Annotated in this window: 56 protein-coding genes (2 of these 56 running past the window's edge); 17 read left to right on the top strand and 39 right to left on the bottom strand. The window is 65.1% G+C overall.

Annotated features, from left to right (window positions below):
* Window positions 1–292: the 3' portion of an ABC transporter ATP-binding protein gene (locus QFX32_02975; GenBank protein ID MDI9633003.1), read on the top strand. It extends 479 nt beyond the left edge of the window; the window shows 292 of its 771 coding nt (coding positions 480–771); its start codon lies off the left edge, out of view; the stop codon is at window positions 290–292.
* Window positions 289–4,035, top strand: coding sequence for a cobaltochelatase subunit CobN (locus tag QFX32_02970; protein ID MDI9633002.1), 3,747 nt, complete (start codon window positions 289–291; stop codon window positions 4,033–4,035). Before QFX32_02975 ends, QFX32_02970 begins: the two co-directional genes overlap by 4 nt.
* A 38-nt stretch (window positions 4,036–4,073) precedes the next feature.
* Here the strand turns inward: QFX32_02970 and pyrI are convergent, their stop codons facing one another.
* The 3 genes from pyrI to QFX32_02955 form a co-directional block, all read right to left on the bottom strand.
* Window positions 4,074–4,544, bottom strand: a complete 471-nt coding sequence (pyrI, locus tag QFX32_02965; protein MDI9633001.1) for an aspartate carbamoyltransferase regulatory subunit — start codon at window positions 4,542–4,544, stop codon at window positions 4,074–4,076.
* Window positions 4,541–5,437 (bottom strand): aspartate carbamoyltransferase, encoded by an 897-nt coding sequence (pyrB, locus tag QFX32_02960; GenBank protein MDI9633000.1) that lies wholly within the window; start codon window positions 5,435–5,437, stop codon window positions 4,541–4,543. Before pyrB ends, pyrI begins: the two co-directional genes overlap by 4 nt.
* Before the next feature lie 192 nt (window positions 5,438–5,629).
* Entirely contained in the window at window positions 5,630–6,997 is a 1,368-nt protein-coding gene (locus tag QFX32_02955; protein MDI9632999.1) for a hypothetical protein, read from the bottom strand.
* Window positions 6,998–7,145: 148 nt separating this feature from the next.
* Between QFX32_02955 and QFX32_02950 the strand changes: the two genes are divergently transcribed.
* The gene (locus QFX32_02950; protein ID MDI9632998.1) at window positions 7,146–9,209 is read left to right on the top strand and encodes an acetate--CoA ligase family protein; all 2,064 of its coding nucleotides are present in this window, start codon (window positions 7,146–7,148) and stop codon (window positions 9,207–9,209) included.
* A gap of 51 nt (window positions 9,210–9,260) precedes the next feature.
* Here QFX32_02950 and QFX32_02945 read toward each other — a convergent pair whose 3' ends face one another.
* Entirely contained in the window at window positions 9,261–11,729 is a 2,469-nt protein-coding gene (locus QFX32_02945; GenBank protein ID MDI9632997.1) for a protein kinase, read from the bottom strand.
* A gap of 27 nt (window positions 11,730–11,756) precedes the next feature.
* Window positions 11,757–12,557: an FHA domain-containing protein gene (locus tag QFX32_02940; protein ID MDI9632996.1), complete on the bottom strand. Its 801-nt coding sequence runs from the start codon at window positions 12,555–12,557 to the stop codon at window positions 11,757–11,759.
* A gap of 173 nt (window positions 12,558–12,730) precedes the next feature.
* On the opposite strand from QFX32_02940, the gene QFX32_02935 reads away from it, so the two are divergent.
* Window positions 12,731–13,423 (top strand): endonuclease V, encoded by a 693-nt coding sequence (locus tag QFX32_02935; protein MDI9632995.1) that lies wholly within the window; start codon window positions 12,731–12,733, stop codon window positions 13,421–13,423.
* Here QFX32_02935 and QFX32_02930 read toward each other — a convergent pair.
* Genes QFX32_02930 through QFX32_02905 form a run of 6 tightly spaced genes read right to left on the bottom strand, consistent with a single transcriptional unit; the run spans window position 13,413 to window position 18,507 of the window.
* A complete protein-coding gene (locus tag QFX32_02930) occupies window positions 13,413–13,814 on the bottom strand; it encodes a 4Fe-4S binding protein (protein MDI9632994.1) in 402 nt (133 codons plus the stop codon). The genes QFX32_02935 and QFX32_02930 overlap by 11 nt on opposite strands.
* Window positions 13,815–13,819: 5 nt before the next feature.
* A complete protein-coding gene (locus tag QFX32_02925) occupies window positions 13,820–14,899 on the bottom strand; it encodes a nickel-dependent hydrogenase large subunit (protein MDI9632993.1) in 1,080 nt (359 codons plus the stop codon).
* Window positions 14,884–15,264 (bottom strand): NADH-quinone oxidoreductase subunit C, encoded by a 381-nt coding sequence (locus QFX32_02920; GenBank protein MDI9632992.1) that lies wholly within the window; start codon window positions 15,262–15,264, stop codon window positions 14,884–14,886. The genes QFX32_02925 and QFX32_02920 overlap by 16 nt, the downstream gene beginning before the upstream one ends.
* On the bottom strand, window positions 15,261–15,740 hold the full coding sequence (locus QFX32_02915; GenBank protein MDI9632991.1) for an NADH-quinone oxidoreductase subunit B family protein: 480 nt from the start codon (window positions 15,738–15,740) through the stop codon (window positions 15,261–15,263). Before QFX32_02915 ends, QFX32_02920 begins: the two co-directional genes overlap by 4 nt.
* The gene (locus tag QFX32_02910) at window positions 15,737–16,600 is read right to left on the bottom strand and encodes an NADH-quinone oxidoreductase subunit H (protein MDI9632990.1); all 864 of its coding nucleotides are present in this window, start codon (window positions 16,598–16,600) and stop codon (window positions 15,737–15,739) included. The genes QFX32_02915 and QFX32_02910 overlap by 4 nt, the downstream gene beginning before the upstream one ends.
* Window positions 16,600–18,507: a proton-conducting transporter membrane subunit gene (locus QFX32_02905; GenBank protein ID MDI9632989.1), complete on the bottom strand. Its 1,908-nt coding sequence runs from the start codon at window positions 18,505–18,507 to the stop codon at window positions 16,600–16,602. Before QFX32_02905 ends, QFX32_02910 begins: the two co-directional genes overlap by 1 nt.
* Before the next feature lie 193 nt (window positions 18,508–18,700).
* Here QFX32_02905 and QFX32_02900 point away from each other — a divergent pair, with 193 nt between their 5' ends.
* On the top strand, window positions 18,701–19,030 hold the full coding sequence (locus QFX32_02900) for a hypothetical protein (GenBank protein ID MDI9632988.1): 330 nt from the start codon (window positions 18,701–18,703) through the stop codon (window positions 19,028–19,030).
* 136 nt (window positions 19,031–19,166) lie between these two features.
* Window positions 19,167–19,298 carry a hypothetical protein gene (locus QFX32_02895; protein ID MDI9632987.1) on the top strand — a complete coding sequence of 44 codons (132 nt, stop codon included), beginning with the start codon at window positions 19,167–19,169 and terminating at the stop codon, window positions 19,296–19,298.
* 32 nt (window positions 19,299–19,330) lie between these two features.
* Here the strand turns inward: QFX32_02895 and QFX32_02890 are convergent, their stop codons facing one another.
* From QFX32_02890 to QFX32_02845, 10 genes are all read right to left on the bottom strand, one after another.
* On the bottom strand, window positions 19,331–19,984 hold the full coding sequence (locus QFX32_02890; GenBank protein ID MDI9632986.1) for a V-type ATP synthase subunit D: 654 nt from the start codon (window positions 19,982–19,984) through the stop codon (window positions 19,331–19,333).
* 6 nt (window positions 19,985–19,990) lie between these two features.
* Entirely contained in the window at window positions 19,991–21,388 is a 1,398-nt protein-coding gene (locus tag QFX32_02885; GenBank protein MDI9632985.1) for a V-type ATP synthase subunit B, read from the bottom strand.
* Window positions 21,389–23,128 carry a V-type ATP synthase subunit A gene (locus QFX32_02880; GenBank protein MDI9632984.1) on the bottom strand — a complete coding sequence of 580 codons (1,740 nt, stop codon included), beginning with the start codon at window positions 23,126–23,128 and terminating at the stop codon, window positions 21,389–21,391. It lies immediately after the preceding gene.
* A 1-nt stretch (window position 23,129) separates the two neighbouring features.
* Window positions 23,130–23,450, bottom strand: coding sequence for a V-type ATP synthase subunit F (locus QFX32_02875; protein MDI9632983.1), 321 nt, complete (start codon window positions 23,448–23,450; stop codon window positions 23,130–23,132).
* Window positions 23,443–24,492: a V-type ATPase subunit gene (locus tag QFX32_02870; protein MDI9632982.1), complete on the bottom strand. Its 1,050-nt coding sequence runs from the start codon at window positions 24,490–24,492 to the stop codon at window positions 23,443–23,445. The genes QFX32_02875 and QFX32_02870 overlap by 8 nt, the downstream gene beginning before the upstream one ends.
* 2 nt (window positions 24,493–24,494) lie before the next feature.
* The gene (locus QFX32_02865) at window positions 24,495–25,079 is read right to left on the bottom strand and encodes a V-type ATP synthase subunit E (GenBank protein ID MDI9632981.1); all 585 of its coding nucleotides are present in this window, start codon (window positions 25,077–25,079) and stop codon (window positions 24,495–24,497) included.
* Window positions 25,080–25,176: 97 nt separating this feature from the next.
* On the bottom strand, window positions 25,177–25,395 hold the full coding sequence (locus QFX32_02860) for an ATPase (GenBank protein ID MDI9632980.1): 219 nt from the start codon (window positions 25,393–25,395) through the stop codon (window positions 25,177–25,179).
* Between the two features lie 109 nt (window positions 25,396–25,504).
* Complete coding sequence (locus QFX32_02855) at window positions 25,505–27,418, bottom strand: V-type ATPase 116kDa subunit family protein (GenBank protein MDI9632979.1); 1,914 nt, start codon at window positions 27,416–27,418, stop codon at window positions 25,505–25,507.
* Window positions 27,418–27,744, bottom strand: a complete 327-nt coding sequence (locus QFX32_02850; protein ID MDI9632978.1) for a V-type ATPase subunit subunit G family protein — start codon at window positions 27,742–27,744, stop codon at window positions 27,418–27,420. The genes QFX32_02855 and QFX32_02850 overlap by 1 nt, the downstream gene beginning before the upstream one ends.
* Before the next feature lie 12 nt (window positions 27,745–27,756).
* Entirely contained in the window at window positions 27,757–27,924 is a 168-nt protein-coding gene (locus tag QFX32_02845; GenBank protein ID MDI9632977.1) for a hypothetical protein, read from the bottom strand.
* 186 nt (window positions 27,925–28,110) lie between these two features.
* On the opposite strand from QFX32_02845, the gene QFX32_02840 reads away from it, so the two are divergent.
* Window positions 28,111–28,971 (top strand): universal stress protein, encoded by an 861-nt coding sequence (locus tag QFX32_02840; GenBank protein MDI9632976.1) that lies wholly within the window; start codon window positions 28,111–28,113, stop codon window positions 28,969–28,971.
* Here the strand turns inward: QFX32_02840 and QFX32_02835 are convergent.
* Genes QFX32_02835 through QFX32_02790 form a run of 10 tightly spaced genes read right to left on the bottom strand, consistent with a single transcriptional unit; the run spans window position 28,955 to window position 38,810 of the window.
* Complete coding sequence (locus QFX32_02835) at window positions 28,955–29,119, bottom strand: hypothetical protein (GenBank protein MDI9632975.1); 165 nt, start codon at window positions 29,117–29,119, stop codon at window positions 28,955–28,957. The genes QFX32_02840 and QFX32_02835 overlap by 17 nt on opposite strands.
* Window positions 29,116–29,754 (bottom strand): V-type ATP synthase subunit D, encoded by a 639-nt coding sequence (locus QFX32_02830; protein ID MDI9632974.1) that lies wholly within the window; start codon window positions 29,752–29,754, stop codon window positions 29,116–29,118. Before QFX32_02830 ends, QFX32_02835 begins: the two co-directional genes overlap by 4 nt.
* Window positions 29,751–31,148, bottom strand: a complete 1,398-nt coding sequence (locus QFX32_02825) for a V-type ATP synthase subunit B (GenBank protein ID MDI9632973.1) — start codon at window positions 31,146–31,148, stop codon at window positions 29,751–29,753. The genes QFX32_02830 and QFX32_02825 overlap by 4 nt, the downstream gene beginning before the upstream one ends.
* 13 nt (window positions 31,149–31,161) lie before the next feature.
* Window positions 31,162–32,937, bottom strand: a complete 1,776-nt coding sequence (locus QFX32_02820) for a V-type ATP synthase subunit A (protein ID MDI9632972.1) — start codon at window positions 32,935–32,937, stop codon at window positions 31,162–31,164.
* 7 nt (window positions 32,938–32,944) lie between these two features.
* Window positions 32,945–33,244, bottom strand: a complete 300-nt coding sequence (locus QFX32_02815) for a V-type ATP synthase subunit F (GenBank protein ID MDI9632971.1) — start codon at window positions 33,242–33,244, stop codon at window positions 32,945–32,947.
* Window positions 33,241–34,440 (bottom strand): V-type ATPase subunit, encoded by a 1,200-nt coding sequence (locus tag QFX32_02810; protein ID MDI9632970.1) that lies wholly within the window; start codon window positions 34,438–34,440, stop codon window positions 33,241–33,243. The genes QFX32_02815 and QFX32_02810 overlap by 4 nt, the downstream gene beginning before the upstream one ends.
* Window positions 34,437–35,048, bottom strand: a complete 612-nt coding sequence (locus tag QFX32_02805; protein ID MDI9632969.1) for a V-type ATP synthase subunit E — start codon at window positions 35,046–35,048, stop codon at window positions 34,437–34,439. The genes QFX32_02810 and QFX32_02805 overlap by 4 nt, the downstream gene beginning before the upstream one ends.
* 27 nt (window positions 35,049–35,075) lie before the next feature.
* Window positions 35,076–36,521 carry a V-type ATP synthase subunit K gene (locus tag QFX32_02800; protein ID MDI9632968.1) on the bottom strand — a complete coding sequence of 482 codons (1,446 nt, stop codon included), beginning with the start codon at window positions 36,519–36,521 and terminating at the stop codon, window positions 35,076–35,078.
* Window positions 36,518–38,494: a V-type ATP synthase subunit I gene (locus QFX32_02795; protein MDI9632967.1), complete on the bottom strand. Its 1,977-nt coding sequence runs from the start codon at window positions 38,492–38,494 to the stop codon at window positions 36,518–36,520. The genes QFX32_02800 and QFX32_02795 overlap by 4 nt, the downstream gene beginning before the upstream one ends.
* Entirely contained in the window at window positions 38,451–38,810 is a 360-nt protein-coding gene (locus QFX32_02790; protein MDI9632966.1) for a hypothetical protein, read from the bottom strand. The genes QFX32_02795 and QFX32_02790 overlap by 44 nt, the downstream gene beginning before the upstream one ends.
* A gap of 297 nt (window positions 38,811–39,107) precedes the next feature.
* Here QFX32_02790 and QFX32_02785 point away from each other — a divergent pair, with 297 nt between their 5' ends.
* Window positions 39,108–40,610 (top strand): sodium:solute symporter family protein, encoded by a 1,503-nt coding sequence (locus QFX32_02785; GenBank protein ID MDI9632965.1) that lies wholly within the window; start codon window positions 39,108–39,110, stop codon window positions 40,608–40,610.
* 806 nt (window positions 40,611–41,416) lie between these two features.
* Here the strand turns inward: QFX32_02785 and QFX32_02780 are convergent.
* From QFX32_02780 to QFX32_02770, 3 genes are all read right to left on the bottom strand, one after another.
* Window positions 41,417–42,058 carry a DUF5591 domain-containing protein gene (locus tag QFX32_02780; protein ID MDI9632964.1) on the bottom strand — a complete coding sequence of 214 codons (642 nt, stop codon included), beginning with the start codon at window positions 42,056–42,058 and terminating at the stop codon, window positions 41,417–41,419.
* Between the two features lie 51 nt (window positions 42,059–42,109).
* Window positions 42,110–42,445, bottom strand: a complete 336-nt coding sequence (locus tag QFX32_02775; GenBank protein MDI9632963.1) for a hypothetical protein — start codon at window positions 42,443–42,445, stop codon at window positions 42,110–42,112.
* Window positions 42,446–42,566: 121 nt separating this feature from the next.
* On the bottom strand, window positions 42,567–43,127 hold the full coding sequence (locus tag QFX32_02770) for a manganese efflux pump MntP family protein (protein ID MDI9632962.1): 561 nt from the start codon (window positions 43,125–43,127) through the stop codon (window positions 42,567–42,569).
* A gap of 168 nt (window positions 43,128–43,295) precedes the next feature.
* Here QFX32_02770 and QFX32_02765 point away from each other — a divergent pair, with 168 nt between their 5' ends.
* The 4 genes from QFX32_02765 to QFX32_02750 all read left to right on the top strand — a co-directional run bounded on the left by QFX32_02765 (window position 43,296) and on the right by QFX32_02750 (window position 49,756).
* Complete coding sequence (locus tag QFX32_02765) at window positions 43,296–45,179, top strand: propionyl-CoA synthetase (protein ID MDI9632961.1); 1,884 nt, start codon at window positions 43,296–43,298, stop codon at window positions 45,177–45,179.
* Between the two features lie 96 nt (window positions 45,180–45,275).
* Window positions 45,276–46,721 carry a hydantoinase/oxoprolinase family protein gene (locus QFX32_02760; GenBank protein MDI9632960.1) on the top strand — a complete coding sequence of 482 codons (1,446 nt, stop codon included), beginning with the start codon at window positions 45,276–45,278 and terminating at the stop codon, window positions 46,719–46,721.
* Window positions 46,718–47,797, top strand: coding sequence for a histone deacetylase (locus QFX32_02755; protein ID MDI9632959.1), 1,080 nt, complete (start codon window positions 46,718–46,720; stop codon window positions 47,795–47,797). The genes QFX32_02760 and QFX32_02755 overlap by 4 nt, the downstream gene beginning before the upstream one ends.
* A gap of 78 nt (window positions 47,798–47,875) precedes the next feature.
* On the top strand, window positions 47,876–49,756 hold the full coding sequence (locus QFX32_02750) for an agmatine deiminase family protein (protein ID MDI9632958.1): 1,881 nt from the start codon (window positions 47,876–47,878) through the stop codon (window positions 49,754–49,756).
* A gap of 30 nt (window positions 49,757–49,786) precedes the next feature.
* On the opposite strand, the gene QFX32_02745 is transcribed toward QFX32_02750, so the two are convergent.
* Complete coding sequence (locus QFX32_02745; GenBank protein ID MDI9632957.1) at window positions 49,787–50,200, bottom strand: nuclear transport factor 2 family protein; 414 nt, start codon at window positions 50,198–50,200, stop codon at window positions 49,787–49,789.
* A 94-nt stretch (window positions 50,201–50,294) separates the two neighbouring features.
* Between QFX32_02745 and dinB the strand changes: the two genes are divergently transcribed.
* Window positions 50,295–51,419: a DNA polymerase IV gene (gene dinB, locus QFX32_02740; protein MDI9632956.1), complete on the top strand. Its 1,125-nt coding sequence runs from the start codon at window positions 50,295–50,297 to the stop codon at window positions 51,417–51,419.
* 22 nt (window positions 51,420–51,441) lie between these two features.
* On the opposite strand, the gene QFX32_02735 is transcribed toward dinB, so the two are convergent.
* Window positions 51,442–51,840: a hypothetical protein gene (locus QFX32_02735; GenBank protein ID MDI9632955.1), complete on the bottom strand. Its 399-nt coding sequence runs from the start codon at window positions 51,838–51,840 to the stop codon at window positions 51,442–51,444.
* 236 nt (window positions 51,841–52,076) lie between these two features.
* Between QFX32_02735 and QFX32_02730 the strand changes: the two genes are divergently transcribed.
* On the top strand, window positions 52,077–52,571 hold the full coding sequence (locus tag QFX32_02730; protein ID MDI9632954.1) for a hypothetical protein: 495 nt from the start codon (window positions 52,077–52,079) through the stop codon (window positions 52,569–52,571).
* Window positions 52,572–52,687: 116 nt separating this feature from the next.
* Window positions 52,688–53,320, top strand: coding sequence for a tetratricopeptide repeat protein (locus tag QFX32_02725; protein MDI9632953.1), 633 nt, complete (start codon window positions 52,688–52,690; stop codon window positions 53,318–53,320).
* A gap of 46 nt (window positions 53,321–53,366) precedes the next feature.
* Here QFX32_02725 and QFX32_02720 read toward each other — a convergent pair whose 3' ends face one another.
* On the bottom strand, window positions 53,367–54,578 hold the full coding sequence (locus QFX32_02720; GenBank protein ID MDI9632952.1) for a nitrogenase component 1: 1,212 nt from the start codon (window positions 54,576–54,578) through the stop codon (window positions 53,367–53,369).
* A 68-nt stretch (window positions 54,579–54,646) separates the two neighbouring features.
* A complete protein-coding gene (locus tag QFX32_02715) occupies window positions 54,647–55,408 on the bottom strand; it encodes a tetratricopeptide repeat protein (protein ID MDI9632951.1) in 762 nt (253 codons plus the stop codon).
* Between the two features lie 289 nt (window positions 55,409–55,697).
* Between QFX32_02715 and QFX32_02710 the strand changes: the two genes are divergently transcribed.
* Together QFX32_02710 and QFX32_02705 are read left to right on the top strand one after the other, a co-directional pair.
* Window positions 55,698–55,982 carry a MoaD/ThiS family protein gene (locus QFX32_02710; GenBank protein MDI9632950.1) on the top strand — a complete coding sequence of 95 codons (285 nt, stop codon included), beginning with the start codon at window positions 55,698–55,700 and terminating at the stop codon, window positions 55,980–55,982.
* Between the two features lie 20 nt (window positions 55,983–56,002).
* On the top strand, window positions 56,003–56,407 hold the full coding sequence (locus QFX32_02705; protein ID MDI9632949.1) for a molybdenum cofactor biosynthesis protein MoaE: 405 nt from the start codon (window positions 56,003–56,005) through the stop codon (window positions 56,405–56,407).
* Window positions 56,408–56,460: 53 nt separating this feature from the next.
* On the opposite strand, the gene QFX32_02700 is transcribed toward QFX32_02705, so the two are convergent.
* On the bottom strand, window positions 56,461–56,717 hold the 3' end of the coding sequence (locus QFX32_02700; GenBank protein ID MDI9632948.1) for a PEGA domain-containing protein. 1,066 nt of this gene lie beyond the right edge of the window; 257 of the gene's 1,323 nt are visible here — the last part of the coding sequence; the start codon falls outside the window, past its right edge; its stop codon occupies window positions 56,461–56,463.

Here is a 56,717-nt window from a genome sequence, read left to right as displayed (position 1 = left end):
CGAACCCACGAGCGCCCTTGACCTCCGCCACCAGCTCGAGATCATGGCGATACTCAGGTCGCGCGCGAAGAAAGGGGAGATGGGTGTCCTGATGGCCATCCACGACCTCAACATCGCGGCCCGTTGCTGCGACAGGGTGATTCTCCTGAAGGACGGCCGCATCTTGGGGGACGGCCCGCCGGAAGAGATACTCACAGGGGAGACAATAAGGGATGTCTACGGCGTGAGGGTCGCGACCGCGAAGGTGGACGGGATCCCCGTCATCGTCCCCGTGGAACCCGTGGGAGCGTGAGAAAGGTGCGCGTTTCGGCCATCGTCTGGGGGAGCGAACTCCCGCTGCTCCGCGAGGCTGCCGAGAGGGAGGGGGTCGCGCTGAACGCGTGGGCGACGTTCCGGTTGCGGGATGGAGAGGTCCTCTCCGCCTGCATCGATTCGCTCGCCGGCTCGGACGTCATCCTCCTCCACCCGACGCAGGACAGCTACTGGGACACGGTCGTCGCCGCCCTCCCCGAGGGTGTCCCCGTCATCTCGTTCGGGCAGGATCCCTCCCTCTGGCGCGTCTCAAACCAGCCCCCGGCGGTCGTCGCGAGGGTGAGCGCGTACTTCTCGTGCGGCGGCGAGGGAAACATGGTCAACCTCCTCCGGTACCTCGCCTCGGAGGTCCTCGGCAGGCAAATCTCCTTCGCGGAACCCTCGCCGGAGCTCTGGGAGGGCGCGTACCATCCCGATGCCCCCCGCGTCTTCTCCTCTGCCGACGAGTACTGGGCGTGGAGGGGGAGGCACCACGCGCACGCGGTCGGGATCCTCTTCTCCCGCATCTACTGGGCAAACGGGGATCTCGCCGTGGTCGACGGGCTCATCAGGGAACTCGAACGTGACTGCGATGTCATCGCCGTCTTCTCGCCCGGGACCGGCGATGCCGCGGTCGGTATCCGGGATTCGACTGCCGTCATCAGGGATTACTTCAGGGGGGTCGACCTCCTCGTCTGCCTCCAGTCTTCTGCCCTCTCCCACGACGCCGCGGAACCCGAGAGGGTCTTTGCGGAACTGGATGTCCCCGTCATCCACCCACTCGTCGTCTACTACAGGACAGGAGATGAGTGGAGGGAGAAGCAGGACGGCCTCTCCAGCACGGAACTCGCGTGGTCCGTGATCCTCCCGGAGATGTACGGGATGACGGGGATGATCCCGGTAGGGTGCGCGAGGGGGGACGGGCCGGAGGGTTCCGGGCAGGAATGGCACGACCCCATCCCCGAGAGGGTCCGCACCCTCGCCGCGCGCGCGAGGGCCATCCTGAGGCTGCGGGAGAAGCCCAACAGCGAAAAGAGGGTAGCCTTCGTCCTGAACAGCTCTGCCTGTGCCTCGGTCGAGGCGAACGTGGGCGCGGCAGCGCACCTCGATGCCCTCGAGTCGGTGGCGCGGATCCTCGCGCGGATGAGGGAGGAAGGGTACTTTGTGGAAGTGCCAAATAGCGGGGAGGAACTCGCCCGGACCATCCTCGGCCGGAGGGCGATCAACGAGTTCCGCTGGACCACGGTGGAGGACATCGTCGCGAGGGGCGGCGCGCTCGGGTTCGTCGACCTCGAAACGTACCGGGAGTGGTTCTCCGAGCTCCCGCCCGCACTCCGGGACCGGGTGAGGGAGGCGTGGGGCGAGCCCCCTGGCGAGTGGAAAAACGGCGTCCCGCCCGCGATGGTCCACGGGGGACGGATCGTCATCCCCGGGGTCCGGCTCGGGAACGCGGTCGTCTGCACCCAGCCGAAGAGGGGCTGCGCAGGGTCCCGCTGCGACGGGCAGGTCTGCCGCATCCTCCACGATCCCGCCGTCCCCCCACCGCACCACTACCTCGCGGTGTACCGCTACCTCGAGCGCGTGTTCCGGGCAGACGTCATCGTCCACGTCGGCACGCACGGGACGCTCGAGTTCCTGCCGGGGAAGTCGGTTGCCCTCTCCGCGGAGTGCCTCCCGGACGCGGTCCTCGGCAGCGTCCCGCTCCTCTACGTCTACAACTCGGACAACCCGTCCGAGGGGACGATCGCGAAGCGGAGGGCACACGCGACCCTCGTGGACCACCTCCAGACGGTCATGGCCCCCACGAGTCCCTACGGGGTACTCAAGCAGCTCGAGGAGCTCGCGGACGCCTACAGGAAATACCGCGACACGGACGGGGCAAGAGCGCACGCCCTTTCGCACCAGATCCTCGACCTCGTCCGGAAGGAAGGGCTCGCGGCCGAGATCGGACTCGGAGATCCCTCCGCGGCGGGAGCCTCCGTGGACGATATCCTCCCCGGGCTGGACCGTCTCCTCTCCGGGATCTACTCGACCCGGATCCCCGAGGGCATGCACGTGTTCGGGACGGTACCGGAGGGGGCAAAGAGGGCACGGTTCATCGCGTCCATTCTCGACCACGACGGCCACCTCCGTGACCTCGTCGCGCGCCTCATGGGCCTCGATATGCGCGTGTCCCCCTCGGAGACGGCGCTCATCGGAGTCATCGATAGGTACGCGGTGGAACTCGTCGCGGCGCTGCTCGGTGGAAAAGACCCCGCGGCCGCCGCGGCCCACGCTCTCGGGGAGAGGCTCGCGGAGACAGACGTGGACGGGCTGTCCCGGCTCGCGGGGGAGGTGCGCGACCTCTCATGGCGACTCGAGCTCTCGGATGAGGCGGGGAGCCTCCTTTCCGGCATGGCGGGGAAGTACGTGAGGCCCGGGCCATCCGGCCTCCTCTCCCGGGGGAAGATCGAGATCCTCCCCACGGGGCGGAATTTCTACTCCATCGACCCTTCGGCCGTCCCCACCGAGGCCGCGTGGAAGGTCGGGTCCCGCCTCGCGGACCTCCTCGTGGAAAAGTACAGGGAGGAACACGGCACGTACCCGCGGAACGTCGCGCTCGTCTGGATGGCATCGGACATCATGTGGGCCGAGGGCGAGCAGATGGCACAGGCCCTCGCCCTCGTCGGTGCGGAACCGTCCTACGAGGGCGGGAGGCTGAAGGGGTTCAGGGTGGTCCCGCTGGAGCGCCTCGGCAGGCCCCGCATCGGCATCACGGTCCGCGTCTCCGGCATCCTCCGGGACTGCTTCTTCGGGTGCATCGAGGCACTCGACGACGTGGTGAGGGAGATCTCGTCACTCGACGAGCCCCCCGAGTGGAACTACCTCCGGGCCGTCACGCCGGCCGGCACGCACGTCCCCCGCATATTCGGTGCCCCGAGGGGGACGTACGGGATGGGCGTGAACCTCGCAGTCTACGCGTCGGCGTGGGAGTCGACGGCAGACCTCTCGGACGTGTTCATCTACTGGAACGGGCACTCCTACGGCAGGGGGAGGTTCGGCGAACCGGCGAGGGAGGACCTCGTCTCCCAGCTCTCGACCGTGGATGCCACGTTCTCGAAGGTCGTTACCGACGAGTACGACCTCCTCGGGTGCTGCTGCTACTTCGCGTCGCACGGGGGCATGACGGCGGCAGCGAGGGATGTGTCGGGCAAGGACGTCCCCGCGTACTATGGCGATACGCGGGACACATCACGCGTGGAAGTCCGGACGCTCGCGGAGGAGATAAGGCGCGTGGTGCGGACCAAGCTCCTCAATCCCCAGTACATCGAGGGGTTGAAGGCCCACGGGTACGCGGGCGCCGCGGAACTCTCCCGCCGCACGGGAAGGGTTTTCGGGTGGGACGCGACGACGGGGGAGGTCGACGACCGGATCTTCGACGATATTGCCCGGACGTTCCTCCTCGACCGCGAGAACAGGGAGTTCTTCAGGGAACACAACATCTGGGCGATGGAGGAGATGGCACGCCGGCTCCTCGAGGCCCACGCGCGGGGCATGTGGGACGCCGATCCCGCGGTGATCGGGAAGGTGAGGGAGATCTACCTCGAGATCGAGGGGGACCTCGAGGAGGACTCGAGGGAATCGCGCGGCGACCGGCAGGGGGGCGCGGTCACGCCGGTCATCCCCGACGAGGTGAGGGCGTGGAAGGAGGCGGTGGCCCACCTCGCGGGGAAAACGAGGGGCCCGCGGCGGGGAGGGGTGTAGGGAGGGCCTGCCGGGCTCATCCCCCCCGTGCCCCGGGGTCAGATGATGTGGCTCGTGATGTCCTTCGTGATGAGCCAGTCGCAGTAGAGACACCGGAGCCCGTTTTTCTGGACGAGGAAGCAGGAACGGATGGGCTCGTTCGTGTTGGAGATGCAGCCCGGGTTAGGGCACCGGACGATCCCTATGACGCGGTCGGGGATGTCCACGCCCTTCTTCTCCCAGACCTTGTAGTTCCGGATGATGTTTATCGAGGCGCGGGGCGCGATGAGCGCGATGCGGTCGACTTCTTCCTTCCGCAGTTCCCTGTTCTTTATCTTGACGATGTCCTTCGTGCCCATCTTCTTGCTCTCGACGTTCGTCGCGACGGAGATAGACTCGGTGGTCGTCCCCGTGATCCCGATGATGCGCAGCACGTTGAGCGCCTCCCCCGCCGTGATGTGGTCGATGACGGTCCCGTTCTCGATCGGGCTTATGAGGAGACCGTCGCGCGCGTCTTTCTTCCGCGTCATCCCATCACCCGAAGGAGCATCGCCATCCTTACCGGGATGCCGTTTGCCGACTGCTCGAAGTAACGTGCGCACGGGAGGGAATCGACGCGCGGGTCGATCTCGTCCACGCGCGGGAGGGGGTGGAGCACGATGAAGTGGTCCCTCGTGCCGGAGAGGAGTTCCGGGGTCACGCGGTAACTCGAGGCGACCTTGAAGTAGGATGCAGCGTCCGGGAACCGTTCCCGCTGAATCCGGGTGACGTACAGCACGTCGAGGTCGCGGACGCACGTCGAGATATCGTCGTGCTCGACCACCTCCGTCCCCGCGTCCCGCAGCTCGCCCGCGAGCCCCGCGGGGAGCTCGAGCCCTTTCGGCGTGATGGTGTGGATGGTCACGTTGTACAGGGAGAGCGCGTGGGCGAGCGAGTGGGCCGTCCTCCCGTACCGCAGGTCGCCGAGGAGTCCCACGTGGATCCCCTCGAGCGGCATGGACTGCCGGATGGTGAAGAGGTCAAGGAGGGTCTGCGATGGGTGCTGCCCGGCCCCGTCCCCCGCGTTGATGACGGGGACCCGTGCAAACTCGCTCGCGAGGCGGGCAGCGCCCTCCTTGGGGTGGCGGAGGACTATCGCGTCCACGTACCCGCTCACGACCCTGATGGTGTCCGCGAGCGTCTCCCCCTTTGCCATCGAACTTGCCTCCACGCTGTCCATCGAGAGGAAGTCGCCCCCCAGCCGTGCCATGGCTGCGGCAAACGACATCCGCGTCCTCGTGCTCGGCTCGAAGAAGAGGAGCCCGAGTAACTTTCCCCTGAGCGCGGATGGATCGTACGACCCCGACTGGATCGCCGCAGCATCGTCGAGGATCGTCTCTATCTCTTCCTTGGAAAGATCCCTGACCGAGATGATGTGCCGCATCTTTCTCCCTAGACCCCCTTCCACGCGGGTGGGGCAGGAGGGGGCGTGACCGGCCGCGGGAAACACTCCTCTCCCCCTCCCTCTCCACCTTTCAATATGGAGGATAGGGAGGATAAACCCTCCCCCGCCGCGGGATTCGCCGGGATCCGTGCCCGCGCGGGCACGGGGGCCTCGTGCCACCGCCCGTCCCGGTCACTTCCCGCCGGCAAAAATCTCCCCCTCCCCGGACTCTTCGCGCCCCGCCGCGAGGAACGGGCGGGCATTGCTCTCCCTCGTGACGAGGAGGTTGTACGCGGCGTACTTGGGATTGAACCGGACGAGCACGGACGAGAACTCGGCGATCTCGCCGTAGCGGGCAGAAAGGAGCCACCTGTTTCTCTCGCTCACGTGGTAGCGCGGGAGGATCGCGTAGACGGGAATACCGGAGCTCCCGTCGCATACCGCGAACACGTGGTTTTCGCGGTCACCGATGTCACCCGATACCACCGTCGCGGCGACCCGCACCCTCCGGTTCACGTGGCGCGCGAGTGCCGCGAGCCTCACGTACTTCCTCGCCGTGAGCGGGATACCCAGGGTAGGCGGAGGGGGATCTTTCCGGAGGAGGGCAAAAGAGTATTTTATGTCGACGTTGAGGAAGCGGTAGCCCTCCTTGCCCTCGGCGAGGTCCTGCATGAAGGGGGGCGGACGGATCGGGGGTTTCTGGACGAAGCTCCAGCACCGGTCCGATGTGCAGGCCTGTCCCCACAGGAACCGGCAGGGCGCGTGGATAAAAAGGCCGAATCCCGCGGCCGACCGGGCAACCGCCCTTAGAGAAAGGGAATTGTCGAGGTCCGCGGGTTCCACGACGAGGACGCTCCCCCTCCCCGAGAGCGCCGCCGCGAAATCCGCGACGAGTTTTCCCTTTTCGGAGGGAGTGAGTGTCGTTATCTCGTTGAGGACGTTCTGGAACACCACGAGGTCGAGGTCGCGGGGGAGGTCGCCCCGTCCTATGGAGAGGATGTCTGCCTTCAACGGCTCGCGGAGCGTGACGGGCCCGCCGGGTGGCGAGAGCCGGCCGGCGAGGAATGAATACGCCTCGATGAACTCCTCGGACTTCTCGACCGGGAAGATCTCCGCGGTGAAGTCCCCCCTCCTCCCCGCGTACTCCGCGATCGCGAGCGCAACCGTTCCCGGCCCTGCCCCGACGTCGAGGACGCGCATCGAGGGGAAGACGAGCCCCCTCTCCTCGAGCTCGTGCATCAGGTAAATCCCCTGCGCGTAGTACACGGGGAAATGGTACGCGAGGTACCCGAGGACCTGGTAGCCCTTCCCGTAGGAGACCCTCTTCCTCCCCGCCTTCCAGTACTCCGATTTCTGGGCGACGATTGCCCGCGAGAGGCGTTCGAAGAGGCTCTCGTCGCCCCACTTTTTCCCCGTCTTCTTCTCTATGTACTCGACGATCGCCCCGGAGACGGCCGGGGGGAGGCCTTCCACGGGGGCAGCGGACCGGGAGGACTCCGCCGTGCGCCGGGGGGGACGTTCCGGCCGGTTCTCCTTCCGGCGCTCTCCTCGCCTCTCCATGCAGGATCGATATGGGGCAGGCACGGTATATGAAGGGCATGCCCCGGGTACGAATCATGGACCCTCGGCCTTCGCGGGCCATCCGACACGGTAATGAGACGCGGCGCCAAGGGGAGATCGAGTACGGCGTTCCGGAGGAGGAGCAGGGGTGGGAACAGGAGGGGAACGGGCAGGCGACCGGCAGGCAATCACCCTCTCCCGCGCGTTGGAATGGGTGGAGAGGGCCGGAGTGCGCGTCCCGGAGCACGCGATCGCGAGGACGCCGGGAGAGGCCAAGAAGGCTGCCGAGGAGATCGGGTTCCCCGTGGTCCTGAAGGTCATCTCCGACCAGGTCCTCCACAAGACAGACGCGGGGGGCATCGTGACGGGGATACGCACCGCGGAGGATGCCGCGGCGGCATGCGAAAGGTTGTTGAGGGAGGTCCCCGTTCGCGTTCCCGGCGCGGTCGTGGATGGCATCCTCGTGCAGGCCGAGGTCCCGCCGGGGCTCGAACTCATCGTCGGGGGAAAGACAGACCCGACCTTCGGGAAAGTGATCCTCTGCGGTTCGGGGGGCATCCTCGTCGAGATCCTGCGGGACGTCTCGATAAGAGTTCTCCCCGTGGACGAGGGGCAGATCAGGGAGATGGTGCGCGAGCTGCGGAGCTACCCGCTCATCCGGGGATTCCGGGGAAGCCCGCCGATGGACGAGGAGGCACTCGTCCACGCGATCTCCTCGCTCTCGAGGGCGTTCTATTCCGATGACACGATAGGCGAGTTTGAATGCAACCCCCTCCTCCTGTCGCGCGAGGGCTGCGTGGTCGTCGATGCCCGCGCCTTCCCGGCAGGCCCGCGCCCGCGAGAGAGAGTTTCGCAGCCCGGGCAGGTCGACCCCGGGCTCTTCTCGCCGCGCTCCGTGGCGGTCATCGGCGCGTCAGCAGACCCGAACAAGATCGGGTACGTCGTCCTCCGGAACCTCCTCTCGTTCCATGGCACGGTGTACCCCGTAAATCCGCGGCACGGGGAACTGATGGGGAGGAAAGTCTACGGGAGCATCAAGGATGTCCCCGGGCCCGTGGACGCCGCGGTCATTGCCATCCCCGCACCCGCGGTGCCGGCCGTCGTCCGGGAATGCGGGGAGAAGGGCGTGCGCCTCGCCATCGTCCTCTCCTCCGGTTTTCGGGAGGAGGACGCGGAGGGGGCACGGAGGGAGGAGGAGATCCTCGAGGTGGCGAGGAGCCACGGCATGCGCGTGATGGGCCCCAACTGCCTCGGCCTCATCGTCCCGCGGATTGGCCTGAACGCGACGTTCGATCCCGTCATGCCGAGGGCCGGACCCATCGGGTTCGTATCGCAGAGCGGCGCGGTCATCACGACGATCGTGGACTGGAGCGTCCCGGAGCAGGTCGGGTTCTCGACGATCGTCAGCGTGGGGAACCAGGCCGACCTCGGGTTCGTGGAATTCCTCCGCGTGCTGGAGCTGGACCCGGAGACCCGCGCGGTCATCCTCTACGTCGAGGAGATCAAGCGGGGGAGGGAATTCATGGAGACCGCCGCGGAGGTTACCCGCCGCGTCCCCGTGATCGCGGTCAAGTCGGGGTCGTCCCGTCTGGGGACGAGGGCCGCCGCGTCCCACACCGGCTCCCTCGCGGGTGATTACGAGGTCTACCAGGCGGCGTTCAGGCAGGCCGGGATCATCCCGGTCCACTCCATCACCGAGGCATTCGACGTGGCAGAGCTCCTCTCCTCGGAGGGCTATCCCGAGGGGAACAGGGGGATCGTCGTCACCACGGCAGGCGGGTTTGCGGTCATGGCATCGGACTACGCGGAACGCTACGGGATCGACCTCGTCCCCATCCCCGAGGCGATGAGGGAGGAACTGGACGCGTTCCTCCCTCCCATGTGGAGCAGGGAGAATCCCCTCGACATCATAGGGGACGGTGGCGTCGAGAGGTACGCGAGGGTCTTCGATGTCCTGACCAAGTACCAGGATTCATGGGACATCGCGGTCGTGATTGCCGTGCCCTCCGCGCTGCTCGATCCCGTCCACCTCGGGTCGGAGATCGCCCGGTTCTCGCGGTCGACGCGGAAGGTGGTCATCGGTTGCCTGCTCGGGGGGGAGAGCATGCGGGCAGGTGAGAGGATACTGCGGGCACGCCACATTCCCAACTACAGGGAGATCGAGGCGGCTTTCAGGGCAGTGGGGAGGGCACTGCGCGCGAGGCCAAGGTAGGACTCCAAAGGGTGCCATTCCCGTGGGAGATCGGCCCGGCGCACCCTCCCCTCACGGGTCCTCGAATATGTCGAGATCGCCCTCCCGCAGCGACCGCGAGAGGAACGCGTCGAGGTCCCTCTCGAGCTCGGCGGCGGACTGGTACCTGTCGGCGGGTCTCTTCTCGAGGCACTTCATCACGATCCCGTCGAGTGGCTCTGCCGCCGGGTTGATCTCCGAGGGCCGCGGGGGAACGGAGGAGAGGATCGCCGCGGTCACCGCGGCCGCGTCCGTTCCCGGGAAGGGAACCCTCCCGGTCAGGAGCTCGTAGAGGACGCACCCGAGCTGGTAGATGTCCGTCCGCGCGTCGGTCTCCCCGAACGTCCCGGGGGAGAGCTGTTCCGGCGCCGCGTACGCGAGGGAGAAGCCGGTGACCGTCGGCATCCCGGGCACGTCCATGACCTTGCTCATCCCCCAGTCCGAGATCTTCGGGATTCCGTCACCGGTGACGAGGATGTTGTGGGGCTTGATGTCCCTGTGGATGACCTGCTTTGCGTGCGCGTACGCAAGCCCCCTGCAGATGTCGCGGCAGATGCGGGCGGCCTCCCGGACGGGGAGTGGTTTTTCCATGTCGGCGAGTGTCCGGCCGATGTACTCCATCTCGAGGTAGGGAACCGGGAGGATGTTTGCCTCGTACACCTTCACGATGTGCGGGTGGGAGAGCCCCTCCCACCCCCTGATCTCCTTCAGGAACGACTTCCCCGTGACCTCGTCGGACCTGAGGGGGATCTTGAGTGCGACCTCGCGTCCCGATGCACGGTCTATGGCGCGGTACACGTGCGCGAGGCCACCGGATCCGAGGAATGCGACCGGTTCGTACTTCTCCGCGAGTTCTGCCGGGAAATTCCCGACGCGGCCGGAGGCCGTCGCGCCATTGACCGCCGGCGACTCCCCCTGCCCTGGGGGTGCCCCCTCCTGCTCCCCCTCGCGCGGGAACTGCCCCTCGATCCACCGGGACCCGAGAGCGGCGAGGAGCCCGGAAAAGAGGAAGAGCCCTGTCACGAGCGGGTTAGGGTCGTCGCCGCGGGCGAGTGCGGTGAGCGAGAAGAATACGATCGCGGCACCTGCCACCGTGTGCGCTCTCAGCACGCCTCGGAATGGCCACGAGAGGACGGCGCCGATGAGCAGGCCGAAAGAGGCGAGCACGAGGAAGAGGGAGACGGGGACGACCAGGATGGCGAGTTCGGGGAAGATCCCAGTCCCCGCTGGCGGTGACCGGATCGTGGCAAGGAGCGCGACGACCTGCGCGGCGCAGGGGATGCCGGTGACGAGGACGAACACGAGGCGCCTCCCGAACGGGACCGTGGGGATCCTCGCGGACGAGAGGGTATCCCTCGCGAGGACGACCGTCGCTGCGAAGCCTGTCACGAGGACGAGGAGCGTCCAGAGCGGCACCGCGGGAACGGCAGCATTCCCGCCATCCTCTCCCGGCGGGAGAACGGGTGGCGCGGCCGTGGTCGGGGCGGTCGTTGCAGGGCTCGCGGGTGGGCTCGTGGGCACCGTGGTGGGGGCGGTTGTCGGGGGGCTCGTAGGGGTCGTGGGAGCAGGGGTCGTCGCGGGGACTGTGGTGGGCGTCGTTGTGCGTGTGGTCGTGGGCACCGTCGTGGGAGTGGTTGTCGGGGGGCTCGTCGGGGTCGTGGGAGCGGGGGTCGTCGCGGGGACTGTCGTGGGCGTCGTTGTGCGTGTGGTCGTGGGCACTGTGGTGGGGGCGGTTGTCGGGGGGCTCGTCGGGGTCGTGGGAGCGGGGGTCGTTGTGGGAACTGTCGTGGGCACCGTGGTGGGGGCGGTTGTCGGGGGAGTCGTCTGGGTCGTGGGAGCGGGGGTCGTCGCGGGGACTGTGGTGGGCGTCGTTGTGCGTGTGGTCGTGGGCACCGTGGTGGGAGTGGTTGTCGGGGGAGTCGTCTGGGTCGTGGGAGCGGGGGTCGTCGTGGGGACTGTCGTGGGGACCGTGGTCGGAAGGGGCACCATCTCGACGAGCGGGACTTTGGTCGTCGCTCCCTCCGCGATCTGGACCACCGTCGCGTACTCCTCGTATCCCTCGAGGACGATCGAGAGGGAATACGTCCCGGCTCTTATCCCGCCGAATCTCGCCGGCCCCTCCTCCCTTGTCTTCCCAAGGTACGTCCCGTCGAGGAAGACCGATGCACCCGCGGGCCGGGACTCGACCTCGAGGGCGCCGGTGAGTGAAATGAAGGTCGCGGTGATCGAGTGGTCCTGCCGGACGTTCGTGAACGTGTAGAAAGAGACGGGGCCAAGGGACCTCCCGTCGACGGTGACGTCCCCGATCCTGTACCCTTCGGCCGCCTCGACGACGAAGATCTGGTTCTCCCCGTGCTTCACCATGACGTTTCCCGAGGGATAGATCACGCCCCCCTCCCCCGCGGTCGCGGTGATGACGTGGGTCTTCTCGGCGCAGGCCGGCACGGAGAGGAGACCGAGGATGACGAGCGCGGCCACGGGGACTGCGAGCGATCTGTGCATACGGGGAAAGACCGGATGGATCTGCGTTCAGGATCCCCCGCCCGGGAGGATGACGAGCAGCTTTGCGCCTGCAGGACCCTTCGCAAGCTCAATGAGGTCCCCGTCGGCGACCTCCGCGGCGACCCCTTTGCGGAGGGGATTGCCGTTCAGGAACGTCCCGCCCGTGCTCCCACGGTCCTCGATGAACCACTTTTTCCCTTCTTTCCGCAGGACGGCGTGGGGCCGGGAGATGCGGCTCACCGACGAGTAGTCGTTCGCGAGCACGACGTCCCGCGACTCGTCGGCCGTGACAGTCTGGTCAATCCTCCCTATCCTCGCGCCGCCCTCCCCTATGAAGAAGAATTTCCCGTCCTGTGGCCCCCCGAGAACGATGAGAACCGGCCTGTTCCCCGTGATCTCCCCCTCTATCGCGGACCGGACTTCCCCGAGTCTCCTCTTTAGGTCCTGGTCCGCGAGCTGGATCCTCATGTTGGAAAAGAAGCCGAGGTTCCGGATGACGGCCTCCATCGCACCGGGGACGAGCGAGTACTTCCAGACGGGGTGCACGCCCTTCGACGTCTCCTGCCCGAGTCCGACCTCCTTCCTGATGAGCCCCATGGCCATCAGCCGGTCGAGGTGTTTCTTCGTGTTCTCGTAGCTCGTCTGGATCTCGGAGGCGATCGTCCGCACGTCGCGGGGTTTCTTCTCGAGCATCTTGAGTATCCTTAAGCGCTGGCTGTTCGAGAGGACCTCGAGGTACTCGGAGAGCTCCTCGAAGGAGTCCGGGACCTCCTCCCGCACGATCGTCTTCGTCATGTCGCTTGCGCCGGGGGAACTCCCATCCTCCATGGTACATGTACTTATCGCTCTGCCGCTAAAAAAGGTACACAGGGGGGCGACGAGGGGTGTCATTATCCGCCGCGACGGGAAATTCCCGCCCCGGGGAACACGGGGCGTGCGAAGGGGGAGGAGTGATGGGGGGGAGGGATGATCCCGGTCCCGGACGCATGGGGGAAGGGTCTTTGCCCCTGCCGTGCGCGTGGGCCCGCGGGATTCAAAGGGAGGTCGCGGGGGTCGCATCCCGCCGTCAACCCGTCGACGCGGGAAAATTGGAGAGGGTCGCGGGCACCGACGCGAGTTACTCGGGGGATTTTGCCGCGGCCTGCGTGGTCGTGGTGGATTACCCTTCCCTCCGCGAGGAAGTCCGTGCCGCGGCTACGTCGCGCGCCGTTGCCCCCTATGTCCCGGGGTACTTCGCGTTCCGCGAGATCCCTGTCCTGCTCGCGGCATTCCGCCTCCTCCCGGATCTCCCCGACGTCGTCCTCGTCCACGGTCACGGCTACGCGCACCCGCGGAGGGCCGGGATCGCGACCCACCTCGGAGTCGTGCTCGGCGTCCCGACGATCGGAGTCGCAGGCAGCCTCCTCCGCGGGATGGAGGCGGTACCCCCGGGAAACACCCGCGGGGCGATGTCGGCCGTGACCATGGGCGGCGAGGTTGTGGGCGTCCTCTGGAGACCGGGCGAGGGGAAGAGACCGGTCTGCATCTCGGCGGGCTACCGCGTGACCCTCCCCGCGGCGATCGACGTTGTCGCGCGGTGCACGCGGGACCACGGGCTGCCCGAGTCCCTCTTCCTCGCGGACCTCCATGCCCGCCGGTTCCTCGGTGCAGTGCGCCGCGCCCGCGGGGAAGGGGGAGAACCGGCTACTGGGTGACCTTGTCTTCCCCGTCGCCCGCTGGCTTCCTCGGCCTCTCGGGTTTCACGTACGTGATCGCGTAGGTATCGACAGCGCTGTGTCCCGTCACGCACGGGTGGTACGCCGTCTCCATCGCGAGGCACCGCGCAGGGCAGACGTCCACGCAGCAGTTGCAGACGACGCACTTCAGCCGGTCGATGCTCCACGTCTTCTCCTCTTTCCTCACGCAGATCGCGCCGGCAGGGCACTTTTTCATGCAGAGACCGCAGGAGATGCAGCGGGAGGGATCGATCGTGACCTGCCCCCTCGAGAGGGGCGTGCTCTTCGCGGGGACCGCGGGGTACCGCCGCGTCGCCGGCTTCTTCAGCACCGTGAGGAGTGCCACCTTTGCCATCTCGAAGTATCCCACGTGCCTCACCTCTCCGCGCAGCCGATGCACGGGTCGATCGAGAGGACGATGACCGGCACATCGGCGAGGTTGCACCCCCGCAGCATCTTCACGAGCGGGGGGATGTTCGTGAGCGTGGGTGTCCTTATCCGCGACCGGACGAGGTGCCGCGTCCCGTTCCCCTTGACGTAGTGGACGAGCTCTCCCCGCGGCTGCTCTGCCCGCGCGAAAGAGTCCCCTTCCGGGTTTTTCTTGGGCTTGTCCTCGATCGGGCCGTCGGGTATCTTCGCGATTGCCTGCCGTATCAGGTCTATGGAGGTGAAGAGCTCCTTCACGCGGACGGCGCACCTCGCGTGGCAGTCCCCGGCAGTCTCGACGACGGGTGAAAAGGAGAGCTTCCCGTAGGCCGCGTAGCCCGTCTTCCGGAGGTCGATGCCCACGCCGCTCGCCCGCGCGGTGGGCCCCACAGCGCCGAGGGTGTAGGCCTCGTCGCGGGAGAGCGTGCCGACGCCCCGGGTGCGTGAGAGGATCGACTCGTCACGGAGGAATACGTCCGCGATCTCGCCTGCCTCGCGCTCGATCGCGTCGAGTCCGGCCCTCATCCGCTCCAGCGTCTCGCCGGGGATGTCGCGCCGCACGCCCCCCACCTTGCAGCTCCCCTGGATGACCCTCCCCCCCGTCGTCTCCTCGAGGACGTCGAGCACCGATTCACGGAGTTTCCAGCACGACATGAAGAGGTTCTCGAACCCGAGGGCATCGGCAAAGAGGCCGAGCCAGAGGAGGTGGGAGTGGAGCCTCGAGTACTCTGACCAGATTGTCCGGAGGAAGAGGGCCCTCTCGGGAACGTCGCAGTCGACGAGGTTCTCCACCGCCATGCAGTACGTCATGCCGTGGATGAAGCTGCAGATGCCGCAAGTCCTCTCCGCGATGTACACGAACTCGGGGTACTCCCTCTTCGAAACGAGGGTCTCGAGGCCCCTGTGGACGTAGCCGATCGAGGGGATCGCGTCCTCGACGTACTCGTCCCGCAGGACGAGGTCGAGGTGGATGGGCTCGGGGAGGACGGGGTGCTGGGGCCCGAAGGGCACCACTATTCGCCGGGGCATGGGCCCTCCCCCCGGAACGCCGGCTGCGAGAACGGGAACTTCCTCGCGGTCCTGATGAGGTTGCCCCCGTAGTCGATGTTCATCCCCGCGACGCGAATCCCGAAGAGGTCGTGCATCTCGTTCTCGTAGATGAATGCACCCCAGTACATCCCGGAGATGCTCGGGATCTCGGTCTTCCCGTCGGTGACTACCCGGAGTGTGCGCATCTCGTAGTCGAGGTCAAACGAGTAGTTGATCTCGTAGGTACCGTCTCCCTTCGTGCAGTGGATCTGGACGAGCCGGTACCCTTGTTTCCTGAATTCTTCGACCTTCCCGAGGAGTTCCATGGGTTCGATCAGGGTAATGTGCTGGCTATCCCGTGTCATTTCCGGCCTCCCGGCGCGGTGTCCTCCCCGCCCTGCTCCTTGGTCCGCTTCGTTTCCAGGAGCTTCCTCTTTTCCCCGAGGATCGCGAGTGCCCGGACGATACCGTCGATGATGGACTCGGGCCGCGCAGCGCAGCCCGGGACGTACACGTCGACGGGGAGGATGCAGTCGATACCTCCCACGACGTTGTAGCACTCGCGGAAGACCCCTCCCGTGCACGCGCAGATGCCCACCGCGACCACGACCTTCGGGTCGGGCATCTGGTCGTAGATGTTCCTGACGACCTCGCGGTTCTGCTCGTTGATCCCGCCGGTGATGACGAGGACGTCCGCGTGCTTGGGATTCCCGGTGTTCACGATCCCGAACCTCTCCACGTCGTAGAGGGGGGAGAGGCAGGCGAGGACCTCGATGTCGCACCCGTTACAGCTCGACGCGTCGTAGTGGAGGATCCACGGGGACCGCGGGAGGAAGCTCATACGTGGAGCACCTCCGAGAGGTAGTACAGGATGCCGAGGTTCGCGAGTCCCATGAGGCCCGCGATGATCCACGCGCTCTTGAGCGTGAGCTGCCACGTGACCCTCGCGTACGTGTTGTCGACGAGGATCTCCAGGAAGTAAACGATCGCGACGACCAGGATCGCGACCGGCGGGTTCGCGGCGAAGAAGAGGTAGATGAACCCGAGGAGGAAGACGTTCTCGTACCAGTGCGCGATCTCGACCCTGCCGAGCATGGGCCCCGAGAACTCGGTCGTCACTCCCTTCACGATCTCCTGGTGCGCGTGGTGTGAGGTGGAGAGGTCGAACGGGGATTTCCTGAGCTTTATGGTCAGCACCATGAGGAAACCGACGAATACTCCCGGCAGGTAGGAGATGAGCGGGACTTTCGCGGCCATGATGTCGGCCACGTAGAAACTCCTCGTGACCATGTACATGCCCACCGCCGAGATGATGATCATCGGCTCGTAGGCGATGATCTGGATGAGTTCCCTCTCCGCCCCGATGAAGCTGTAGGGGGAGTACGCGGAGTACGCGCCGAGGACGAGGAAGATGTGGGCGAGGGTGAACGCGAAGATCACGAGGAGGAGGTCACCGCCCGCGAAGAAGAGCGCCCCGCTCACCACGATGAAGACGAGGTAGGCGGTGATGTAGAAGTTCTGCGACGGGGTCACGAGGATCTGCTCCTTCTCGAAGAGCTTCGCGACGTCGTAGAATGGCTGGAGGAGCGGTGGCCCCACCCTCCCCTGCATGCGCGCGGTGACCTTCCTGTCGATCCCGGCGACGAGCCCGCCGATTACCGGCGCGAGGACGACGAAGAGGACAGCGAGGAGGACGTCCATCAGAGCGCCACCCCCGCGGTGAGCGTGCCGACGATGAGGATCAGCCCAAAGCACAGGGCGCTTCCCGCCATGAAGAGCTTCTTCTCCCCAAAGACGTCCTCGAAGTAGTAGTTGCAGAGTCCCACGTGCCTCTGGACCCCCATGGAGCCCTGGAACGTCAGGTCAGGGGTCGCGGGCCTGCCCCCCATGTACGCCGGGACGATGCGTTTCTCGTCCCTGTAGAGGAGGAGGGAGAACGGCATGATCATGAGGAGGACGAGCATCATCACCATGATCGTGATGTTGTCCTGCGAGAGGCGGGTCGTCTGGCCGTAGACGGCGAGCACGAACGGCTCTATGAGGTGCGCGGAGATGAGCGGGAACGCCAGGCAGACGAGCACAGTGAGGGCCGTCAGCACGGTGAGAACGACCCACTTCTCGGTCGAGATGCGGTTCTCGACCCTCTCGGCGACGGGACAGACAGAGATGATCTTCCCCATCCACTTCGACCAGAAGAGGACCGTGAGCGAACCGCCGAAGGCGAGAATGGCAACGAACGCGAGCCCGAACTGCGCGTCGATGAACGCCTCGATTGCCGCCCACTTGGAGATGAGCATCCCGAACGGGGCGAGGAACATCCCCGCGATGCCGATGAACATCATCACGGAGATCCGGGGCATCCGCACGATGAGTCCCGTCATGTCCTCGATATCCCTGCTCCCGATGCGGTGCTCGACCGTCCCGACGCAGAGGAAGAGGAGCGACTTTGCGATGGCATGGAAGATGATGAGGAGGATCGCGGCCCAGACGAGCCTGTATGTGCCGACGCCCGCGCACGCGACGATGAGGCCGAGATTCGCGACCGTCGAGTAAGCGAGGACTTTCTTCGCATTGCTCTGGGAGATCGCGATCGCGGAAGCGAGGAGGAAGGTCACCCCGCCGACGAGACCGATGATGAGCCCTTCCATCGTCCCGGTGAGGACTGGAGCGAACCGGACGATGATGTAGACCCCGGCCTTGACCATCGTGCTCGAGTGGAGGAGTGCGGAGACGGGCGTGGGGGCGACCATGGCACCGACGAGCCAGCCGGAGAAGGGCAGCAGTGCCGACTTCGTGATCCCCGCGAACGCGATCAGGACCGCGGGGACGAGCGCGACCGCGTGGCCAGACCGGATGAGGGAGTGGAGGTGGAGGAGCCCGCCCCCCGGGTCCACCGTCGCGAGGTATATGAGTGCCCCCGCGAAGGCGATTCCCCCCAGTATGTTCATGTTGAGGGCGAGGAACGCATTCTTCACGGACTCGTCGGTCCCCGAGTAACCGATGAGGAGGAACGAGCACAGGGTCGTGACCTCCCAGAAGAAGAAGACCCACGGGAGGTAATCGGAAAAGATGAGCCCGAACATGGCCGAGAGGAAGAGGAAGAGGAGGAAGAAGAAACTCCTCCTCCTGTCGGGGACCCTGGGGTGCTTCTCGTGGTACGTGGCCATGTAGCCAAGGGAGTAAATACAGATGAGGCCACCGATGATCCCGACGATGAGGGCCATGACCAGCGAGAGTTGATCGACGAAGAGGTCAGGCGCGACCTCGTGTCCGGTCGCTGCCCTCGCCCTCTCGAAGTAGACGAGCAGGCCCGCCTGGAAGAGGATGAGGAAGATGGCGAGGTACCTTCGGTATTTCATCCCGAGGTAGGCGAGGAAGACGGCGATCGCCATCTCGGCGGCGAACATCCCCTCCGTGAGCATTTCGTACCCGGCCGGAATCGAGAACGGACCGGTCGCGGGGGACAAGAAGAGGAGGGAGAGGGACGCGGCGCCCGTGAGAGCAGCGCCCGCCCACACGATGGGCCTCCTCCACGTGTCACTCGGGACGAGGAGGAGGAGGGCAGCGACAACGGCAGGAAAAACGACGAGGAATGGGAGAGGCAACATGCATACACCCTCGGACTGGAGAAGTTCTGTTTTTTTCACTATTAATCATTCTGATTTTGATCAAACCGCGTAATCGTGCCTTTTTTCCGATCGGGCAGGTTTTCCGCCACCCGGGCAAGGCAAAGGATTATGCCCCACGACGTCTATTTCCCTTCCGGTTACCCCGGAATTGCGAACGGGGAGGTGGGGGCACATGCCGGACGTGTCGAGGACAGAGATAGGGAGGAGACTGTTCTCCCTCCAGAAGGAGAAGAGTATCGAGCAGGCCATCGAGAAGATACGCAAGAACCTCGGCGATGAATGGAAGGACCTCTCCCAGGAGGACATAGGCTTCCTCAAGGACGCGCTGGGCGACGCGTGGGTCTTCATCGAGAGGAGCACCTGGGAGAAGATCGCGTTCTCCAGGCTCTCGAGGCGCGACGTCCTCGATCTCGTCGCGATAGGGAGGGAAGTGAAGGCAGGCGAGGTGGAACAGAGGGCCGCGGTGGAGAAGATATCCCGCATCCTCACCGCGACGATCTGACCCGCGGGGCGAGGGAGTCAAGGGGAGTCGGCCCCGGACCCGGCATGCAGGGCAGTAGTGCCATGCATTGGTTTATGTCATCCCGCGCGAGAAGATCCGTGGTCGATCTCACACGGGAGAAAAGCAAGGTGATCCCATGAAGTCCTACCGCCACTTGCGCCACGTCCTCGTCACGATGCGCACGGGACACATCCTGCGGAGAGAACCGGGTCTCAAGACGCTGATACATGTCTGCGAGAGGCTCGGGGGAAAAGAGAGAGAGGACTGAAGAGAGAGGCCGAACACCCCACCCTTGGTGCGTCAGGATTGGGGTCTCCCCTTCATCTTCTTCTTCCGGTTGAGTATCTTCTTCACTTTCTTCAGGCGGAAGAGATCCTCGCGTTCCCTCTCCTCGATGGTGATCTTGATGAACTTGGCCTGCCTCTTCAGCTCGGGGATCAGGACCTGCTCGAGCGCGTTGACCCTCCGCCTGTTCATCTGGATCTCGTGGCCGAGCCGCCGGAGCGCGGTCTCGGTCTCCGCGAGGCCGATGATCAGGTCTATCTCCGACTCGAACCGCTCCGCGGTCTCGTCTATCCTCCCGCTCACGCCGAGGATGCTGTAGCCCCTCTCGAGCGAGGGGAGCGAGAACCTCTTCTTCTCGATGACGGGGACGGGGACGCCCATGATGTTCTTGCCCCCGATGTCGAGCGAGATCTGCCTCCGCGTCGCGAAGGAGACGGACCGGAGGGTGACGGGATCGTCCACGGCCTGGGCTATCACGAGGGACATGTACGCGCTCTCCGCGACCGCCTCGAGCTCCTCCCGCGAACGGGAGACCGACCCCATTATCTTGAAGAACTCCTGGATGAGCGCGTCCATCTTCTCGCGCAGGAGGTCCCTCCCCTGCTCCGCGAGCCTGATCTGGGCCCTCTTCCTGATGAGCTCCATCCGGGTGGGATTGACCTGCTCCATTCCCGTTCACCCCGCGCGGTACCTCGGGTGGTACTTCTTTATGTAATCGACCTTGATGCGCTTGAGCTCGTCCTCGGGGAGCTTCGCGAGGAGGTCCCACCCTATCTCGAGGGTCTCGGTGATGGTCCTGTTTGCGTCACCCTGCGTCACGAATTTCTTCTCGAAGTCGTCCGCGAACGAGAGGTAGACCTTGTCGAGCTCGGTGAGTGCCTCCTCCCCGACGATCGCGACGAGGCGCCGGAGGTCCCTGCCGTAAGCATAGGAGGCGTAGAGCTGGTCGGCAACGTTCCTGTGGTCCTCCCGGGTCTTCCCCGGCCCGATGCCGAGGTTCATGAGGCGCGAGAGGCACGGCAGGACATCGATCGGCGGGTCGGCCCCCCTCCTGTAGAGGTCGCGGGAGAGGACGATCTGCCCTTCCGTGATGTACCCCGTGAGGTCCGGGACGGGGTGGGTGATGTCGTCGTCCGGCATCGTGAGGATGGGAATCTGCGTGATCGAACCCTTCGCCCCCTTGATCCGCCCCGCGCGCTCGTAGATAGACGCGAGGTCGGTGTACATGTAGCCGGGGTACCCCCTCCTCCCGGGGACCTCCTCCCTCGCGGTCGAGATCTCGCGCAGCGCCTCGCAGTAGTTCGTCATGTCTGTCAGGATGACGAGGACGTGGAGGTCGTGGGTGTACGCGAGGAACTCGGCGACGGAGAGGGCACACCGCGGCGTCGCGATCCGCTCGATCGTCGGGTCGTCGGCGAGGTTCTGGAAGAAGACGACGCGCTCAAGGGCACCGGTCCTCTCGAACTCGTTCATGAAGTACGCGGCTTCCTTGTGCGTGATGCCCATCGCCACGAAGACCACGGCGAAGGACTCTTCCTTGCCGAGGACCCGGGCCTGCCGCGCGATCTGGGCAGCGAGCTTGTTCGCGGGGAGTCCCGAGCCCGAGAAGATGGGGAGTTTCTGTCCCCGGACGAGGGTATTCAGGCCGTCGATCGCCGACATCCCCGTCTGGATGAAGTCTGAGGGCTTGTCCCTCGCGTACGGATTGATGGGCATCCCCGAGATGTCCACGGTATCCTCCGGGATGATCTCCGGCCTCCCGTCCCGCGGCTTGCCCACGCCCGAGAAGACGCGGCCGAGCATGTCGATGGAGACGTCGATGCAGGGAGACTGGCCGGTGAACCTGACCGACGTCCTCTTGTTGTCCACGCCACTCGTCCCCTCGTATATCTGGACCACGGCGAGGTCCCTCGAGACGTCGAGGACCTGGCCGTTCCGCACTTCCCCGTCCGGGAGAGTGATCTTCGCTGTCTCCCCGAAGGAGACGCCCTTTGGCCTCTCGACGAAGATGAGGGGCCCCGAGACGTAGCTGACCGTCCGGAACTCGCGGTCGACGAGGGACGCGGGTGCCATTTAGTGTTCCACCTCCAGCGCGTCGATCTGCATCCTCACCCTCGCGGCGAGGTCCTTGATCTGGCCGACATCTTTCACCTCTTTCATCCTCGCGATCTCTGCCCGGAGGGGGAGCGAGGAGATCTGCCGCAGGGAGACTCCCCTGTTCAGCGCGTCCCTCGATGCCTCGTAGTAGGCGATGATCGTCGAGAGCATCCAGAACTGCTTCTCGAGGGGGCAGTACGAGTCCGTGTCGCTGTAAGCGCTCTGCTGGAGGAAATCCTCGCGGATCATCCGCGTCACCTCGAGGATGGCCTTCTCGCTCTCGGGGAGCGCGTCGGGGCCAACGAGCTGGACGATCTCCTGGAGTTCCACTTCCTTCTGGAGGAGGTACATCGTCTGGTCGCGCAGTGCCCTCCAGTTGCCCTCCATCCGCTCGGTGTACCACTTCTCGACGCTGTCGAGGTAGAGGGAGTAGCTCTTGATCCAGTTCACGGAGGGGAAGTGGCGCCTGTAGGCGAGGCTCGTGTCGAGCGCCCAGAAGGTGCCCGCGATGCGGAGCGTGTTCTGCGTGATGGGCTCGGAGAAATCGCCGCCGGGCGGGGAGACCGCCCCCACGATCGTGACGGACCCCGTCCTCCCGTCCGGCCCGAGGCAGATGACCCTGCCCGCCCGCTCGTAGAATGCCGCGAGCCTCGTCGCGAGGTACGCGGGGTACCCCTCCTCGCCGGGCATCTCCTCGAGGCGGCCCGATACTTCCCTCAAGGCCTCGCCCCACCGCGACGTCGAGTCGGCCATCAGGGCGACGTCGTACCCCATGTCCCTGTAGTACTCTGCCATGGTGATCCCCGTGTAGATGGATGCCTCACGTGCTGCAACCGGCATGTTGGAGGTGTTCGCGATCAGGATCGTCCTCTGGATGAGGGGGAGTTTCGTGCGCGGGTCGACGAGCTCGGGGAACTCGGAGAGGACATCGGTCATCTCGTTGCCCCTCTCCCCGCACCCTATGTAGATGATCACGTGGGCATCCGACCACTTCGCGAGTGTCTGCTCGGAGACCGTCTTTCCCGTCCCGAAACCGCCGGGGATCATGGCAGTCCCCCCCTTCGTGAGCGGGAAGAGGCAGTCGAATATCCTCTGCCCGGTGATGAGGGGGACCGAGGGATCGAGTTTCCGGACGTAGGGTCTGCCCTTCCTGACGGGCCACTTCTGCATCATCGTGAGGGTCGTCCCGGAGTCGAGCTCGCAGACCGGGTCGGTGACCCTGAAACGGCCTCTCCTGATCTTCTCCACCTTCCCCTCGATCCCGGGCGGGACGAGGATGTAGTGGGTGAAGTGGTACTCCTTCACGGAACCGAGGATGGTCCCCGCGCTCACGCGCGTGCCCTCCTCGACCGCCGGTTCGAACTCCCACTCCGCCTCGCGCGAGAGTCCCGGGGCGGAGATCCCCCTCGATATGAATGGCCCGCTCTTCTTCACGAGTTCCGGGAGGGGACGCTGGACACCGTCGAATATCGACGAGATGAGTCCCGGTCCCAGTTCCACGGAGAGCGGTTGCTCGGTATTCTTCACCGGTTCACCGATCGAGAGACCCGTCGTGTCCTCGTACACCTGGATCACGGCCTGGTCCCCCTCCAGCCGGATGATCTCGCCGGGGAGGGCGAGGGTCCCGACGTGCACGACGTCGTACATCTTGGACCCCCGCATCCCCTCGGCGATCACCACCGGACCGGAAATTCGCGAGATAGTTCCCTCTATCATGCTACCGCCTCACCACGATATTGTAGCCGATCGCCCTCCGGAGGAGGTTCTCGAGGTACCCCGGCCCGCCCCCTGCCCGCGCCCTCCGTGGAATCGGGATGATGATCGGGCGGTATGTCTTCTCTATCCTGTTGAGGAGTTTCTCATCGAGGGCCTGGATGAACTCCTCGTTCACCGCGATTATCCCCGTGTCGTCACGGTGGAGGAGGGGCGGGATGATCTTCCTCGCCTCCGCGGGACCGGCCGCCTCGATCACCTCGGCACCCGCGAGCCGGAAACCGGCAGCGGTGTCCGGGTCGGTGACGACCATGAACTTATACATACCGCAGCTCCTTCTCCAGTTCCGCATCGGAGACGCGCGCATTCTTGCACCGCGCGATGATGCGGAGGTTGATGATCTCGTTCTGCTTGGCCCAGAGGTACCCGATGACGACAGCCCCGCCCAGCGGGTCGCTCCGGTAAACCCCCGTGCCTTTCCTCGTCAGGAACTTGTCGAGTTCCTTCTCGAGGAGGGAAAAGGTCCCGGTCCGCATGGCCTCGGGGATGAGCGGGACGAGGAACGCGTAGGGTGTTCCCTCGAGGTTCTGGACGATCGTGTCGATGTTGCCCGCGGCCACGAGGGCGAGGAACCGTTCTTGCCCGACGTGCTCCCCGCCGGGCAGGAAGTACGCAATCGCCGTCTCCGGCTCCACCCTGTCGCGGTTCATCCGGAGCGCGTTCTTCAGGTTGAGGGAATCGATCTCCTGCCGAAGGAGCCTCCGCATGACCTCGTGGTCTTCGCTTTTTTCCTTGAGGAGGGAGAACGCGTTCTCGTAGTGGAACCGGTCGAGGGCGTACTCGAGTACCGAGATCTCCTTTCCCTTGGCATACTCGTCCATGTGCTGCGTGAGAGGCCGCGCGTACGGGGATTCCCACGTGGCGAGGAGGTCGACGACCCCCCTCACGTCCGGCTGCTTGATGAGTTCCACGAGGAGTGGCTCCCCGAGGGACCCGGCGGGAATCAGGCACTCCTGTATCTCCTCTGAGGAGACGTGGATGTGCTTTCCCCGGAGGATCGTCTTCACGTTGTGGATGTCCCACCGGGAGAGGATGATCCGCACGAGGGGTTCCGCGTCGCTCCCCTCGACGAGGGAGAGGATCTTTTGGCACGTGTGCACGAGGTTCATCCGGAGTGCAGCCTCGATCCCCTTTATCCCCGGGTAGAGGACGCACGCTTCCTGTATCTCCTCCCTGTACGGGGTCTTCTCCAGCTCTGTCACGAGGGAGGGGATATCCTGCTGGACCATCAGTGCATCGAATACCTTCTGCCCGAGCAGCCGACTGTGCATGCCCCTGACCCGCGCGTTGATGTACCCAAGATCCATGCTCATTCCCCGAAGAGAATGTGGCAGATGTCTTTCCTCAAGAGAACCTTCGCCCTCTCGAGCCTCGACTCGAGGGTGTTGTGGACGAGAACCTGGTTATCGGGGGTAGAGACGATGACACCGCCTGCCGTTGTGATGTCCGGGACGACCGCGAACTTCCCGTCCAACCGGGAGACGATCTCCCTGCACAGCGCCTCGTCCCTCGGATCGACGTGGACCTGGACATCCTTTTCCCCCATCTCCGCGAGGGACTCGGAGAGGAGCCAGGAGAAGAGCGCCCTGTAATCTTCCCTTTCCCGGAAATTTCCCATCTGCGAGGCCACGCGCGCGTAGACTGCATGCAGCATTTTCTCCCTCTCCGCGATGTCTGCTGCGCGGGCGTCCTGCCGTGTCTTGTAGAGCAGGCGGTTCCTCCTGTCGGCGACGATCGCCCGGGCACGGGCCATGTACTCCTCCTTTATCGCGCCAGCCCTCTCCTCCGCCTCGCGGACGATCGCCTCCGCCTGCCGGTCCGCGTTCCTGAGAATCTCCTCCTTCTTCTCTTCAGCCGCCGCCTCCATCGACTTTATGAGATCCTCGTACGTCATTCCCGGTCTCTCCCCTTCCGGTATCAGCCCCCTTGCATCCCGTGCGGGGACATCGGCCACGCGCGTCCTGCGCACGGGTATTCCGGTGTCCCCCCCCTCACTCCACCATGATGATGATCATGGATGCGACCACGAAACCGAGGATGACCAGGGTTTCAGGAATCGCTTCGAGGACGATGATGGATCCGGACGTCTCCGGCCTCTCCGCGATCGTCCCCGCTCCCGCGGACCCTATTCGGGACTGTGCCCACGCGGTTCCGATCGCGCCTGCCGCGAACGCAATTGCCGCACCGAGTGGAATTTCCCATCCAGCCATGATTCATTCCTCCTACACCTGTAACATAATCTTGATAATATATAAATTAAATACCTAAACAACATGCTCTAAAAAAATACGGTATTTTAACGGGAATTAGTGCACTCGCTCAGTCGGTCTTCTTCTCCCTTCCAAAAGGCCTGTACTCGATCCCGCCCCCCTCGTAGAACTTCGAGTAGAACTCGACGATGTGGAGACGGACAGAGTGCAGGGACGGGCTGAACATCGCGAGGATGATGTTGAGAGCGTGGAGGAGTGCCGCGATGACGATCCCCGCGACGAGGACCCCTATCGCGCCCCCAAGCTCGTTCGCGACGATCGCGAGGATGACCGATGCCATCCCGATCGCCATTATCCTCGCGTAGGAGAGGATGTTTCCAATGGTGCTCATCACCTCGATGACGCCCATCGTCCCGCCACCGTACACGAGGAGCGGGAGGAACGCGACGATGATCACGGCCGAGACGATCATCGTGAAAGACGGGAGGACTCCCGTGAACGCGAGGAGGAGGAGGATGATCCCGAGGACTATCCCCATCATCCCCGCCTTCTCGCAGAGGTGCTTCTTCTGCTTCCTCGCGTAGGCATTCAGGATGCCGAGGGAGAGCCCGACGAAGATGTGGATGACCCCTATGGCGATGGCGAGCACGAGCAGGGGGATCATCGCCTCGACCCTGTTCCACGTGATGCCGAGGAAGTGGACAGGGTGGAGGAGGCCCACGTGTTCGCCGAAATCGCCGAAGAACTCGCCGAAGAGGAACCCGAAGAATATCGTCGGGAAGGAAGATATCACCATGATGTTCATGAGCTGCTGCAGCCACTCGACTTTCGGGAATTTCCACTTCATCGCGAGGCCAAACCCGAGGATGCATAGGCCGTAACCCACGTCGCCGACGATGATCCCGAAGAAGATGGGGAAGAAAAAGGCGAGGAGGGGGCTAGGGTCTATCTCGATGTACTTCGGCGGCGAGACGAGCTTCATGAAGAACTCGAACGGCTTGACTATCCACGGGTTGTCGTAGAACGTGGGCGCGTGTTCCATCTCCTCGGGGGGGACGGGGATCTCCGTCATCACCACCCTGTCCCCGAAGTTTGCCCTGAGGGCTTCCTGCGTCTTCTTGAAGAATTTCTTCGGGATCCAGCCCTTTATCATGATGGTGTGCTCGGACTGCCCGAACTTGTCGAGCGAGCGGAGTTCTTCGAGGCGGTCCTCGAGGAGGCGTGCCATGACGGAAAGGTCCGTCTGCCACTTGGCCGAGAGCTCCCCGAGTTCCCTGTCGATCTCCGCCATCTCCCTCGCGATATCCCCTTTCCTCCTGTCGATGAGGGAGAGCGCGTCCTGTAGGTGCATGTTTGCGTATTCCTCGGGGACCCGCAGTTCGTTCACGTTCTGGGAGAAGAGGAACGAGTGGACCTCCTGGGAGTACTTCTTGTTGAAGACCGTGATCGCCGCGGTCGTCGTCTCGTCGAGGTCTGCAGCGATGAACTCGAACTGGTTGTTCGTGATGGCCTTGAGCTGCGGCTTGATGAGGTCGAGGACGTCGCTGTATTCCCTCTGGATGAGGAGGACGCTCACCTCGAATCCCTCGAGGATGGGCAGCCTGCTCTCGAGGGGCTGTATTTTCTGCATGACCTTCGCGTACCTCTCGAGCGTCGTCCTCGCAAGCTCGAGGTCCCCCTTGCGCGTCGCGAGTTCGCGGACCCGCGACTCGAGCGCGTGGACCATTTCCCTCGCTTCGGAGAGGAGCTCGTCCGTCGTTTTCTTCCGCAACTCCGCGGTCTTTCTCTCGACTTCCGACTCGTTGGGCTTCCCCGGGAGAATGCGCGCGATCCCGTGGATCTTCAGGAGGAGAGACGATATCTCGTCGGTCTTTCCCGTCTCCATGGGGGAGAACACGGGGTCGTCGGAGGGAACGGGGATGTCCTGGAGGTGGACCGTCCCCTCCTGGTAGAGGACGTCGACGATGCGCTGGTAGTCCTTTTTCGGGCCGACTACCAGTATGTTCTTCATCTTCTGGAGCATCAGGGACCCTTGGGTGCAACGTGGCCGAGGACGAGCGTTGCCGCCTCCTCGATCCTCGCGGTTGCCTTCGCCACGACCTGGTTCCGCTCGGAGAGCGATCTCTCCTCTATCTCCCGGATCTCGCGCTCGAGTGCCTCCTGCTGCTCCTCGATGAACCGCGCTGACGCCCTTTCTGCCTCCTCCCGCGCGCCCTGGAGTATGGCATCCGCTCTCTCGCGGGCCCTCGCGACCTTCTCCTCTGCCTCTTTCTCGGCCTTCTCTGTCAGGGCCTTAAGCTCGAGCTCCTTTCTCCTCACGATTTCAAGAAGGGAGGATTCCTTTTCCATGGTCTCTCCTCTTCAGAGCAGTCCGTGCCGGGACTTGAGGAGCCGCGTGACACCGGGAGGGTGGGGCGCGGGTGCGGGCGCTGGCTTCGGCATGGCCTTGGCTCTCTCCAAGCGCTCCATGCACCGCTTCAGTGCGAGGTTCTTGAGCCTCTCAATAGCATCCTCGGATATCACTGCCATACGCCAGTGTCACGCACCCCTCGGGGGTCGCTTTACAATTGCTCGCTGTCTATAAATAATTTGCTGTTACCGGCACCTCTCCCGCACAATTCTCCGGATTCACGGCCCGCTTCCTCTCCGCCCCGCGCAGGATTATATGCTCTCCGGTGGAATAGAATGCGAGAGTATTCCCGGTGTGATCACCCCATGTTCTCGCGTATTCTCTTCCCCACGGACTTCTCGGAGTATGCAAAGGAGACTCTGGACTGCATTGCCGGATTCCCGGACGTAAAAGAAGTCATCCTCCTGCACGTCATCGATACCTCGAGGCCGGGCTTTGCGAAATGGGGAATCGCGATGATGGAAGAACAGGCGAGGAAGCAGCTCGAGGGCGAGTGCGCTATCCTCCAGAGCCAGGGAATCAAGGCGAGTTCCCTCCTGCGCACCGTGCCCCGCGGTCCCGTCGGGGAGATGGTCGTGCGGGTGGCAAACGAGGTCTCGCCCTCGCTCGTGCTCGTGGGCGCGCGCGGGAAGAGCATCCTCCGCGACATCCTGCTGGGGAGCGTCTCGGGCTACGTCCTCCGTTACTCCCCGTGCAGCGTCCTGATCATGAAGTACCGCATGATAGAGGGGTTCAGGGGGAGGACATTCGAGAAGTTCTGCCCGCGCATCCTCTCCAAGGTCCTGTGCCCGACTGATTTCTCGGGACCCGCGCGCGAGGCACTCGGGAGGCTGACCCAGCTCTCCGGGCTCTCCGAGGTCGTCCTCCTCCACGTCGTCGACAGCGGGGAGAGCGAGGAAGAGGTGGCCGCGATGCGCGAGGCGGCACAAAAAGAGCTCGAGAGAGAGGCGGAGGCCCTTTCGGAGAAGAAGGTATCTGCCCGGTGCGTCGTCCGGGTCGGGAACCCGGTGGAAGAGATCGCCCGCTGCGCAGACGAGGAGGACGTCTCCCTCATCGCGCTCAGCTCGCACGGGAGGGGCTGGCTCGGGGGACTCATCCCGGGGAGCGTCGCGCAGGGGGTCGCGAGAATCGCCCACAGGCCGGTCCTCGTCATCCGTGGAACGTGACGACCGCGTACAGGAAGACGAGGAGCCCCGCGACGAGCACGAAGTAGACGAGGTACTGGAGGACGAGGAAGAAGAAGGCAATTTTTGCCCTCGCCTCCGGGCGGCGGAGGACCGCGTCGAGCAGGGGATCCCTGTACGCCGGGCTCACGCGGCCTCCCCCTTCAGGTGCTTGATCCGCTTCCTTCGGAACTGGTCCTCCCTCTCCCTCTCTTCAAGGTGCATCTCGATGTATTTCCGCGTCGACTGGAGGCGCGGGATGAGGATCTTCTCGAGGGCGTTCACCCGCCGGCGCGTCTTCTGTATCTCGCGCGCCAGTCTCTCCAGTGTCCCGGCCTTTTCCGCGAGCACGATCATCTCGCGCGTGGCCTCCTCCCACTTTGCCGACGCGGTATCGAGGGCAGAGGGTGTGCCGAGGATGGCATAGCCCCTCTCGTGGACGGGGAGGGGTCCCGGCGGCAGGGCCGGCACCCGGACCCCCATCACGAGGCGCGTGCCGAGGGGAATGTCGGGGAGGGCGGGAGACGAGAACGCGATGGAATCCACGGTGTCGGTCCCCGCAATCATCTCGGCGAGCGCGAGCGCGGAGAGCGCGGAGCGGTACGCCTCGATGGCCCGCCGCCTCTGGGCGAGGTAAGCCTCCCTGTGCTCGTAGAACGCGACCACCATCGCGTCGAGTTTCTCCTGGAGGAGGTCGTGCCCCCTCCGCGCGAGGAGTTCCTGCTTCTTCAGCTTCAGGAGCTCGATCCTCGTCGGCCGGACCCCGCTCCTCCCCCGGCCGCTCACTCTCCTCTCCCCCTGTGCGCCGGGTGGTACTTCCTGATGAACGAGACGTCGATCCTCCGGAGCTCTGCCTCGGGGAGGAGGGAGAGGAGGTCCCATGCCCGGTCGAGTGTCGCCTCGAACGAGCGCATCTCCTCGGGTCCCTGCGCGATGAATTCCCGCTCGAACCGGTCCGCGAACCTGATGTAGGTACGGTCGATCTCCGAGAGCCCTTCTTCACCCACGACCGCAACGAGGCTCTTCAACCTGATGCCCTGCGAGTACGCAGCGTAGAGCTGGTTGTTGACCTGGGCGTGGTCTTCCCTCGTCCTCCCGGGCCCTATCCCGCCCTGCATGAGGCGGGAGAGGCAGGGGAGCGGGTTGATGGGGGGGTAGATGCCCTTCCTGTGCAGGTCCCTCGAGAGGACGATCTGCCCCTCCGTGATGTACCCCGTGAGGTCGGGCACGGGGTGCGTGATGTCGTCGTCGGGCATCGTCAGGATGGGTATCTGCGTGATGGAGCCCGGCCGGCCCTTTATCCGGCCCGCCCTCTCGAATATGCTCGCGAGGTCCGTGTACATGTACCCCGGGTACCCCCTCCTCCCCGGGACCTCCTCGCGCGCGGCCGAGATCTCCCTCAGTGCCTCGCAGTAGTTGGTGAGGTCCGTGAGGACCACGAGGACGTGCATCCCCTTCTCGAAGGCGAGGAACTCGGCTGTCGTGAGTGCGAGCCGGGGCGTGATGATCCGCTCGATGGCGGGATCGTCGGCGAGGTTGAGGAAGATGACTGCCCGCTCGAGTGCACCCGTCCGGGTGAAGTCGGAGACGAAGAACGAAGCCTCCTCGTGGGTGATTCCCATCGCGGCGAAGACTACCGCGAAGTGCTCTTCCTGTCCCCTGACCCTCGCCTGCCGGGTGATCTGGGCCGCGATGAGGTTGTGCGGCAGCCCTGCACCGCTGAATATGGGGAGTTTCTGCCCGCGGACGAGGGTGTTCATCCCGTCGATGACCGAGATTCCCGTCTGGATGGAATCCCTCGGGTGCTCCCTCGCGTCCGGGTTGATGGGCGAGCCGTGGATGTCCCTTTCTTCCTCGCCCACGGGGGGTGCACTCCCGTCGAGGGGCCGGGCAATCCCGTCGAATATCCTCCCGAGCATGTCCTCCGTGACCGGGATGTGCATTGTCCTCCCCGTGAACCGCGCCGTCGTCGTGCTCGTGTCGAGGTCGCGCGTCGTCCCGAAGACCTGGACGATCGCCCTCGATGTCCGCGACTCGAGGACCTGCCCGAGCCTCTTTTCGCCCGTGGAGAGGGTAATCTCGACGACCTCGCCGTACGCGACGCCAGAAACGCCGTCCACGACCATGAGGGGCCCGTGGATCTCGGTCACGGACCGGAACTCGCGTGCTCCCCTCTGCATTCCTGCCTGCATCTCACGTCCTCCCGAGGGCGGAGAATTCCTCCCTCATCTGGCGGTCGAGGTCGGAGAAGACCTCTTCTGCGTCCCTCTCCGGGACCGTTCCCATGCGGGCGAGCCGGGACTTCGAGGGGAGGGACCGGATTGCCTCCGCGGGGACGCCGGACGAGACGGCGCGGCGCGCGAGGTCAAAGAAGGCAAAGACGGTTTCCACCATCCTGTAGAGCTTCCTTGGGGACGTGTAGGTGTCCTCGGGGTGGAACGCGTACTGCATGAGGATGCTCTCGCGGATCACCTCGGCCTCGAGGAGAGTGAGCCGATCGCCCTCGGGGAGGACCTCGGGGCCGACCAGCTTGACCATCTCCTCGAGTTCGCTCTCCTTCTGGAGGATCGCCATGATCTCGCCCTTCATCTCCTCCCACCGGGGACCGACGTTCGCGTGCCACCACGCGTTGACGACGTGCGTGTAGAGCGAGTAGGACGTGAGCCAGTTGATGGCAGGGAAGTGCCTGCGGTACGCGAGGTCCGAGTCGAGTGCCCAGAATACCTTCACGATCCGCAGCGTGTTCTGGGTCACCGGCTCTGAGAAGTCGCCCCCCGGCGGCGACACTGCGCCGATGACAGATACCGACCCTTCCCTCTCCTCCGTTCCGATCGTCCTGACCCTCCCCGCGCGCTCGTAGAAGTCCGCGAGCCGGGACCCGAGGTACGCGGGGTACCCTTCTTCCCCCGGCATCTCCTCGAGCCTCCCGGATATCTCCCTCATCGCCTCGGCCCACCGCGACGTGGAATCTGCCATGAGCGCGACCTTGTACCCCATGTCCCGGTAGTACTCCGCGATCGTCATCCCCGTGTAAACCGACGCCTCCCTCGCGGCGACCGGCATGTTGCTCGTGTTCGCGATGAGGACCATGCGGTTGATGAGCGGGAGACCCGTCCGGGGGTCCTCAAGGTGCGGGAACTCCGCGAGGACGTCGGCCATCTCGTTCCCCCTCTCCCCGCACCCGACGAAGATGACGATGTCTGCACTCGCCCACTTCGCGAGCTGGTGCTGGACCACGGTCTTGCCCGACCCGAAGGGCCCGGGTATCGCGGCTGTCCCCCCGATCGCGATTGGGAAGAGGAGGTCGATGACCCTCTGCCCCGTGAGGAGGGGATCTGTCGGGTCGAGTTTCCGCGCGATGGGCCGCGCCGCCCTCACGGGCCAGTACTGGACCATCGGGAGTTCTCTCCCGGCGTCCCCGGACCGGAGGGTGCACACCGGTTCCGTGATGGTGTACCTGCCCTCTTCAGCGACCCACGTGACGGTGCCACTCACGCCGGGGGGGACCATGACGCGGTGGGGAACGGAAGGCCTCTCCTGCACGTCGCCGAGGATATCGCCACCCTGTACAAAATCGCCCGGTTTTGCGCGGGGGACGAACTCCCACTTTTCGCGGGTGTCGAGGGCAGGGATGTCGATCCCCCTCCCGATGAAATCGCCGGTAGCCTCGCGCATCTTCGCGAGCGGTCTCTGGATGCCGTCGAATATCGTGCCGAGGAGGCCCGGCCCGAGCGCCACGGAGAGCGACCTCCCCGTTCCCCTCACGGGCTCGCCGGGCACCGTGCCAGAAGTCTCCTCATACACCTGTATCGTTGCCCTGTCGTTCTCGAGCGCGATGATCTCGCCGATGAGGCCGGCCTCGCCCACGCGGACGATCTCGAACATGCGCGCCCCCCTCATCCCCTCGGCGACGACAACGGGTCCCGTGACCCTGACGATCGAGCCCGGCCGATCCACCTCTCTCTCCATCCCTGTCTCACTCCAGTCCGGCAATCCTCTCGAAATCCTCCCCGCGGGACTCGTCTTCTCCCGATCCCTCCGGGAGCGCGATGACCACGGGGTACCCGTCGCGGGCTCCCTCCGCTGCCCTGACGAGGGCCGAGAGATCGCGCCTGAACCGCGCCGGGACGATGACGATCCCGATAGAGGGATCCCGCAGCAGTCTCGGGAGGACATCCCTCGCGTCCTCCACCTTCTCCGCGGTGTAGAGGTCCTTCACCCCGGCGAGCGCGAATCCCCTTACCATTCTCCTGCTCCCGACGACCGCGATCCTCACGCCGATGCCCCCTCCGCAACGAGCCACTTCCCGATCTCGGTGACGGGAACCCCCTCCGAGAGCGAGTGGAATATGAGGCGGAGGTTGCGCGCCTCGAACTTCCGCGCGACCGCGAACATGATGAGGGGCCCGCCCTTTAAGTGGTGGACCTGCGAGAGCGCGATGACTTTCGCGAGCAGGAACCTGTCGAGGGCGACCTCCAGCCTCGAGATGTCCGGTTCCCCCGCCTCGGGGAGTGCGCGCGAGAGCACATCGTAGTACTCCGTCCCGGCCATCAGGGTCACGATCTCCCTCGCCCCCCTGTTCTCATAAAGCTGCACGAGGCGCCACTCCTCGTAGACGGCACCGCCAGGAACGAACATTCCCGAGACGACGTCCGCAGGGAGCGCCTGCTGCCGCGCGCGCAGGAGGGTGAGGATGTTGACCACGTCGGTGTATACCCCGAGGAACCCGGCGACGGCGGGGAGGTGGGTGGGATCGACGTTCACGCGCGAGTGGTTCAGGCCCTGCAGGGCGTGTTTCCAGAGGGCGTTCTCGACGCGCACGAGGGACCTCTCCTGCTCGTAGGCGGGGAGGACTGCCGAAATGACAGGTTCGTGGGGAGTGCCCCGGAGTCTCGCCGCGAGTTCGCGCATCTCGGAGATGCCGTCGAGGTTCCTCACCCGGTCGGGCGTGAGGCAGCCGACGGGGATGAGCCGCGACGCGTCGATTCCCTTCCCCGCGCGGGAATGGACCATCCTCGCCGCTCGGACGAGCTGTTCTGTCTCGAGGACCCCGAGGTACGCCGAGAAGAACGGCTTTATGCTCTCCGGGACCGTGCCCGCGAGCGAGACGAACTCGGAGATGTACCACTCGTCGAGGATCCTGTCGATGGCCTCGGGCGTGGCATCGTCCGGGATGGCTATCCCCGCGCCCGCCTCCCGGACCGCTGCACTCGCGTCGAATGTGTTCCGCGCCTCCTGCACCCGGGCGAGGACGTCGGGACGGACGAACGGATTTCCTATCGCCTTCACCCGGGCGACGGGGTAGGCGAACCGGGCGATCGTGAACAGTTCCCTGAAGTACCCGATGAACGTGACGACGGCGACGAGGAGGAAGACGAGGAGTCCGAGGGCAAGGACCGCGAGGATCCCCGGGTCCACCCCGACTCCTGCCGCAAAGTCGTCGACGAGCCTTGCCACCCCGTCGCCCGTCATGCCTTCACCCCGCCATCCCCAAAGAGGATCCGCGCCACCCCGGCCGCGATCTCGCCCCGCATCCGCTCGAACCGGGCCTCGACGGTGTTATTGACGCTCACGGTGCCGTCGGGACTCCTCACGACGACCCCCCCGGCGGTCGCGAGCGGCCTGTCGGAGAGCCTGCACCGGACGGGACCGCCGGCATTTTCCTTCGCGAACGATTCCGCGAGGGGCCTGTCGGCAGGGTGGAACTCGAGGACGGCTTCCCCCTGCCCGAGGAGAGCGATCCCCTCCGCGGCGAGCCTTGAGAATATGCGGGGGTACTCGGGACTCTCCCTTACGCGGGAGAGGCGGCCCCTCGCTCCCGCGAGTGCACCGTCGATTGCCTTCTCCCGGGCAGACCTGAGGATCCTCCTCGCCTCGATCCGCGACTGGGAGAGGAGCTGCGCGCACATCCTCGCGGTCTCTTCCCTCCCCGAGGCGAGGATGTCCCGCGCCTGCCGCTCTGCCTCCGCGCGGGCCCGCGCGAGGATCCGTTCCGCCTCCATCCCCGCCCTCTCCTTCGTCCTTTCGGCCTCCGCCCGCGCATCCGAGAGGATGCGCTGCTCGATCTGCTCGACGCTCATCTCCCGACACGCTCCACGGCCAGCACCTCACACATGGAATATCCCCAGCCCGAAGAGGATGAGGATCGCGACGAGGAGCCCGAAGATCGCGAATGTCTCGGACATCGCCGCGAACACGAGGCTCCTGCCCATCGCCTCGGGCCGCCGCGCGGTCGCGGCGATCCCGGACGCGCACGTGATGCCCTGCCCTATGGCCGAGAACCCGCCGAGCCCGACGGCGATCCCCGCGCCTATCGCCGCGATGCCGACCGCGATGGTGGTCACGAAGTCGCGCGTGATCATCCCCGTGAATGCCATGAGGAGGATCGCGACGAGGAGCCCGTAGATTGCCTGCGTCTCGCACACCGCGGAGAAGACGACGCCCTTGCCGAACATCTCCTCCTTCTCGCTCGTCGCGGCGATGCCGGACGCCGCGGCGATCCCCTGCCCTATCGCCGAGAGACCCGCGAGCCCCACCGCGAGGCCTCCCCCTATCGCGGCGAACCCGACGGCGAGGGTCAGCGAGACGTCACCCGATATGAGGCCGCAGAAAGACATCAGGAGGACCGCGACGAGGAGCCCGTAGATCGCCTGCGTCTCGCAGATGGCAGCAAAAACGATGCCCTTCCCGAAGAGCCCGGGTTTCTCGGCCGAGGCCCCGATGCCGGATGCCGCGGCGATCCCCTGCCCTATCGCCGAGAATCCCGCAAAGCCACTCGCGAGCCCGCACCCGATCGCGACGGCCCCGGACGCGAGCGTCGCGACGAGATTCCCGGTGAACATCCCCGAAAAGGACATGATGAGGATCGCGACGAGGAGCCCGTAGATCGCCTGCGTCTCGCATATCGCGGCGAATACAATCCCTTTCCCGAAGAGGTCAGGGTGTTCCCCTGTCGCGGCGACGCCCGCCGACGCGGCGATCCCCTGCCCGACCGCGGAGATCCCGGAGAGTCCCACCGCGAGCCCGCACCCGATCCCCGCGAGGCCACTTGCTGCCGTCGCGACGTAGTTCCCGGAAAGAAGCCCCGAGAAGACGAGGATGAGCACGGCGACGAGGAGCCCGTAGATCGCCTGCGTCTCGCAAATCACGGAGAAGACGACGCCCTTGCCGAACATCTCCGGCCGCTCGCTCGTCATCGCGACGGCAGAGGACGCCGCGATCCCCTGCCCGATGGACGAGAGGCCCGCGATCCCCACTGCGAGTCCCGCGCCGACCGCCGAGAGGCCGATCCCGACCGGGACGTCGTGTGAGAGGCCCCCGAGGAACCCGCCCGTGAGCAGGATGAGGATCGCCACGAGCAGGCCGTAAATCGCCTGTGTCTGGGGGATCGCGGAGTAGATGAGGGCGACCCCGAACTTCTCTGGCCGCTCGGCGGTCACGCCCGCCGATGCCGCGCCCGTGATTCCCACGCCTATCCCGGCACCTATCGCGGGGAAACCCGCGGCGATGCCGGCACCGATCGCGAGGAGTGCAGTTCCCAGTCCTATCGTCACTGTCGTTCACCTCTCCTCGAGTAAACCCTCTGGACGCTGAACGGGACGAACGGTGTCCCCCCTCCCCGGTAGAACTTCCCGAAGAACTCGATGTACTGGAGTCGTATCGCGTGGATGACACCGCCGAGCGTCTGGATGACGAGGTTGAATGCCTGCCCGCCGAGGAAGACCACGATTGCCGGGATGATGAAGAGCGGCCCGGGACTGCTCACGATCTGCGCGAGGATGTTCACGGTCATCGCGATTCCCCCCGTGGCGAGCGCGAGGGCGAGTATCCTCACGTAGGAGAGCCAATCGCCGAGGAAACCCGTGAGGGAGAAGAATCCCATGGCCCCGTGCGAGTAGAACACGAGGGCGATCGCAATCGCTGCCCCCGCGAGCGAGAGGAAGTGGAGCCACCGCGGGACCGGTGCCCATCCGAAGAACTCCGTGAGGAGGACGCCTGCCGAGGGCTGGAGGAGGAACCATATGCCTTGCTCGAAGATGGCCTCCCTGTAGGAATGCCTCTTCAGGTTCTGGTAGAGCGCGATCGCGAGCCCGAGGTTGATGTGCGCGATCCCGAGGACGAGCGAGAGCTGGAAGAAAGCGATGGGATTCTTGAGCGGTTCTATCAGCACGAGGGGAGGAGTGATCCCGAGGAATCTCTGGGGAACGTCGCCGAACCATCCCCCCTGTACCGCCCCGAACGCGATGGCCGAGATCCCGCTGAGGCACAGGATGTAGCCGAGGTCGCGCATCGTGGGACTCACCCTCCCTGCGCCGCGGAAGACGAGGTAGCCGGCGAGGGCGATGACGATCCCGTAGCCCGCGTCGCCGAGCATCAGCCCGAAGAAGACGAGGAAGATGGGGGCGATGAACGGCGTGGGATCGACCTCGTCGTACCGCGGCCGCGAGAACATCGTGGTGATGTACTCGAAGGGGGCGATGAACGGCGGGTTCTCGTAGCGGACCGGGACCGACGGGTCGCCGGGGTCCGGTTCCTCTGCCCTGACGAAGTGGTGACCGCCGGTCGCGGTCTCGAGTCCCTCTCGGACGTCCCCGAGGGCGCGTTCCGGGACGAATCCCTGGATGATCGTCACTTCCCGCGTCGTCCCGCACCGGGTGACGAGGTCGAGTTCTTCCCGCCTGATGAGGAGGTCCTCGTGGAGGGCGAGGAGGTACCTCTCGTACTCCTCCCGGAGGGAGAGGAGTTCCGCCTCGAGTGCCCTCTTCCTCCCGCCGAGCTCGCCGATCTCCCTCTCTACCGCGCCCAGGACGTCGGCGGGAAGGCCGGGGATGACCGGCACTTTAGGCAATGTGACACCGGGCGACCTGAGGATCTTCCTTGCGGACTCACCGTCCGCGGCGTGGCACGCGACCACGAGCACGGCCGTGTCCGCGGTCTCCGCCCTGTCGATGTAGACACCGTCCCCGAGGTTCTCCGCCAGTCTCCTCGCGATCTCCCCCGCCGCCTCCTTCTCGACGAGCGCAGCGTGGACGGAGAGGAAACGTGATTGTCCCAGTGCGGAGAGGTCGAAGGGGACGAGGTCCAGGTACCGCAGGGCCTTCTTCTGGACCTCGAGTTCGCCCAGCCGCTCGCTAATCGCGGAGATCTCGGACCAGAGCGTGATTGCCCGCCCGGCTGTTTCGAGGGCAGAATCGATCTCCTCGAAGAGCTCCCCGAGCGTGCCGGCGGACACGGTCACGCCCGCGGTCTCCTCTGGGAAAAAGAAGTCTTTCACGAGGTTCACGGTCCCGGGGGAGACGTGCTGGAAGGCCTCGAGGACCCGCTCGATGCGGGCGCGGTACTCTGCGCACCGGTCCGCGAGCAGGTCACGCTCGCCGGGTGCGAGTTCCTCCCTCACCCGCGGGCTGGCCTCGCGGAGGGGAACGACGTGGAGGACGCCCATCTCGTGGAGCTTCTCTATTCCCCTGCCCCTCCGCGTGTTGTCAATCCCCAGCGTCACCCTGTACATCCTGGCCGGGTACAACATACGGCTCTCCAGTCACGACGTGCACGGCATACCGGATGGCTGCCTCCGCTCTCTCTTGGGAAGCCGCGGCGAGGGCTTCCGCGTCAGATGCCGCCTTCCGGACGAGCGCTTCCCCCTCGCTCCTCGCGCGTGCGACGGCGGCCTCCCTCTCCTCCCCGCACGTTCTCCTCGCGTCCTCGACAGCCCGTGCGACGAGTGCACCGGCCTCTTCTGCAGCACGCGCGATGATTGTTTCGGCCTCCCTCTCGGCCTCCGCGATGATTCCGAGTGCGATCTCCTCGGCCTTCTTGAGGCGCCTTATCTCTTCGAGAGCCATTGGTCCGGGACAGTCCCTCCGCAGTGATAAGGGATAGAAAATACCGCGTAATTAGCCTTGTGGAAATTCGTCCCCGTGCGCAACGGTATCCCCCGCGGCATGGCAAACAGCGCCGGGGAGGGCGGAGCGGGGCCGGGACAATAACTTTTCGAATCCATTATGTCACACCCGTGCCCAGCAGGTAAGGATCACCATGGCGGAAGGACTCGCTTTCACGCTCGGGGTCACGGTGGCAACGGTCGCGATTGTCATTGCCCTCCTCGCCGCCTGGGGAATTTACAGCGGGAGGATGAACCTGTGACCGAGCTTGCCGACCTCTCGATCATCGTCGCCTACTTCTTCGTCCTCGTGGGGATCGGGGTCTACGCGTCCAAGAAGATACACACGATGAACGACTACGTCCTCGCGGGCAGGTCACTGGGATTCTGGCTCTTCACGATGCTGATGATCGGTTCGGTCTGCAGCGGGATGTCGCTCCTTGGGGTCTCGGGCCTCGGGTACGCGTACGGGTGGCCGACGATCTGGGAACAGGTCTTCGTGCCACTCTCCATTGCCTTCTGCATCATCTTCCTCGGGGTAAAAATCCACAGGCTCGGAAAGAAATACGGGTACCTCACGATCCAGGATTACTTCGCGCACAGGTACGGGAGCCAGAAGGCACTGAGGTCGCTCTCGGCGGTCGCGGGAATCGTGGTCTCCCTCGTATACCTCGCGGGCCAGTACACGGCCGTGAGCATCGTCCTCATGTGGCTGCTGGGCATCCCCCACTGGCTCGCGCTCATCGCAGGCGCGTTCATCGTGACGATCTACACCGTCATCGGGGGATTGTACGCGGTCACGTGGACGACGCTCATCCAGGGGATCATCCTCATCCTCGGTGTCGTGGTCATGGCCCCCCTCGTGATCGCGAAGGCAGGGGGTTTCTGGCACGTAAACGAGGTGCTGGCGGCGCAGAACCCCGATTTCGTGCGGCTCTGGGTGGATTCGGGTCTCTTTACCCCCGCGTACATCTTCTCTTTCTCGCTCCTCCTGATGGTGGGACTCGCGTGTGCACCGCACGTGATAAACAACATCCTCGCCGCGAGGGACGCGTCGTTCTTCAGGTGGACACCCCTCGTTGCGTTCTGCATCTACGCTGCCGTGATGTTCCTCCTCAAGTTCGCGGGGTTCGCGGGGAGGGTGATGGTCGCCGAGGGACTCGTCACTCTCCCCCCCGTCAAGAACGCGGGGGATTTCGTTTTCATCTACGCGTTGCAGGCCGCAAACCCGAGCATCCTCGTGTACGGCATCTTCGCGGTCGTCGTGCTCGCGGCGGTGATGTCCACGACCGACCGGCTGATGCTCACGATCGGGACCTACTTCTCGTGGGACATCTACAAGAACCTCGCGAGGCCGAATGCATCCGACGCCGAGGTCATCCTCGTGAGCAGGGTATCCGTCGTGGCCGCCGCGGTGCTGACGCTCTTTGCAGCGCTCGATCCCCCCGCGATGCTCGTCTGGCTGATATGGGCGGGGATCGGGATCATGTTCGCGACATTCGCAGTCCCCCTCCTCGCCGGCCTCTACTGGCGGAGGGCGACGCGCGAGGGTGCCCTCGCGTCCATGGCCCTCGGCCTCGCAGCTTCATGCACCTGCGGGGGCCTCGTGTACTTCAAGGTCGTCTCGCTCCCCGTCCATTTCAGCCTGGTCGGCGTGGGCGTCTCCGCGGTCGCGATGGTCACCGGGAGCCTCCTCTCGCCGCCGCCCAGCCCCCGGGTCCTCGATGAGACGGGGACAGGGCTTTCGCTACGGGTGGAGTGAACGGGATGGTGCGGCGGGCAGGTGCCCGGTGCGGGAGCGCGCGAATGTTCCCCTGTCCCGTTCGCCACTCCCGGCACTCCCTCACTCTTGCAACGCCTTCCCGCGCGGTTGGCGATCCGCCTCCCCGAGAGAGGTCTGCGCGAGGGCCCCCCTCATCGACATGTTGATATAGTATCAGAGCGTATGGCAGGCTTGCCTCAGTGGGGAACTCTGGGGATACCTGCCACAGTGGAATGGGTCCCCGGTTCGAAACGGCTCGAAGAGCCGGGGGCGAGGGAGACATCCACTGCGGGGCCGAACAAATGTTCGGGTACATACCACCGGGACGACCTGAATCCATGGCCCGGAACGGCGCAAAGGACCATGGGTGACAGGGAAGGGTCATCTCCGGGGCCGGAATGGGTATGTCAGAGGAACATGATGCTGCAGTACTCCTAATCTCCCCCTCAAAACGGCGGAAGGGGGGGAGGTGACAGGGAAGGGGTAGTGCAGGGCCGAACGCGTGTTCCCGGAAATGTCCTCACGGGGCACTTTACCCGGTTCCCTCATTTCCTTTTCCAAGAGCGGGATGCAGTATTACGCCCCGGTCACGCAACTCACACAGTCCTCGGGAGAGATGCGCAGGAGGGATTGGCGAAACGAGGGAGAACGACCGGAGAATGCCGAAGAATTACCCTGCCAAGGAGGCATCCACCCTGTCCGCAGACAGGGTTTCCGCCATGGATTGAAACGTTCAGCCGGTGACTTAGTTGGACACTAATACACCTGCAATAAAGTGGAAATCGCTCGATATTAAACTTTTTGAATCACTCCGGCCTCCACGCGCGCGCGGCGACGTCTTCCCGGCCTGTGCATTCGTGCCACGCGAGGCGGGAGAGACCCTCCATGAACTCGTCCACGTACGCGGGCATGGAGAGCGAACCCGCGGGTAACGACCGCTCGGGATTGCTGTTCAGCCGGATCGTGGTGTCCGTGGGGAAGAGGAGATCGAGCTCGATCCCGGTCCTCTCTGAGGCCCTGCGCATCGCCTCCCGGAAAGGTCCGATACAGTAGGCCACCCGTCTTTTGTAGGTGTACCTCGTCTTTTCGAGGTACCCCGCGAGGCGGTACGTCTCGATCTCGAGGAACGCATCGAGGACACGCCTGTCCCTGCACTTCCCGAGCATGTAGCGGTAGTGAGCGAAGGGGTACATCCGCTCGAGCTCCTCGGGGACGACACCGCACGTCCCGAAGACGACGACATGGTATGACCCGGGCGGGAGGACCGAGGCGATCGCGCTCCTGAAGGTGCGGTGGCTGGGACTGGTGCTATAGGGCTTGCGCAGGGCACACGGGAGGAATACCGCGATGTCCCTTGCGGGCGGCCGGTAGGTGGCGATGATATACCGGTACGCCTCCTCGAACTCGGGGAGGAAGAAAGGCGGATCTGGGGGACACAGGACATTCACGGGGGGTCTCCACCTCTCCCCTCCACGGAACCTGTTGATTCCCGCCGGGTCCTACTGGTACCGGCTGAAGCCCTTCGCGATGAGGTCTGAGAGCCAGCTATCGAGAAGTTCCGAAAGCTCGTTCCGGACGGCAAGGTTCACTCTCCCCGGGGCCGGGTAGACGACCTTCCTCAAATCGCCCCTCTGGTACACGAGGGGTTCGGCAGTCTCCTCCTCGTGGTTCACACGGACTTCGATGTCGGGGTCCGCGACCATCTGGCCGTCGACAACGGGGTTCTGGGAGATCGCGTACGTGTCGGGTCCAAGCCTGTCGACGCAGAGGGGAACGTAGGGAGGATTCTCGATCACGGCATACTGCCTGATATCCAGGATGCCGATCTTCTTCATCTTCTCGTAGATAGAATGGTAAATATCGGGAATCGCGAGACCTCCCCGTCGCTTTTCACTTGTACCTTGAAATAAGTGGGAGATAAAATTTGTGAGCCGGTTACATCTTGGGCAAGCGGGATCAGGGGATCCCGAGGTGTTCGAGGAGGATCCTCGTCCCGATCGCCGCGAGCACGACCCCGCCCACGATCTCGAATCTCCTGCCGTACTTTTCCGCGAGTCTCCCGCCGAGGAGCGATCCCCATAGGGAGAAGAGGAACGACGCAACCCCCGCGGCGACTGCCACCGGGACGATCCCCCCGGAGACGAACCCGAGGGAGAACCCCACGCCGAGGGCATCGAGGCTCGTCGCGACCGAGAGTGCAACGACGGTTCCCGGAGAGATATCGCAGAACGTGCTCTCACCGCCGTTTTTCGCGCCCTCCGCGACCATTTTCACGCCGATGAGCGAGAGGATCCCGAATGCGACCCAGTGGTCGAACCGGGAGATCACCGCGATTAGGGCAGATGCGGAGAGGTGGCCGGCGAGCACCATCCCGCTCTGGAACGCGCCAAAGCAGAGTCCCAGCACGAGGCCGGTCCGCAACCTCTTCTCCCTGTCCCTGTTCCCGGCAGAGAGCGAGACTGCGAAGCAGTCGATCGCGAGGGAGACTGCCAGGGCGAGGACGACGTGGGGATCCATTGGTCCCCTACACTGTCACGCGGAAACGGTATATACCCATCCTCTTGTCAACGGGAAAAACCCTGGCCGTGCGGGAAAAGGTATTTGGCGTGGTGTACCAACCTCTCCGCATGTCCTGTCATGGCATGGCACGGGGGGTCGCGTATTACCCGGGAAGAGTATGACCGGGTGTACAGGCGGTCGCTCGAGAGACCGGAAGAATTCTGGGCCGAGGCCGCGGCGGGTGTGAGCTGGTGGCGGGAATGGGACAGGGTCCTCTCGTGGGACGGGTCGCACCGCGTAAAGTGGTTCTCCGGGGCAGTCCTCAACACGTGCTACAATGCCCTCGACAGGCACGTGGAATCGGGGAGGGCTGACCAGCCCGCACTCGTCTACGACAGTCCCGTCACGGGGAAGGTCTGCACGTTCACGTACAGGGAACTGCTCGACGCCGTCTCCCGGTGTGCCGGGGGACTGCGGGAGTTAGGGGTCCGAAAGGGGGACAGGGTCGTCATCTACATGCTGATGATACCGGAGTCGGTCATCGGGATGCTCGCGTGCGCGAGGATAGGGTCGATCCACTCCGTCGTGTTCGGCGGATTCGCGCCGCGGGAACTGGCGACGCGGATCCGAGACGCGGCCCCAAAAGTCCTCCTCATCGCCTCCTGCGGCATAGAGGTGACGCGCCTCATCCCGTACAAGCCGCTCATCGACGAGGCCCTTCTGCTCGCGGGGACAGAAGTGGAAAAATGCGTCGTCGTCCAGAGGCCGGAGTGCCCTGCAGAGCTCATCCCGGGGAGGGACGTCGAGTGGGCCGGATTCATGGACAGGGCACCGCCGGCAGGATGCGTCCCGGTGGAGGCGACGGATCCCCTCTACATCCTCTACACCTCGGGGACGACGGGGATCCCGAAAGGGGTGGTGAGGGATAACGGCGGGCACCTCGTGGCCCTCCTCTGGAGCATGAGGAACATCTACGGGATGCGGCCCGGCGAGGTTTTCTGGGCCGCGTCGGACGTGGGCTGGGTCGTCGGGCATTCCTACATCGTTTACGGCCCGCTCGCCTACGGGTGCACGAGCATCCTCTACGAGGGCAAGTCGGTGGGGACGCCGGACGCCGGGGCGTTCTGGAGGGTGATCTCCCAGCACGGGGTCGCCGTCCTCTTCTGTGCGCCGACAGCCCTCCGCGCCGTAAAGCGCGAGGATCCCGCGGGGGAACACGTGAAGAAGTACGACATCTCGTCCCTCCGGACGCTCTTCCTCGCCGGGGAACGCTGCGACCCGGACACGCTCGCGTGGGCGGAAAAGACCCTCGGCGTCCCGGCGATCGACCACTGGTGGCAGACCGAGACCGGCTGGGCCATCGGGGCAAACCCCTTCGGGATCGCACCCCACCCCGTGAAACCGGGCTCGTGCACGAGACCGATGCCCGGGTACGACGTCAGGGTCCTCGACGACGCGGGGCGCGAGGTCCCCGCGGGCACGGCAGGGGCCCTCGTCATCGCAGTCCCGCTCCCACCGGGTTGCCTCACGACGCTCTGGCAGAAGGACGAGGAGTGCTACAGGACGTACTTCGCGAGGTTCCCCGGCTTCTACATGACCGGCGACGAGGGGTACGTGGACGGCGATGGTTACCTGTGGATCATGGGGAGGATGGATGACATCATCAACACGGCGGGCCACCGCCTCTCGACCGGCGCGATGGAGGAGGTGATCGCGTCACACCCGGACGTCGCGGAGTGCGCCGTGACCGGGGTCGCCGACGAGGTGAAGGGCGAGGTACCCCTCGGGTTCGTGGTCCTCAAGGCCGGTGTCGACCGCGACGGCGACGAGATCGTGGGGGAACTGGTCAAGATGGTCCGCGAGAGAATCGGTCCGATCGCGTCCTTCAAGTCGGCGGTCATCGTGCGGAGACTGCCGAAGACCCGGTCCGGGAAGGTCCTGCGCCGCGTCCTGAAGAAGATCGCGGACGGCGAGCCCTTCGAAGTCCCCCCGACCATAGAAGACCCTTCCGTTCTCGGCGAGGTCGCCCGCTCCCTCTCCGGGATAGGGTACCCCCGTGTCCGGACCTGACCGGGGTCCCCGCGTTCCCGGGACACCCCGTGGGCCGCGATCCCCTACCATTTACAAGGTGGGAGCACCCATGGAATCAGGACGACGGGATCGGCGATGCTCATAGGAATGGATGTGGGCGGGACGAACACAGACGTCGCGTTCGTCGACGGGGAAGTGGAGTCCGAGAAGGTCCCCAACACCGCGGGAATCGATGCGGCACTCGACCGTGTCCGCCGGCACGGGAGGCTCGCGGTCAGCACCTCGACCCCCCTCAACGTGATCGTGACGAGGAGGGAGCGGAAGGTTGCAACGGTCCTCATGCCGGGACCCGGGCTCCTCCACGGGAGGGGCGTCCGGGGGGCAGTCAACCACTGCGGGGACGTCGTCGAGGAGATCGACAGGGACGAGGTCGAACTATTCCTACGGTCGAACCCCGCGGACGCGGTGGCAATCGCGGGGAAGTTCTCCGTGAGGAACCCGGCCCTCGAGGAGGCTGCCGCCGAGATCGCGAGGAAGTACTACCCGGACGAGAAGGTCGCGACGAGCCACCCGCTCGCCGTCCTTGATTTCCCTGCCCGGGTCGCGACGACGCGGTTGAACGCGAGGATCAAGGAGGAGGTCGTCCGGCTGTGCACGGTCCTCTCGGCGAGGAAGGGAGACTTCCTCTTTTTCAGGGGTGACGGGGGACTCGCAACCCCGCAGTCCGCCGTTTCGGATCCCTCCATGCTCTCCCACTCGAGTCCCGCCGCGGCAGCTCTCGGGGTGCACTACCTGACGGGGCTCTCCTCGTGCCTCGTCATCGACGTCGGCGGGACGACCACGGAGCTCATCCCCCTCGAGGGGGGCATTCCCCGCACGCAGTACCTCTTCGACGAGTCCGAACGGACGGTCACGCGGGCGGTGAGCGCAGACTCCATCCCGTACGGCGGGGACTCGCTCGTCACCGAAGAGCTGGAACCGAGGCGGGAAGGTTGTGCGCTCGCCTTCGGGGGCAGGGCTCCCACGCTCACCGATGCTCTCAACGTGTCCGGCGCGGAGGTAGGAAACCACGAGGCGTCCCGGGTAATCCCCCGGAGGAAGGCAGAGGAGGTCATCGAGTGGTACTGCCGGGAGGTCGCGAGGCACGCGGCAGCACACGATTTCCCGGTCGTCGCGGGATGCGGGTTCCTCGCGCCGTACCTCGTCCCCGAGATAGCCCGCATCCTGAAGAAACCCTGCGTCATCCCTCCCCATGCAGGCTGCGCGAACGCGATCGGCGTCGCGGTCTCGCGGGTGAGCCTCACCCTCCACGCCCACTTCGACGGCCTGCGCAAGAGGGTCGTCATGAACGGGGAGGTAAAGAGCACCGGGAAGGTCGGGGACGACGACGAGCTCGTCGCGCTCTGCACGGAGGAAGTGAGGCGGCGGGCACTCGCGGCGGGTGCCCACCCCCACGACGTCGACGACGTGAGGCTGCTTTACTGCGTTTCCTACGACGTCGTCAGGGGATCCTACAGGACGGCGCGCATCGCCGACGTCGCCGTCCAGATCGCGCCGGGAATCACCGCGGAGGCCCGATGACGACCGGGCTCGTCTTCGACCGAGAGTACCTCCTCCACGAGCAGACACCCTCACACCCCGAGAGGAGGGAGAGGCTCGTGTACACGATCGACCAGTTCACGGAAGAGGGTCTCTTCTGCCACCCGAAAGTCCGTGTCATCCCCCCATTGCCTGCCACGCGGGAGGACGTGGAGCGGGTTCACCACCCCGAGTACCTCGCGTTCCTCGAGGAAGCGAGCGAGAGAGGAGGTTTCATCGACTTTGACACGATCGTCCCGAGGGGACTCTTCCGGTCCGCCCTCCTCGCGGCGGGGGGCGCGGTGCGGGCTGGTGTCTCGGTGTGGAACGGGGAGTGCAGGAACGCGTTTGCCCTCGTGAGGCCACCCGGCCACCATGCCCGCGCGGGAACCGGCGCGGGTTTCTGTTACCTGAACAACATGGCGATCATGGTCCGCCACCTCCAGCGTGCGGGAGCGGGCAGGATCCTCGTCCTCGACTGGGACGCGCACCACGGCGACGGGACGCAGTCCATCTTCTCCGATGACCCTTCCGTGCTTTTCACCTCGATCCACCAGAGGCCGCTCTACCCGGGATCCGGGGGGATAGAGGAACTGGGCGAGGGCCCGGGCCTCGGGTACACCGTCAACATGCCGGTCCCGCCCGGGACCGGCGACGAGAGCTACCATTACCTCTTCGACACGGTGATTGCCCCCCTCGCGGAGGAGTTCTCCCCTGACCTCGTCGCGATCTCGGCCGGGCAGGACGTGCACTTCACCGACCCGCTCGCGGGACTCGCCGTGACCGCGCGGGGGTACGCGGAGCTCGTCAGGAAGACCGTTCACCTCGCGGAGAGGATCTGCGGCGGGAGGGTCGTTGCCATCCTCGAGGGGGGTTACAGTGTGGAGGGGGGGCTCCCCTACACGAACCTCGGCATCGTCGCGGCACTCGCGGGGCTTCCCCTCGAGAACATCCGCGAACCGGCCGTGTACGACGACCTCTTCCTGCGCGCGTACGACCCGTCGGCCCACCGGAGGGTGGAGGCGACCGCGGAGAAGCTGCGGGCCCTGCTCTCCCCGCACTGGGCATGCTTCTCCTGAGGAACCTCCGTCGCTTGCCGCGCCTCAGGAACGAATATGCGGGAAGGGACCGAAATGAGGTGAGGGAAGGAGAGTGGGATGGTCCGGATAGGGCTCGTGCAGGCATCTGCCTGCAGGGAAGTCCGCGAAAACGTGGAGAGAAACATCGAACTCGCGAGGGAGGCGCTCGCGAAGGGGGCAAGGATCGTCTGTTTCCAGGAGCTCTTCTGCGCGCCCTACTTCCCCCAGTACCACGGGGTGAATGCCGCACCCTACGCCCAGAAGATCCCCGGTCCAATCACGGGGGAATTCTCGCGCCTCGCGCGTGAAGGAAACGCCGTCTTCGTCCTCCCCCTGCTCGAGGACGGAGGGGAGGGGAAACTCTACAATTCCGCGGTCATCGTGAGGCAGGACGGCAGTCTCGGGCAGGTCTACCGCAAGGTCCACGTCCCCTGCGATCCCCTCTACTACGAGAAGGAATACTTCGCACCGGGGTCCGACTACGTCGTGGAAGAGACGCCGCTAGGGAAGATCGCGGTGCTCATCTGCTACGACCAGTGGTTCCCCGAGGCGGCGAGGGCGGTCGCGCTGCGGGGAGCCGACATCATCTTCTACCCGACCGCACTCGGGACGATACGCGGCATGGAGAATCCGCTCGAGGGAGACTGGAGGGAGGCGTGGGAGACCGTCCAGAGGGGGCATGCCATCGCAAACGGCATCCACGTTGCCGCTGTCAACCGCGTCGGGCGCGAGGGGGATATCTGCTTCTTCGGCAGCTCGTTCGCCTGCGACGCGTTCGGGAACGTCCTCGCGCGCGCGGGGGAAGGGGAGGAAGCCCTCGTCGTGGACGTGGACTTCTCGATGAACGCGCTCGTGAGGGAAGGGTGGGGTTTCCTCGGTAACAGGCGACCGGAGACGTACGGGAGCCTCGTGAGACAGGTTTCCAATTTCCCCGGGACGCTCCCCGCAGAGGCAGGCTACAGGATGCCGGCGGAATGGGAACCGCACCAGGGGGTTTGGCTCTCGTGGCCGTTCGACAACGGGACGTTCCCGGACCTAAAATCCGTCGAGAGGGCTTACGTCGAGATCGTGAGGGCACTCTCGGGGAAGGAGAGGGTCTACCTCCTCGTCAGGGATACCGGGATGGAGGAGAGAGTCTGTGACCTCCTCGCGCGTGCGGGGATAGGCGCAAGATCGGTCAGGTTCCTCGTGTACCCGTACGCAGACGTGTGGTTCCGGGACTACGGACCGACCTTCCTCGTCCACGAGAACCGCCCGTCGGTCGCGATGGTGAACTGGACGTTCAACGCGTGGGGCAGGAAGTACCCCGAGCTCGAGTGCGACGACGCGGTCCCGGCATTCCTCGGGGGCGTGCTCGGCATCCCCTCCTTCTCCCCCGGGATCGTCCTCGAGGGGGGTTCCATTGACACCGACGGGAGGGGGACGCTCCTCACGACGGAACAGTGCCTCCTCAACTCCAACCGGAACCCGACCCTCTCGAGGGCGGAGATAGAAGGGAAACTTGCCGGATTCCTCGGCGTATCACGGTTCATCTGGCTCCGCGGGGGAATCGCGGGGGACGACACGGACGGGCACGTCGACGACGTCGCGCGTTTCGTGGACCCCCGCACGGTGGTCTGCGCCCTCGAGGAAGACCCCGGCGAGGAGAACTATGCCGTCCTCCAAGAGAACTATTCCATCCTGAAGGGAGCACGGGCGTACGACGGGAGCCCCCTGCGGGTCGTCCCGCTCCCCATGCCCCGCCTGCGCGGGGAGACTCTCCCGGCGAGCTACACGAATTTCTACGTGGGTAATGGGGTCGTCCTCGTCCCCACGTTCAACGACCCGGCCGACCGGAGAGCACTCGAGATCCTGACAGGGTTATTCCCCGGCAGGAACGTCACGGGCATCGACTGCTCCGCGATGATCGAGGGGATGGGAGCCATTCACTGCGTCACCCAGCAGTTCCCTTCCCCGTGAGGGGGACGGGCGCGGGGATCCCGGGGGCCCTCACCCCTGTTTCTCCCTGCCCCCGCGTGCAGAACCGAGGGGACAGGAGAAGTGGACGTGGGCAATCACCCACGCGTGGCCCGTGCCCGCGAGAACGAACGTGACGTGCCCCGCCTCCCCCTGCGCGCCGGCTCCCGGTACCGCGTGGAAGTACCCCGACACCCACGCGACCGTCCCCACCGCGTCGACCTCGATGCCGGACAGCCTGATATTCCTGAATCTCCATGCTTCTCTCGCGAGGTACGCCCCGACGGTGTCCGAGCCGCGGAGGATACCGGTCGTCCACGGGACGATGAACGAGACCCTCCCGTCGAGGTAGCCGGTCGCGGTGGCGACGTCGCCCCTCCCGAGGCACCTTGCGAACGCGTCCACGGTGTCGATGACCTGCAGGCAGGTCTGAGGGCTCGCGGGCATGCCGAGTGTATTGGACGCCGGAAGATACAATGGTTCCCGCGGGGTTGGACTCCGTTCCATCCTTTTATCTCCGGGACGAGTGGATCACTCAGGGATGACCGGGTCGCAGGACGGTCCGATAATGCACCATGGGGGAGAAAAGGGCCCGCGCATCATCTTCCACGTGGACATGGACAGCTTCTACGCTTCGGTCGAGGTGAGGCACCACCCAGACCTCGCCGGGAAACCCGTCGTCATAGGTGCCGACCAGCACGGGGGATCCGGCCGGGGCGTTGTCCTCACGTGTTCCTATGAGGCGCGGCGCTACGGCATTCGCTCCGCGATGCCCATCTCCCGCGCGTACATGCTGTGCCCGGACGCGATCTTCCTGCCGCCGCGGCACTCGCTCTACCAGGAGACGTCCGCGAGAGTCATGGGCATCCTCGAGGGATATGCCGACCGGTTCTGCCAGGTGAGCATCGACGAGGCGTACCTCGACATCACGTCGTGCGGGGATTTCGAGGCGGCCGGGCGCGTGGGGAAGATGATAAAGGAAGAGATTCGGAGGGAGGAAGGCCTCACGTGCTCGATCGGCGTCGCGCCCGGGAAGACCATCGCGAAGATCGCGTCCGACGCGGGGAAACCTGACGGGCTGGTTGTCGTGCCCCCGGAGAGGGTGGAGGATTTCCTCTCCCCGCTCCCCGTGGAGAGTATTCCGGGAATCGGCCCGAAGTCAGCGAGGGCACTCCACGCGATGGGGATACGGACGGTGCGCGCCCTGCGGGAGGCGGACGTGCAGGCACTGCGGGAGATCCTCGGGAGGTCAGCGGTCACGGTCAGGGACCTCGCGGCAGGAATCGACGACGACGAAGTGAGGCCGGCAGGCCACGCGAAGTCCATCAGCCGCGAACAGACCTTCCCCCCGGGATCGACGGGTCCCCGGGAGGTCCTCGACACCCTCCTCTCCCTCTCCGACGAGTTGTGCCGGGAACTCGCCCGCGAGAATACCCTCGCGAGGACGGTCACCGTGAAGATCCGCCTCGGGGATTTTTCCACGCGTACCCGGTCACAGACGCTCCCCCGGCCGGCACGCGAGCCGGCGAAGATCGGGAAGGCCGTGGTGGAGCTCGCGCTCCCCCTCCTGCAGGAGGTAGCGGAAATAAGGCTCGCGGGCGTGCGGTTCTCCGCGCTCTCGCCCGGTGACCCGAGGCAAAAGACACTCGAGGATTTCAGCACCTAAAAAAATATGGGGCACCCCCCTATCAGAGGGCCACGTGCGCCGAGAATGCGAATTTCAGGATTTTCCCGCTCGCAGAGACCACCTGCCTGTATTCCACGGTGCTCCGGCCCGTGCCCGTGGGACCCGTGGAAGATCTCTGCGAGATCCACGCGGAAACCGTCCCGCTGGCAGAGGGGGAAAGGAGGGAGGACATGGCGGTATTCTGTGACCCGCGGTCAGGAGACTCTCCTCCGGCCGCGAGGGTATTGTCTGCGGGGGGCGTATCGTGGGGGACTGGTTGTGAAGGGTCTGGACTGGACATGAGATTCTCCCCCGGGGCATGACCCTGGTCGTTTCCGGCTGCTGGCAGGATGACCAGTGCCGCGATGGCGACCCACGGGAGCAGGACTTTCCAGAACCCGTCGTACCTTATGGATTTCACCTCCTACGTCTCCATCTTTTCAGAACCGGGCATGCGATCCACGGCCGCATTTCCGCGGGGATCCATGCCGATCCCGGGCGTCGCACAGGACCGCGGTGGTATCCTGTCTCCGCCACGAGTAGATACAAGCATCAGGTATATAAATAATTTGGACTCCCGGGGTAAACGGTCCATCCTCCCGCTCCGCGTCACCCGTGGAAAGGTATAACACGGGAAAGGTCCGTAACTGGACACGTATGGCTGGACCGGTGCCGAAAAAAACAGATACCCAGGTGAGGGACGAACTCCGCCAGTACCTCCAGGAGATCGACGTCTCGATCATCAGGGAATTCGAGGAAGGGGATTTCAACGGGTTCTGGGTGAGGTTCGGGGACTTCCCCATTCTCCTCGAGAACCAGAAGGGCAAGAGTTACTACATCGTCGCGTTCCAGATCACGCTCCCGGAGAGCCGCGATATCGAGACACTGAATTCCTACTACGATAAAAGGGATGCCGCTTTCATCTACGAGCTGACGAAGGCATTCACGTCGCCGCTCACGGGTTTCTCGAGGATCCTCGAGGGGGGCAGGGTCATAGGTTTCACGATCTCCCGTTACATCTATCCCTACTACCACGACTTCTCGGTGAAGGACCTCGACCGCGCGATCCAGGCAGTGGTGAGCCAGGGTGCGATCGGCATCGCATTCCTTAAAACCGTCCTCCACGGGGGAGAGGACCCGTCCGTCCATTGAAAGTCCTTGCCGGCTCGGGTGGACACGGGGGAAACGGGAATCGAAACGAGGGGGAATGACTCCCCGGGCCACGCTTGTCCGATGCCTTAAATAGGAGGATTCCGATGGACAGTACAATGGAAGCGAAGGATTGGATCGAGAGGGCAAAGAGGGCAAAGGACCTCGGGAAGCTCGAGGACGCCGCGAACGCGTTCAGGCGGGCCCTCGCCATCGACCCCCACGACAGCGCGGTGATGGAGGAGCTAGGGGACATATACTATGAACTGGGGAGGCACTCCGAGGCTCTCGAGATGTACGATACTGCGCTAGCCGAGAACCGCCGCAACCCCCTCGTCCTCTACAAGAAGGGCTACACGCTACGGAAGATCCACAGGTGCGAGGAGGCAATCCGTTGTTACGACGAGGCACTCTCCATCGACCCCGATTTCCTCTACGCCCTCAACGACAAGGGGTACTGCCTCAACGAACTGGGGAGGTTTGCGGAAGCCATTACCTACTTCGATCGGTCGCTCTCCATCAGTCCCCGCAACATCCGCGTCCTCGCGAGCAAGGGGATCGCCCTCCGCGAACTCGGGAGGCTGGAAGAGTCCCTCGAGTGCTTCGACCAGGCGCTCGCGCTGAACGCCGTCAATGCCTTCGTGTACTACCAGAAATCCCTCACCCTCCGCGCGATGGGGAGGCTGAGAGAGGCAGAGGAGTGCATCGCGCGGATCAATTTCCCCTCGCACGGGAAGGGTGCACACGAGTAGTACCCCCGCGACCTGCCCCGGGGGAACCAAACCCCTCCCCGGCGCGCTAGGTTCCCGGCGGGGAAGGAGATCGGCCCGGGCCCGACAGAATCCGCGAGAGGATGTTTTCTCCCCCTTCCCTGCCGACGGTCTTCATGCTCCCATGCATCACGTCAACGAGCCTCGCGCCAATCTTCCGGGCAAGAGACTGCTCCATGAGTCCCCCCACGATCACGTCCACCCCGCGGGAGGCAAGTGCCTCCTCGATCCTCTCCCACGGCTGGGCGACGAGGATCTCGCAGGAATCCCCGGCGGCATCCCTTATCCGCGGGAGGAGAGGGGTGGGGAAGTCGAGAACGAGGACTTGCGGGTGTATTCCCCGCGCGCGCAGGAAGAGGGAGAGCGCCACGGCCCGCGTCGGGCCCGCGCAGATGGCGACGCGGGGCCCCCTCTCCCCCGCGGAGACCGGCCGCGGCGGGGTGCATCCCGTGCTGTCGGCCGTTTTGGCCGGGATACCGAGGGCCCCCGCGACATCCCTCACGAAAGCCCGCGAGAGCTCGTCCCCGATGGGAAACGTGGCGCTGATCCACGGTATCCCGAACGCCTCCTCCATGAACTGGGCGGCACGGAGCCCGGAAGTCTCGCACATGACGACGTTCAGCTCGGCCCTGCACACGTTTCCCAAGTCGTCCCGCGTTGCACCCGCGGGGAGCACGGCGTTCACGTGGATTCCGGTGCCCGCAAGGAGCCTCTTTGTCTCGGACAGGTCCGGCCCACCGCGCAGCATCCCCACGAGGTTGACAGACCGCCCTACCTTTTCCACGGTCCCGTCCGCCGTCCGCGCGATGAGCGCGGCGAGCGTCGCCGCGTAACCCGTCGAGAAATCCCCCGAAAAGCCGTTCACCTCCACGGGGACGACGAGTGCCCGTGCACCCGCACCCCTGCACGCAGCCTCGAGGTCCTCGCCGATGATTCCCGACGCGCAGCACGAGAGGACCACGATCACGTCGTGGTTCCCGGCACGGTCGAGTGCGCGGATCGCGTCCTTCAGCTTCTCCTCGGCCCCGAACACCACGTCGTGCTCGTCCATGCAGGTGCAGTACACGGGGTTGTGCCGGTCACCCCTCATCCCGAGGATGTAGTTGACGTGGTAGACGCAGCCCCTCGGCCCGTGGACGAGGACCGCGGTCCTCCTGAGGGTCGATGCGACCTTCAATGCCCCGAAAAGCGCGCAGGTCGTCCTCGGTATCGCGGGGGGGAGGCGGGGAGGTTCTTCCACGGGAGAGTGGTATGGAGCGCCGTGGCCGTTATAGCTTGTGGGGGATCTTGTCCCGGGGGACGGGACACCTAGAGGACACCCCTCTGGAGGTGGGGGAGGCGGGAGAGTTTCCTTGCCCTGTCCATCACCTCCATGGCTTCCCCGTCCCTCCCCAGCTTGGAGAGGCATATCCCCTTGTTGTTGAGGGCACTGATGTCGTTGGGGTTGAGGGAGAGGGCCCTGTCGAACGCCTCGACGGCCTCTTGGTACCTCCCGAGCGCCGCGAGGGCGACGCCGCGGTTCGTGTGGACGATCCCCACGTCCGGGTTGACCGCGATGCACCTGTCGTACGAGTCGAGCGCGGCCTCGTAGTCACCCATGTCGGCGAGCGCGACTCCCCTGTTGTACAGTGCCTTTGGGTACAGCGGGTCGATCTCGAGGACCCTGTCGTACGAGAGGACCGCCCCCGGGTAATCGCCCTGCGAGTAGAGGCAGTTCCCCCTTATGTACCACGCCTCGGCATGCCCCGGTTCGGCCTCGACCACCCTCTCGAGGCACTCGACCGCCTCGCCGTAGCGGGCGAGGTACGAGAGCGAGAGTCCCTTCACGAACCACGCGTCCACGCACCGGGGATCGATCGAGAGGGCCTCCTCGCAGTGTTCGAGGGCGCGCGAGAAGTACCCTTCCCTCGTGAGCGTGAACGCCCACGCCGCGTGGTACCCTGCCGTGGGGACTTCCCCGGCACCGAGGCCCGAGAAGATCCGGATGGCCTCTGTGTAACGCCCGCGGCACGATGCCCACGCTGCTCTCATTCCCGTCCCGATCGTCGCCTCCTCGTCTGGCACCGCCATCGCGTACTCTCCCCCTGCGGGTGTATCTGCCCTCCCTCCCCTTGAGCATTTCCCCAAGCCCCTTCCTGCGCCCGCCTCCCCATGCGGGGGACGTCCCCCAAGTCCCCGGGATACCCGCGTGCGGCGTGGAGTGTGTCCCTCCTGTTCACCGGACACCATTATCTTTCGTCCGGCGAGATATCTCCTGTCGCAGGAACAAGGGCATTGTACTCTCATCGCGGCGGGCGCGGCGGGTGCCGGCCGGATGGGGGGATGCCCCCCGCGATCGCGGGAAGAGAGGTGGATGCAAGTGACGGGAACAGTGCGCGTGCGGGCATTCGCCCGGTTCCGGGAGGTCCTCGGGGACAGGCTCGAGATCCCGCTCCCGGCAGGATCGACGGTCCGCCACGTGGTGAACGAGGTTGTCCGGGCGAACCCGGCGGCGTCGGCGCTCCTCCTCGACAGCGACGGGCACCTCAAGAAATCCGTCATCGTGATGGTGAACCGAGAGCGGGTCGGGGGTCCGGACAGGGAAGACCACCCGGTGAATCCGGGGGACGAGGTCGCGCTCTACCCGCCCGTGGCCGGGGGATAGGGAAGGAGGTTCGTGGCGGCATGATAAGGATCACGCGGGAGGATTTCGACCCTGGGGAAATCATCGCCATGGCACGCGAAAAAGACGCCGGGGCAATCGTCTCGTTCCTCGGGACGGTGAGGGACGACGGGATTGACGAAATGGAGGTCGAGGCATACGAGGAGGTCGCCGAGAGGGATCTTGCGGAGATTGCCGCCGAGGCGAGGGAGAGGTTCGGGATCCTCGGAGCCCACATCATTCACAGGACCGGGCACCTGCGGGTAGGTGAGAATATCGTCATGGTCGTCACGGCTGCGCCGCACAGGAGGGAGGCGTTCCGCGCGTGCGAGTACATCATCGACCGCATCAAGGAGAGAGTGCCCATCTGGAAGAAGGAGCACACGCCGGCGGGGTCGCGGTGGGTGCAGGGCGAGCACCACGGCTGATCCGCGCGGGGCGCCTCCCGCACCCCTTACGCGCGATCCCCGCCATGTCCCCCTCAGAGGGGAGACCGGGGAGGGCGTCTCCTCCCCACCGCCAGCGCAGCCGCGAGAACGAGGGCGAATGGAGCAACCCACCCGTGCAGCGCCGCCCGCTGCTGTTGCGGTGCGAGTGCGACATCGAGGCGGGAGACCGTCCCCGGTGCATGGGTGAAAGTGAGCGTGCTGTCAATGTACCCGGGGAGCGAGAGGCGCACCTCGTGCGGACCACCCGGGAGGTCACAGACGGAGAGGGGAGTGATCCCTCGAAGTGACC

The sequence above is a fragment of the Methanolinea sp. genome (genome assembly GCA_030055515.1).
GTDB lineage: Archaea > Halobacteriota > Methanomicrobia > Methanomicrobiales > Methanospirillaceae > Methanolinea_A.
This window is presented reverse-complemented; position numbering and strand designations above follow the sequence as displayed.

Bases quoted from the DNA above. Each gene is read 5' to 3' on its own strand.
- QFX32_02725 (MDI9632953.1), top strand. From the start codon at position 52,688: ATGGAAGCGAAGGATTGGATCGAGAGGGCAAAGAGGGCAAAGGACCTC.
- QFX32_02795 (MDI9632967.1), bottom strand. From the start codon at position 38,494: ATGTTGTACCCGGCCAGGATGTACAGGGTGACGCTGGGGATTGACAAC.
- QFX32_02900 (MDI9632988.1), top strand. From the start codon at position 18,701: ATGCCGGACGTGTCGAGGACAGAGATAGGGAGGAGACTGTTCTCCCTC.
- QFX32_02810 (MDI9632970.1), bottom strand. From the start codon at position 34,440: ATGACGGGCGACGGGGTGGCAAGGCTCGTCGACGACTTTGCGGCAGGA.
- pyrB (MDI9633000.1), bottom strand. From the start codon at position 5,437: ATGCGGCACATCATCTCGGTCAGGGATCTTTCCAAGGAAGAGATAGAG.
- QFX32_02820 (MDI9632972.1), bottom strand. From the start codon at position 32,937: ATGGAGAGAGAGGTGGATCGGCCGGGCTCGATCGTCAGGGTCACGGGA.
- QFX32_02730 (MDI9632954.1), top strand. From the start codon at position 52,077: ATGGCTGGACCGGTGCCGAAAAAAACAGATACCCAGGTGAGGGACGAA.
- QFX32_02940 (MDI9632996.1), bottom strand. From the start codon at position 12,557: ATGGAGGATGGGAGTTCCCCCGGCGCAAGCGACATGACGAAGACGATC.
- QFX32_02885 (MDI9632985.1), bottom strand. From the start codon at position 21,388: ATGGCACCCGCGTCCCTCGTCGACCGCGAGTTCCGGACGGTCAGCTAC.
- QFX32_02855 (MDI9632979.1), bottom strand. From the start codon at position 27,418: ATGCTCCAGAAGATGAAGAACATACTGGTAGTCGGCCCGAAAAAGGAC.
- QFX32_02955 (MDI9632999.1), bottom strand. From the start codon at position 6,997: ATGGAGAGGCGAGGAGAGCGCCGGAAGGAGAACCGGCCGGAACGTCCC.
- QFX32_02915 (MDI9632991.1), bottom strand. From the start codon at position 15,740: ATGAGCTTCCTCCCGCGGTCCCCGTGGATCCTCCACTACGACGCGTCG.
- QFX32_02875 (MDI9632983.1), bottom strand. From the start codon at position 23,450: ATGTATAAGTTCATGGTCGTCACCGACCCGGACACCGCTGCCGGTTTC.
- QFX32_02850 (MDI9632978.1), bottom strand. From the start codon at position 27,744: ATGGAAAAGGAATCCTCCCTTCTTGAAATCGTGAGGAGAAAGGAGCTC.
- QFX32_02880 (MDI9632984.1), bottom strand. From the start codon at position 23,128: ATGATAGAGGGAACTATCTCGCGAATTTCCGGTCCGGTGGTGATCGCC.
- QFX32_02840 (MDI9632976.1), top strand. From the start codon at position 28,111: ATGTTCTCGCGTATTCTCTTCCCCACGGACTTCTCGGAGTATGCAAAG.
- pyrI (MDI9633001.1), bottom strand. From the start codon at position 4,544: ATGACGCGGAAGAAAGACGCGCGCGACGGTCTCCTCATAAGCCCGATC.
- QFX32_02750 (MDI9632958.1), top strand. From the start codon at position 47,876: ATGGTCCGGATAGGGCTCGTGCAGGCATCTGCCTGCAGGGAAGTCCGC.
- QFX32_02755 (MDI9632959.1), top strand. From the start codon at position 46,718: ATGACGACCGGGCTCGTCTTCGACCGAGAGTACCTCCTCCACGAGCAG.
- QFX32_02790 (MDI9632966.1), bottom strand. From the start codon at position 38,810: ATGGCTCTCGAAGAGATAAGGCGCCTCAAGAAGGCCGAGGAGATCGCA.
- QFX32_02925 (MDI9632993.1), bottom strand. From the start codon at position 14,899: ATGCCCCGGCGAATAGTGGTGCCCTTCGGGCCCCAGCACCCCGTCCTC.
- dinB (MDI9632956.1), top strand. From the start codon at position 50,295: ATGACCGGGTCGCAGGACGGTCCGATAATGCACCATGGGGGAGAAAAG.
- QFX32_02910 (MDI9632990.1), bottom strand. From the start codon at position 16,600: ATGGACGTCCTCCTCGCTGTCCTCTTCGTCGTCCTCGCGCCGGTAATC.
- QFX32_02865 (MDI9632981.1), bottom strand. From the start codon at position 25,079: ATGACGTACGAGGATCTCATAAAGTCGATGGAGGCGGCGGCTGAAGAG.
- QFX32_02845 (MDI9632977.1), bottom strand. From the start codon at position 27,924: ATGGCAGTGATATCCGAGGATGCTATTGAGAGGCTCAAGAACCTCGCA.
- QFX32_02860 (MDI9632980.1), bottom strand. From the start codon at position 25,395: ATGGCTGGATGGGAAATTCCACTCGGTGCGGCAATTGCGTTCGCGGCA.
- QFX32_02745 (MDI9632957.1), bottom strand. From the start codon at position 50,200: ATGCCCGCGAGCCCTCAGACCTGCCTGCAGGTCATCGACACCGTGGAC.
- QFX32_02825 (MDI9632973.1), bottom strand. From the start codon at position 31,148: ATGCAGAGGGGAGCACGCGAGTTCCGGTCCGTGACCGAGATCCACGGG.
- QFX32_02920 (MDI9632992.1), bottom strand. From the start codon at position 15,264: ATGACACGGGATAGCCAGCACATTACCCTGATCGAACCCATGGAACTC.
- QFX32_02895 (MDI9632987.1), top strand. From the start codon at position 19,167: ATGAAGTCCTACCGCCACTTGCGCCACGTCCTCGTCACGATGCGCACG.
- QFX32_02760 (MDI9632960.1), top strand. From the start codon at position 45,276: ATGCTCATAGGAATGGATGTGGGCGGGACGAACACAGACGTCGCGTTC.
- QFX32_02805 (MDI9632969.1), bottom strand. From the start codon at position 35,048: ATGAGCGTCGAGCAGATCGAGCAGCGCATCCTCTCGGATGCGCGGGCG.
- QFX32_02770 (MDI9632962.1), bottom strand. From the start codon at position 43,127: ATGGATCCCCACGTCGTCCTCGCCCTGGCAGTCTCCCTCGCGATCGAC.
- QFX32_02945 (MDI9632997.1), bottom strand. From the start codon at position 11,729: ATGCACAGATCGCTCGCAGTCCCCGTGGCCGCGCTCGTCATCCTCGGT.
- QFX32_02890 (MDI9632986.1), bottom strand. From the start codon at position 19,984: ATGGAGCAGGTCAATCCCACCCGGATGGAGCTCATCAGGAAGAGGGCC.
- QFX32_02905 (MDI9632989.1), bottom strand. From the start codon at position 18,507: ATGTTGCCTCTCCCATTCCTCGTCGTTTTTCCTGCCGTTGTCGCTGCC.
- QFX32_02715 (MDI9632951.1), bottom strand. From the start codon at position 55,408: ATGGCGGTGCCAGACGAGGAGGCGACGATCGGGACGGGAATGAGAGCA.
- QFX32_02705 (MDI9632949.1), top strand. From the start codon at position 56,003: ATGATAAGGATCACGCGGGAGGATTTCGACCCTGGGGAAATCATCGCC.
- QFX32_02870 (MDI9632982.1), bottom strand. From the start codon at position 24,492: ATGGATCTTGGGTACATCAACGCGCGGGTCAGGGGCATGCACAGTCGG.
- QFX32_02775 (MDI9632963.1), bottom strand. From the start codon at position 42,445: ATGAAGAAGATCGGCATCCTGGATATCAGGCAGTATGCCGTGATCGAG.